Annotated in this window: 58 protein-coding genes and 1 riboswitch (2 of these 59 cut by a window edge); of the genes, 15 read left to right on the top strand and 43 right to left on the bottom strand. The window is 41.4% G+C overall.

The features are described 5' to 3' along the window. Nucleotides 1-12, top strand: partial view of a hypothetical protein gene (locus BMZ58_RS10015; RefSeq protein WP_075036423.1) — the final stretch only. 240 nt of this gene lie to the left of the window's left edge; only the last 12 of its 252 coding nucleotides appear in the window; its start codon lies off the left edge, out of view; it ends in the stop codon at nt 10-12. A gap of 8 nt (nt 13-20) precedes the next feature. On the opposite strand, the gene BMZ58_RS10010 is transcribed toward BMZ58_RS10015, so the two are convergent. Then, nucleotides 21-368 carry a hypothetical protein gene (locus tag BMZ58_RS10010; protein ID WP_075036422.1) on the bottom strand — a complete coding sequence of 116 codons (348 nt, stop codon included), beginning with the start codon at nt 366-368 and terminating at the stop codon, nt 21-23. A 160-nt stretch (nt 369-528) separates the two neighbouring features. Between BMZ58_RS10010 and BMZ58_RS10005 the strand changes: the two genes are divergently transcribed. From BMZ58_RS10005 to BMZ58_RS09995, 3 genes are read left to right on the top strand one after another with little or no spacing between them, the layout of a single operon-like run. Beyond that, nucleotides 529-1,206 (top strand): hypothetical protein, encoded by a 678-nt coding sequence (locus BMZ58_RS10005; protein ID WP_075036421.1) that lies wholly within the window; start codon nt 529-531, stop codon nt 1,204-1,206. 12 nt (nt 1,207-1,218) lie between these two features. Next, entirely contained in the window at nt 1,219-1,959 is a 741-nt protein-coding gene (nfsA, locus tag BMZ58_RS10000; protein ID WP_075036420.1) for an oxygen-insensitive NADPH nitroreductase, read from the top strand. A 13-nt stretch (nt 1,960-1,972) separates the two neighbouring features. Beyond that, a complete protein-coding gene (locus tag BMZ58_RS09995) occupies nt 1,973-2,701 on the top strand; it encodes an NAD-dependent protein deacylase (RefSeq protein ID WP_075036419.1) in 729 nt (242 codons plus the stop codon). 102 nt (nt 2,702-2,803) lie between these two features. Here the strand turns inward: BMZ58_RS09995 and BMZ58_RS09990 are convergent, their stop codons facing one another. From BMZ58_RS09990 to BMZ58_RS09975, 5 genes are all read right to left on the bottom strand, one after another. Beyond that, on the bottom strand, nt 2,804-4,015 hold the full coding sequence (locus BMZ58_RS09990; RefSeq protein ID WP_075036418.1) for a cation:proton antiporter: 1,212 nt from the start codon (nt 4,013-4,015) through the stop codon (nt 2,804-2,806). Between the two features lie 239 nt (nt 4,016-4,254). Beyond that, nucleotides 4,255-5,085 carry an ABC transporter ATP-binding protein gene (locus BMZ58_RS09985; protein ID WP_075036417.1) on the bottom strand — a complete coding sequence of 277 codons (831 nt, stop codon included), beginning with the start codon at nt 5,083-5,085 and terminating at the stop codon, nt 4,255-4,257. Between the two features lie 137 nt (nt 5,086-5,222). Continuing rightward, nucleotides 5,223-5,441, bottom strand: coding sequence for a hypothetical protein (locus tag BMZ58_RS09980; RefSeq protein ID WP_075036416.1), 219 nt, complete (start codon nt 5,439-5,441; stop codon nt 5,223-5,225). 107 nt (nt 5,442-5,548) lie between these two features. Then, nucleotides 5,549-5,695 carry a hypothetical protein gene (locus tag BMZ58_RS21110; protein ID WP_167360062.1) on the bottom strand — a complete coding sequence of 49 codons (147 nt, stop codon included), beginning with the start codon at nt 5,693-5,695 and terminating at the stop codon, nt 5,549-5,551. A 49-nt stretch (nt 5,696-5,744) separates the two neighbouring features. Next, entirely contained in the window at nt 5,745-8,096 is a 2,352-nt protein-coding gene (locus BMZ58_RS09975) for a penicillin acylase family protein (protein ID WP_075036415.1), read from the bottom strand. Between the two features lie 127 nt (nt 8,097-8,223). On the opposite strand from BMZ58_RS09975, the gene BMZ58_RS09970 reads away from it, so the two are divergent. Next, nucleotides 8,224-9,228, top strand: coding sequence for an aldo/keto reductase (locus BMZ58_RS09970; protein WP_075036414.1), 1,005 nt, complete (start codon nt 8,224-8,226; stop codon nt 9,226-9,228). A 215-nt stretch (nt 9,229-9,443) separates the two neighbouring features. After that, complete coding sequence (locus BMZ58_RS09965) at nt 9,444-9,920, top strand: DUF456 domain-containing protein (protein WP_075036413.1); 477 nt, start codon at nt 9,444-9,446, stop codon at nt 9,918-9,920. A gap of 246 nt (nt 9,921-10,166) precedes the next feature. Here BMZ58_RS09965 and BMZ58_RS09960 read toward each other — a convergent pair whose 3' ends face one another. The 15 genes from BMZ58_RS09960 to BMZ58_RS20800 form a co-directional block, all read right to left on the bottom strand. Then, nucleotides 10,167-11,657: a glycine betaine uptake BCCT transporter gene (locus BMZ58_RS09960; protein ID WP_075036412.1), complete on the bottom strand. Its 1,491-nt coding sequence runs from the start codon at nt 11,655-11,657 to the stop codon at nt 10,167-10,169. A 282-nt stretch (nt 11,658-11,939) separates the two neighbouring features. Further along, a complete protein-coding gene (locus tag BMZ58_RS21105; protein WP_167360061.1) occupies nt 11,940-12,095 on the bottom strand; it encodes a hypothetical protein in 156 nt (51 codons plus the stop codon). 160 nt (nt 12,096-12,255) lie between these two features. Beyond that, nucleotides 12,256-13,869: an ABC transporter permease gene (locus BMZ58_RS09955; RefSeq protein WP_075036411.1), complete on the bottom strand. Its 1,614-nt coding sequence runs from the start codon at nt 13,867-13,869 to the stop codon at nt 12,256-12,258. Nucleotides 13,870-13,893: 24 nt separating this feature from the next. Continuing rightward, nucleotides 13,894-14,775: an ABC transporter ATP-binding protein gene (locus tag BMZ58_RS09950; RefSeq protein WP_075036410.1), complete on the bottom strand. Its 882-nt coding sequence runs from the start codon at nt 14,773-14,775 to the stop codon at nt 13,894-13,896. 125 nt (nt 14,776-14,900) lie between these two features. Further along, nucleotides 14,901-15,473, bottom strand: a complete 573-nt coding sequence (locus tag BMZ58_RS09945; protein ID WP_279626132.1) for a TetR/AcrR family transcriptional regulator — start codon at nt 15,471-15,473, stop codon at nt 14,901-14,903. A gap of 381 nt (nt 15,474-15,854) precedes the next feature. Continuing rightward, nucleotides 15,855-16,682, bottom strand: coding sequence for a rhamnogalacturonan acetylesterase (locus tag BMZ58_RS09940; RefSeq protein ID WP_075036408.1), 828 nt, complete (start codon nt 16,680-16,682; stop codon nt 15,855-15,857). 32 nt (nt 16,683-16,714) lie between these two features. Next, nucleotides 16,715-20,023, bottom strand: a complete 3,309-nt coding sequence (gene pelA, locus BMZ58_RS20675) for a pectate lyase (protein ID WP_083412673.1) — start codon at nt 20,021-20,023, stop codon at nt 16,715-16,717. Nucleotides 20,024-20,130: 107 nt separating this feature from the next. After that, nucleotides 20,131-21,012, bottom strand: a complete 882-nt coding sequence (locus tag BMZ58_RS09920; RefSeq protein ID WP_075036407.1) for an AraC family transcriptional regulator — start codon at nt 21,010-21,012, stop codon at nt 20,131-20,133. 544 nt (nt 21,013-21,556) lie between these two features. Further along, nucleotides 21,557-22,561: a DUF3231 family protein gene (locus BMZ58_RS09915; protein WP_075036406.1), complete on the bottom strand. Its 1,005-nt coding sequence runs from the start codon at nt 22,559-22,561 to the stop codon at nt 21,557-21,559. 196 nt (nt 22,562-22,757) lie between these two features. Then, entirely contained in the window at nt 22,758-23,138 is a 381-nt protein-coding gene (locus BMZ58_RS09910; protein ID WP_075036405.1) for a hypothetical protein, read from the bottom strand. A gap of 420 nt (nt 23,139-23,558) precedes the next feature. Next, nucleotides 23,559-24,011 (bottom strand): YoqH family protein, encoded by a 453-nt coding sequence (locus BMZ58_RS09905; protein ID WP_075036404.1) that lies wholly within the window; start codon nt 24,009-24,011, stop codon nt 23,559-23,561. Between the two features lie 403 nt (nt 24,012-24,414). Next, nucleotides 24,415-24,951 carry a GNAT family N-acetyltransferase gene (locus tag BMZ58_RS09900; RefSeq protein WP_075036403.1) on the bottom strand — a complete coding sequence of 179 codons (537 nt, stop codon included), beginning with the start codon at nt 24,949-24,951 and terminating at the stop codon, nt 24,415-24,417. A 407-nt stretch (nt 24,952-25,358) separates the two neighbouring features. Beyond that, nucleotides 25,359-26,045, bottom strand: a complete 687-nt coding sequence (locus BMZ58_RS09895) for a hypothetical protein (RefSeq protein ID WP_075036402.1) — start codon at nt 26,043-26,045, stop codon at nt 25,359-25,361. Then, nucleotides 26,002-26,571: a sigma-70 family RNA polymerase sigma factor gene (locus BMZ58_RS09890; RefSeq protein WP_075036401.1), complete on the bottom strand. Its 570-nt coding sequence runs from the start codon at nt 26,569-26,571 to the stop codon at nt 26,002-26,004. The genes BMZ58_RS09895 and BMZ58_RS09890 overlap by 44 nt, the downstream gene beginning before the upstream one ends. Before the next feature lie 89 nt (nt 26,572-26,660). Continuing rightward, entirely contained in the window at nt 26,661-26,864 is a 204-nt protein-coding gene (locus BMZ58_RS20800; RefSeq protein ID WP_139207327.1) for a hypothetical protein, read from the bottom strand. A 166-nt stretch (nt 26,865-27,030) separates the two neighbouring features. On the opposite strand from BMZ58_RS20800, the gene BMZ58_RS09880 reads away from it, so the two are divergent. The 4 genes from BMZ58_RS09880 (at nt 27,031) to BMZ58_RS09865 (ending at nt 29,737) form a co-directional block, all read left to right on the top strand. Then, nucleotides 27,031-27,924: a LysR family transcriptional regulator gene (locus tag BMZ58_RS09880; RefSeq protein ID WP_075036399.1), complete on the top strand. Its 894-nt coding sequence runs from the start codon at nt 27,031-27,033 to the stop codon at nt 27,922-27,924. 150 nt (nt 27,925-28,074) lie between these two features. Then, nucleotides 28,075-28,575 (top strand): MFS transporter, encoded by a 501-nt coding sequence (locus BMZ58_RS09875; protein WP_075036398.1) that lies wholly within the window; start codon nt 28,075-28,077, stop codon nt 28,573-28,575. 165 nt (nt 28,576-28,740) lie between these two features. Beyond that, nucleotides 28,741-29,268, top strand: a complete 528-nt coding sequence (locus tag BMZ58_RS09870) for an MFS transporter (protein ID WP_075036397.1) — start codon at nt 28,741-28,743, stop codon at nt 29,266-29,268. A gap of 1 nt (nt 29,269) precedes the next feature. After that, nucleotides 29,270-29,737 (top strand): flavodoxin family protein, encoded by a 468-nt coding sequence (locus BMZ58_RS09865; RefSeq protein WP_341864778.1) that lies wholly within the window; start codon nt 29,270-29,272, stop codon nt 29,735-29,737. Nucleotides 29,738-30,932: 1,195 nt separating this feature from the next. Here the strand turns inward: BMZ58_RS09865 and BMZ58_RS09860 are convergent. The 9 genes from BMZ58_RS09860 to BMZ58_RS09825 form a co-directional block, all read right to left on the bottom strand. Continuing rightward, nucleotides 30,933-31,421, bottom strand: a complete 489-nt coding sequence (locus BMZ58_RS09860; protein ID WP_075036396.1) for a hypothetical protein — start codon at nt 31,419-31,421, stop codon at nt 30,933-30,935. A gap of 20 nt (nt 31,422-31,441) precedes the next feature. Next, complete coding sequence (locus BMZ58_RS09855) at nt 31,442-33,004, bottom strand: sodium/proline symporter (RefSeq protein WP_244151529.1); 1,563 nt, start codon at nt 33,002-33,004, stop codon at nt 31,442-31,444. Continuing rightward, nucleotides 32,976-33,137, bottom strand: a complete 162-nt coding sequence (locus tag BMZ58_RS21100) for a hypothetical protein (protein WP_167360060.1) — start codon at nt 33,135-33,137, stop codon at nt 32,976-32,978. The genes BMZ58_RS09855 and BMZ58_RS21100 overlap by 29 nt, the downstream gene beginning before the upstream one ends. 771 nt (nt 33,138-33,908) lie before the next feature. Continuing rightward, nucleotides 33,909-34,739 (bottom strand): ABC transporter permease, encoded by an 831-nt coding sequence (locus BMZ58_RS09850; RefSeq protein WP_075036394.1) that lies wholly within the window; start codon nt 34,737-34,739, stop codon nt 33,909-33,911. Nucleotide 34,740: 1 nt separating this feature from the next. Then, nucleotides 34,741-35,715: an ATP-binding cassette domain-containing protein gene (locus BMZ58_RS09845; protein WP_075036393.1), complete on the bottom strand. Its 975-nt coding sequence runs from the start codon at nt 35,713-35,715 to the stop codon at nt 34,741-34,743. A gap of 11 nt (nt 35,716-35,726) precedes the next feature. Beyond that, on the bottom strand, nt 35,727-37,211 hold the full coding sequence (locus BMZ58_RS09840; protein ID WP_075036392.1) for an MDR family MFS transporter: 1,485 nt from the start codon (nt 37,209-37,211) through the stop codon (nt 35,727-35,729). Nucleotides 37,212-37,230: 19 nt separating this feature from the next. Beyond that, nucleotides 37,231-37,842: a TetR/AcrR family transcriptional regulator gene (locus tag BMZ58_RS09835; RefSeq protein ID WP_075036391.1), complete on the bottom strand. Its 612-nt coding sequence runs from the start codon at nt 37,840-37,842 to the stop codon at nt 37,231-37,233. Between the two features lie 411 nt (nt 37,843-38,253). Further along, on the bottom strand, nt 38,254-38,799 hold the full coding sequence (locus BMZ58_RS09830) for a GNAT family N-acetyltransferase (protein WP_075036390.1): 546 nt from the start codon (nt 38,797-38,799) through the stop codon (nt 38,254-38,256). A gap of 151 nt (nt 38,800-38,950) precedes the next feature. After that, nucleotides 38,951-39,541, bottom strand: coding sequence for a DUF2087 domain-containing protein (locus tag BMZ58_RS09825; RefSeq protein ID WP_075036389.1), 591 nt, complete (start codon nt 39,539-39,541; stop codon nt 38,951-38,953). Nucleotides 39,542-40,094: 553 nt separating this feature from the next. Here BMZ58_RS09825 and BMZ58_RS09820 point away from each other — a divergent pair. Continuing rightward, nucleotides 40,095-40,292 (top strand): hypothetical protein, encoded by a 198-nt coding sequence (locus BMZ58_RS09820; protein WP_075036388.1) that lies wholly within the window; start codon nt 40,095-40,097, stop codon nt 40,290-40,292. A gap of 249 nt (nt 40,293-40,541) precedes the next feature. On the opposite strand, the gene BMZ58_RS09815 is transcribed toward BMZ58_RS09820, so the two are convergent. The 6 genes from BMZ58_RS09815 to BMZ58_RS09790 all read right to left on the bottom strand — a co-directional run bounded on the left by BMZ58_RS09815 (nt 40,542) and on the right by BMZ58_RS09790 (nt 46,396). Then, nucleotides 40,542-41,174 (bottom strand): flavodoxin family protein, encoded by a 633-nt coding sequence (locus tag BMZ58_RS09815; protein ID WP_075036387.1) that lies wholly within the window; start codon nt 41,172-41,174, stop codon nt 40,542-40,544. 144 nt (nt 41,175-41,318) lie between these two features. Beyond that, nucleotides 41,319-42,182 carry a DUF1028 domain-containing protein gene (locus BMZ58_RS09810; RefSeq protein ID WP_075036386.1) on the bottom strand — a complete coding sequence of 288 codons (864 nt, stop codon included), beginning with the start codon at nt 42,180-42,182 and terminating at the stop codon, nt 41,319-41,321. Between the two features lie 201 nt (nt 42,183-42,383). After that, nucleotides 42,384-43,835, bottom strand: coding sequence for a phospholipase D family protein (locus tag BMZ58_RS09805; RefSeq protein ID WP_075036385.1), 1,452 nt, complete (start codon nt 43,833-43,835; stop codon nt 42,384-42,386). 112 nt (nt 43,836-43,947) lie between these two features. Further along, nucleotides 43,948-44,514 carry an energy-coupled thiamine transporter ThiT gene (gene thiT, locus BMZ58_RS09800; protein WP_075036384.1) on the bottom strand — a complete coding sequence of 189 codons (567 nt, stop codon included), beginning with the start codon at nt 44,512-44,514 and terminating at the stop codon, nt 43,948-43,950. An 88-nt stretch (nt 44,515-44,602) separates the two neighbouring features. Next, nucleotides 44,603-44,703, bottom strand: a riboswitch (TPP riboswitch). Between the two features lie 84 nt (nt 44,704-44,787). Next, nucleotides 44,788-45,537 (bottom strand): alpha/beta hydrolase, encoded by a 750-nt coding sequence (locus BMZ58_RS09795; protein WP_075036383.1) that lies wholly within the window; start codon nt 45,535-45,537, stop codon nt 44,788-44,790. After that, nucleotides 45,488-46,396 (bottom strand): SDR family oxidoreductase, encoded by a 909-nt coding sequence (locus BMZ58_RS09790; RefSeq protein ID WP_075036382.1) that lies wholly within the window; start codon nt 46,394-46,396, stop codon nt 45,488-45,490. The genes BMZ58_RS09795 and BMZ58_RS09790 overlap by 50 nt, the downstream gene beginning before the upstream one ends. Nucleotides 46,397-46,556: 160 nt before the next feature. On the opposite strand from BMZ58_RS09790, the gene yfkAB reads away from it, so the two are divergent. Both yfkAB and BMZ58_RS09780 read left to right on the top strand, forming a co-directional pair. Then, nucleotides 46,557-47,681, top strand: coding sequence for a radical SAM/CxCxxxxC motif protein YfkAB (gene yfkAB / locus BMZ58_RS09785; RefSeq protein WP_075036381.1), 1,125 nt, complete (start codon nt 46,557-46,559; stop codon nt 47,679-47,681). Between the two features lie 11 nt (nt 47,682-47,692). Further along, nucleotides 47,693-48,292, top strand: coding sequence for a YgjP-like metallopeptidase domain-containing protein (locus BMZ58_RS09780; protein ID WP_167360059.1), 600 nt, complete (start codon nt 47,693-47,695; stop codon nt 48,290-48,292). A gap of 141 nt (nt 48,293-48,433) precedes the next feature. Here the strand turns inward: BMZ58_RS09780 and zupT are convergent, their stop codons facing one another. Both zupT and BMZ58_RS09770 read right to left on the bottom strand, forming a co-directional pair. Then, nucleotides 48,434-49,240, bottom strand: a complete 807-nt coding sequence (gene zupT, locus BMZ58_RS09775) for a zinc transporter ZupT (protein WP_075036379.1) — start codon at nt 49,238-49,240, stop codon at nt 48,434-48,436. Nucleotides 49,241-49,542: 302 nt separating this feature from the next. After that, nucleotides 49,543-50,208, bottom strand: coding sequence for an SIMPL domain-containing protein (locus BMZ58_RS09770; protein ID WP_075036378.1), 666 nt, complete (start codon nt 50,206-50,208; stop codon nt 49,543-49,545). 126 nt (nt 50,209-50,334) lie between these two features. Between BMZ58_RS09770 and BMZ58_RS09765 the strand changes: the two genes are divergently transcribed. Further along, nucleotides 50,335-51,801: a flavin monoamine oxidase family protein gene (locus BMZ58_RS09765; protein ID WP_075036377.1), complete on the top strand. Its 1,467-nt coding sequence runs from the start codon at nt 50,335-50,337 to the stop codon at nt 51,799-51,801. A gap of 120 nt (nt 51,802-51,921) precedes the next feature. On the opposite strand, the gene BMZ58_RS09760 is transcribed toward BMZ58_RS09765, so the two are convergent. Both BMZ58_RS09760 and BMZ58_RS09755 read right to left on the bottom strand, forming a co-directional pair. Continuing rightward, on the bottom strand, nt 51,922-53,073 hold the full coding sequence (locus BMZ58_RS09760; protein WP_075036376.1) for a S1C family serine protease: 1,152 nt from the start codon (nt 53,071-53,073) through the stop codon (nt 51,922-51,924). Nucleotides 53,074-53,084: 11 nt separating this feature from the next. Continuing rightward, entirely contained in the window at nt 53,085-54,236 is a 1,152-nt protein-coding gene (locus BMZ58_RS09755; protein WP_075036375.1) for a zinc-ribbon domain-containing protein, read from the bottom strand. A gap of 551 nt (nt 54,237-54,787) precedes the next feature. On the opposite strand from BMZ58_RS09755, the gene BMZ58_RS21715 reads away from it, so the two are divergent. After that, on the top strand, nt 54,788-55,285 hold the full coding sequence (locus BMZ58_RS21715; protein ID WP_083412671.1) for a 3D domain-containing protein: 498 nt from the start codon (nt 54,788-54,790) through the stop codon (nt 55,283-55,285). A 166-nt stretch (nt 55,286-55,451) separates the two neighbouring features. On the opposite strand, the gene BMZ58_RS09745 is transcribed toward BMZ58_RS21715, so the two are convergent. From BMZ58_RS09745 to BMZ58_RS09740, 3 genes are all read right to left on the bottom strand, one after another. Next, a complete protein-coding gene (locus BMZ58_RS09745; RefSeq protein ID WP_075036374.1) occupies nt 55,452-56,087 on the bottom strand; it encodes an FMN-dependent NADH-azoreductase in 636 nt (211 codons plus the stop codon). Nucleotides 56,088-56,252: 165 nt separating this feature from the next. After that, the gene (locus BMZ58_RS21610; protein ID WP_279626127.1) at nt 56,253-56,387 is read right to left on the bottom strand and encodes a hypothetical protein; all 135 of its coding nucleotides are present in this window, start codon (nt 56,385-56,387) and stop codon (nt 56,253-56,255) included. 323 nt (nt 56,388-56,710) lie between these two features. Next, nucleotides 56,711-57,671, bottom strand: partial view of an NADH:flavin oxidoreductase gene (locus BMZ58_RS09740; RefSeq protein ID WP_075036373.1) — the 3' portion only. It continues 140 nt past the right edge of the window; the window shows 961 of its 1,101 coding nt (coding positions 141-1,101); its start codon lies off the right edge, out of view — the gene reads right to left on this strand; it ends in the stop codon at nt 56,711-56,713.

Here is a 57,671-nt window from a genome sequence, read left to right as displayed (position 1 = left end):
AGTCATGAGTAATCATGATCTTATAGGTCTTTCACCCTTTTTTCTATATACACACACAAATGGCCAATGGTCGGAAATCGATCGAATACATCTTCATTAGTGAACTCTTCTATATCCTTCGGTGGAAGATTCCAATGGCGAATGAGAGCTGCAAAGGACTCTAAGAATTTCTCCCTGTCATTCCGATATACGTTTTTCAAAAGAACATTCGTCGTCATGTGTTCTCGCGGATAGTCATAGGTTTCTTCCATATACATCTGTACATAATATACGACACTTCTGTAAATAGCTACAACCACCCGGGGATCCTCTTGCTCCTTCTCTTTTTTTCTCTTTTGAAAGGCCTTAAAATCGTATATTTCCCCCACTCGCCCCCACCTCAATCTTTTATTTATAGATTAATATTTCTTTATCTTCGGCTAAATTCCTTCAAATTCAACAATAATCTTTATAAAAGTTTTACGCTCATGAATAAACACTCCATGTGGTATCCTGTTATAAAGCGCTTATTTCAGTGGAGGTTTTGTTATGTGTAAAAGGAAATGGTTGTTGTTTTTATTCATTATATTTGTCGCCGGATGCAATGCTAATGCGGAGGCAGAAGGACCAACAGAAGTAGTTCCTGTTGAAAATGGAGAAATAGAGATTAAGGCAGAGGATCAAACATCAGAAAAAGAAAAGAAACTGCAATTGACCATTGAAGAGGAATCTTATCCGTTCCTTTATAAAGACTTTCCGATTTTATCCCAGTATGTACATAATTACGATCGACCAGAGGAAAAGCTTCGTCAACTCCCCTTCACGAGAATCAAGGATGACCGCTACCTTGTCGAATTTGCCTGCCATGAAAACAGGTGCTCTCACCTCATGATTGATTTTAAGGAAAAGCATTCCTTTTTAATGAGTGATCTAAGTACACTGATAGAAAGCCAAATTTCACCGGATCAACAGTTTATCGCCTTTTTATTTGAACGAACACAGGAAGACACAAAAAAACATCAGCTGATCGTCATGGACCTGGATCGATTAACACCAGTGGAACTAGAAGCTGGAGCGGACCACCTATTACCTAAACCGAATCAATACCAATACACGATACAATCTGTTACCTTTATGGATGAAGAAAAACTGAAAATCATTAGTGAGGATCCAATGGCTGACGGGGAGAACAAGGAATCAATCTCATCGCTGTGGGTCTATCAATAGGAGGTATTCGATATGAACCAAACCATAGAAACGCTCTTGAACCACCGCTCCATTCGCAAATTCAAAGAGGAGCCTATTACAGAAACCCAGTTGGATACGATTATTTCTGCAGCACAGCAGGCCTCCACTTCCAGCTACATGATGGCATATACGATCATGGGCGTGACAGACGAAGCGAAGAAAGCCAAGCTCGCAGAAATTACCGGACAAGGGTATGTCAAGAATAACGGACACTTGATGATCTTCTGTGCAGACCTTTACCGACATACCCTCCACGCTACACCGGAACAATATGAACAGATGCTTTCAAACCTGGAAAACAGTGAACATTTTCTCGTATCAGCGATCGATGCAGCACTTGCCGCCCAAAATGCAGCAATTGCGGCTGAATCGATGGGGCTTGGTATTTGTTATATTGGAAGTATTCGCAACCAATTGGACAAAGTCGATGAAATTCTCGGCCTGCCGAAACATGTCATTCCGCTCTTCGGAATGGTTTTAGGCGTACCAGACCACCAGCCAGACAAAAAACCGAGATTGCCAAAACAAGCGGTTTATTTTGAAAATGAATACAATCGGGAACATCATGCGGAACTACAGGCTTTCGACCAAACGATTGCAGAGTACTATCAATCACGGCAAACAAATACCAGGAACGATTCCTGGACAGACCAAATGTTGCGCCGTTTCACCAACCCGATGCGCATGGACGTCACAGGCATCGTGAAAAAGAAAGGCTTCAACAAGCAATAAGGAGCATCCAATTATGTATGAAACCATCGCCCTCCATTTGAGAAGCTCAGAAAACATCGTCGTCCTGACTGGTGCCGGCGTCTCTACCGCAAGTGGCATCCCTGATTTCCGCTCGAGTGAAGGTCTCTGGACGGAAGATCATTCACGAGAATATTATATGTCGAGCGATTACTTTTTCCATGATCCCGAAGATTTTTGGAAAAAATATAAAGCGATTTTCCGTATGAAGCTTTTGAAAAATTACCGCCCTAATACTGTCCACCGTTTTATCCAGGAGTTGGAGTCCGAGGACAGGAAAGTTTCTGTTATTACACAGAATGTAGATGGTCTCCATACACTTGCGGGCAGTTCAAAGGTGCTCGAGTATCACGGAACATTGAACCGGTCGAGCTGCCCGACTTGTGGTCGATCCTATTCCCTGGATGATGTAATGGCAGTCCCGGTTCCTGTTTGCAGGGATTGTGGAGACATTCTCAAACCAGACGTCCTTCTTTTTGGCGACCTGATTACGGCACATGACGAAGCGGAAGAGATAATCGAAAATGCTGATTTACTGGTAGTCATGGGGACCTCCCTTTTCGTCACACCATTCAACCTGCTTCCCTATCTCGCATTTGAACAGGACCATACAACGTCAATGATCATCAACAATGAACCGACAGATAAAGACCACCTTTTCGATTACGTTTTGCATGAAGACCTGTCGGAAGCAGTCCGAAAAATAGAGAAGCATCTCAAATAAAAGCAGCCACCGCCTCTCAAAGCGCGGTGGCTGCTTTTTCCATAATCTGTATGACCTGGTGCACCAAATTTTGGTGTACCAGGTCATACAGTTTTTCCCAATTCAGATCATGCCTAATTTTTTAATTAGCGGTTTCAATGTCAGTCCCTGTACGATTAATGAAAACAGGACAACAGAAAAGGTGAGCAATAACACTTGATCTCTTCCGGCAAAATCCATCGGCAGACTTAGAGCCAGAGCTACAGACAAACTACCGCGTAAGCCGCCCCAGTTGATCAGCAAGCGCTCTTTGGACGAAAGCTCTTGGACCCATCCGGTGCCTAGGTACACAGCTATGGTGCGTCCCACTAAAACGATAAGGATGGCCCCGACGATAACGCCCCAATTACCTGCCAGATCAATATTTCTGATTTCAAGACCGACCATCAGGAAAATCAATGCGTTCGCGATTAACGTGACTGAATCCCAAAACGTATTGATGTTCGTTTTCGTCTCCTTCGACATCCCGATCTTCGCACCATAATCTCCAAATACAAATCCACCCACAACAACAGCAATCACACCCGACGTATGGAAATGTTCTGCAATAAAATAGCTTCCGAAAAACAGGAGCGCACTGAAAGCGACCTCAAGAGGATAATCATCAAATACCCGAATCACTTGAGAGAAGAAATAACCGAGTACAAGACCTACGAGCGCGCCTCCTATGGCAAACTTAAGAAACAGGAACACACCGCTTCCTAAACCTGCCCACCCCATTTCCATGTAGGTCAGCAAATAAATGCTGGCAATCTTAAACAGCACCACCGCGATGCCATCATTGAAAAGAGATTCCCCTTCCATGACGGTCGACATTTTTTGTGGGACTCCGAGAGATTTAAAAATCGACAGTACACTGATCGGGTCTGTCGCACTCATCAGCGCAGCAAACGTAAACGCGACCGCCAAAGGTAAATCCAACAGGAAATATGCCGCGGTTCCGATGCAGATGGAAGATACGAATGTTCCTACAAAAGCTAAGCCGAGTACTGTTTTCTTTTGTGAGAAAAGATGATGGAATGGCAGCTTCAATGTCGCATCTCCGAGGAGAATCGGAAGAAACAAGGATATAATGGTCGCCTGAAACACTTCCGATTGAGTGATATACCTCTCTGCATCCTCGATGATCGGCAACTCCGTTAAACCAAGGACTAACCCAACTAAAACCAGTGCGATCGAATCGGGTTCTTTGAGCAGTTTTGCGATGGCGATAACAGAAACTGAAATCGCAAGAAGTAACAAAATTTGAATGAACACATCATGAAATCCATGCATAGGATGACCTCCATTGTAAGATGACAAATATAGTCATTCCCTCATTGGAAACAATCTACCCATGCACTTGCATTTACAAACCACTTATAGGAGATGCCATGAGCCACCACCAAAGATTCACCTCCTAAAATATGTAAGACCTGGTACACCAAATTTTGGTGTACCAGGTCTTACATATTATCCCAATTACTTTCTAAGAATAAAAAAAGCCCAGAGAACAGATTCTCTGAGCTTTCTTTCTATCCGTATAGGCTGACTGTTTTCTTCGATTGGGACGTTTGCTCCTGCCCCATCAGATCGTAGGTGATCAAGGCCGGGCGATGAGTACGGGGGTCTGTAACGATCGAAGCATCAATGTTGAATACACGCTTAAGGACCGAAGAAGTCATTACTTCATGTGCGGTTCCTTCTTTGACAATCGTTCCATTATTCAATGCGACCATATAGTCAGCGAACCTTGCCGCATGGTTTAAATCATGCAAAACCATCACGATCGTCCGCCCCTGTTCACGATTCAACTTTTCCAGCAATTGCAAAACCTCAAGTTGGTGGGCTAGATCCAGATAGGTTGTCGGTTCATCCAACAACAACAACTCCGTTTCCTGCGCAAGCGCCATCGCGATCCAGACTTTTTGCCGCTGGCCGCCTGATAATGCGTCAATCGGCCGCTCTGAAAACGGAAGCACACCTGTGACGTCCAGGGCCCAATGGATGATTTCCCGATCTTCATCCGTCAATTTCCCAAACCCTCGTTGATGAGGAAAACGTCCATATGAAACAAGCTCATAAACTGTAAGTCCATTCGGAGCTTTTGGAGTTTGCGGGAGCACTGCCATCTTCTTGGCAATTTCTTTTGTTGATTCTTTATGAATCGCTTTTCCGTCCAAATAGACGACACCATTCTTCGGTTCAATGAGACGAGACATCGCTTTCAGAATCGTCGATTTTCCGCATCCGTTTGGTCCGATAATCGTGGTGACGTTTCCTTCAGGAATATGCAGATTCAAGTCTTCAACAATTTTGACCTCTCCATAGCCAACTCCTAAATTATTCATGGACATTCTCACCATCACCGAGCACCTCGCCTTTTCTATTTATATTGTATGTATGTTATATATGACAGTAATAATCATTCTCATTTATATTATAACGAAAAAAAAGGATCCGTCAACCTTATTCGACGACTCCTCCGTTAAATATTTCACAATTATGAATCCTTTAGCGTAACCGAAAAATATTGAAACCAAAACCGGAATTCATCAAAGAATATCGACGGGGAAAGCTCGAAATTCTCAAAAAAGTCCTCCAGTTCATCCATCTCTACCTCATCAAATAAACCTGTTACATACAATGGCGTCCGGAAGCGTCTATACATTTCGTCATGACCATACTCACTAAACACCTCTTCCATTTGTTCCTCTGTCATCCTGCCCCTCCTCTTATATGTACGTACTACCATTCTGACGTCCGGATACTTTCTCTATACATCAGAAAAGTTTAGAGGAGAGTATTTCTCTATGGCACATCGATTTTTCACAATCCATCTTTACCTAAAGCCAACATCACCGTCTGCAAAAACATCCCCAGCTTTAAATGAGAAATAAATTCTTCTGCTAAGAAAATACCTCTCAGAAACAAGGGGCCAGGATCCCGGATCAGGATGGAATCTGGACTGGCCATCCAACCCTTTCTCCCAAGTAAAAAGCCCCTCCACAGGAAGGGGCTCACGTTATGGAGACAATGTTAGCACTTCTCCACTCGCATGATCTGTTGACGTCGTATGGTACCTTCCTTCCACCCAGTCTTCCAACTGATCATGATACCAGTCACTGCGAAAATGTCCTGATTGTCCAGGACCGACAACATGATACGCTTCCCTCGTGTCGGCCATATCTATGACGAAGCGCCAGGAAGCCCCGTGGTTGACGAGACCGTCCGTCTTGAAGCCAGCAGCCCTTACCGTCACCCTGCTCCCACTGACTGGATAAGGATCGCCAGGGTTGAGGAACCGCTCAAGAAAACCGATGCTTGATAGCGGGTGGGTGAATTCGACCGCATGAAAATCTCCCCACGCCCAAGCATCCGGATCATCGCCGAACTGTTCGCTCACTTCGGAAAGCGTCTTCCGGTAAGCCTCTGTCACGACCGCTTCCATTCCTCCCGCTTTTTCCATCCATAAAGAATCTTCCCCCATTCTCAATAATTCATCAGTCGTTTGGCCCGAGCCTTTGAAAAACTTTCTCATTGAGTCAGGGAGCTCTTCTCCATACAATTCCTCCTGGATATTGGACATCCATTTATGGAAAACGAGCGGCTGCGGGAGATTACGATCATCTTCCAAATTCCATTCTTCCATTTTAGCAAGCACTTCTCTTTCCAAATCGGATTCTGCCTTTGTTTGTTCCAGCAATAGTGGCATGAATTCTTCTGCCTGCAAATTCTTCACATCCATTTGCATGGCTTGAAAATCTTCCGCTCCTAAATCATTTTTCCCCTCCAACATCTCAGCGATCCGTTGATACCGATAAGGCTGAGCCCAATTATGACTTATGTGATAAGGGTAATCATCACTTGTGATTTTGTTATTCGCTGTTGCGACGAATCCTTCTTCCGGATTGACGACCCGTGGCAGTTCGTCAAAAGATATAAAACCCTTCCATTCGTCTTCTTTCTCCCATCCTCTCATAGGCAGCAGAGCATCATCAGGGTTGTCATAAATCGGAATTCGCCCATTCGCTTTATAAGCAATCGTCCCGTCCTTGCTGGCAAAAACGAAATTTTGCGCAGGTACGAGGAATTTTTCTAACCCTTCCTCAAACGACTCCCAGTCTTTCGCACGGTTGATTTCTAATACAGCCTCAAGCTCTGTTGTTGCATCAAGCGCCGTCCACCGTAGAGACATCACGTTCTCTCCACCTGTTTTCCCGGCATATTCACTGATGACAGGGCCATGCCTCGTTTCGACAACCTCAAGCTCGACCGTCTCCCCATCTTTGACTCCAATCGTCTCCTTCACCACATCCGCTTCTTCCCACTCTTCTTCATATAAAAATTGGTGCGGGTTCTCCGGGTTCCTTTTTTCAAGGTAAAGCTGCTGCACGTCAGGACCGACATTCGTCACGCCCCATGCAATGTCGTCATTATGGCCTAAAATGATCCCCGGCGTTCCTGCAAAAATGACTCCCGACACCTGATAACCGGGAGCATCAAGGTGCATTTGGTACCAGATCGATGGGGTAGCCATTCCTAAGTGCGGATCATCCGCAAGCATCGGCGCACCAGACAGCGTCTTTTCCCCACTTACGACCCAGTTGTTGCTGCCATTGAATTCATGCGGCAAAACGACGTTGGCGAAACTTTTTTCTATATCGACACTTGCTTCAGTTAAAACTGTCGGTGCTCCTTCTGGGTAGGTCGGAAATAGTTCATAAGCTTCCTCTTCCGGAAACTCCTGCAAGAGATAATAGTTGAATGCTTGACGCTCCCAATGCCCACCAAGGTCAAAAGCCATGTATTTGCCGATTGTCACGGAATCGAGCGGTGTCCATGGCTCCGGATCGATCGCCATCATGGCAAACTCCGGTGATAACGGCTCATTCTCTATGAAAGCATTGATTCCATCCGCAAAAGCCTGCAGACGATCCACACTTTCATCGGAATAGACAGCAAGCGATCTTTCTGCCGCTCTCCGCAAACCCAATGTACGGAAATAACGATCTTGATCCACTGTCGCTTCCCCGATCACTTCACTCAACCGGCCGGACGCCTGTCGTCTTGCAAGTTCCATTTGAAAAAGACGATCCTGCGCCTGTACAAACCCTTGTGCCATAAACAAATCCAGCTCATTCTCTGCTTTTATATGCGGCACCCCTTCGTTATCTCTCGTTATCGTTACAGGTGCTGACAACCCATCCATTTGCACTTCCCCACTAGTTTCCGGCAGACTCCTCGGTGTGTAAGCGTTTACAAAAACAACCGTACTAACAATCAATAATACGATGATGCCGATTGTCCACCAGGCAGCCTTTTTCCACCGCCGGCCCGGGCGTTTCTCTTGATCTAGCTTTCTAGCCGTTTCCATACCCCCACCCTCTCCACTTTTTTCTATTATATCTCATTTTCGAGAAATAAAGAGCAGGTTCCTTTATGATTAGGAAAAATTTCAAACGGGTATTACACCTATGTGCTTGAATTAGGAGGTGCGATAAATGGAAAAAATAAAAATTAGTAATACATCAATGGAAGCAAGCCGCATCGGCCTCGGAACATGGGCGATTGGCGGCTGGATGTGGGGCGGAACGGATGAAGAACAATCTATCAAAACGATTCATTCCGCCCTCGATACAGGAATCAACCTGATTGACACGGCACCGGTTTATGGATTCGGACGCTCCGAAGAAATCGTCGGTAAGGCTGTGGAACAGTACGGCCGTCGTGAAGACCTGCTCCTTGCAACAAAGGTCGGCATGGATTGGAATGAGGATACTGTGTTCCGTAATGCCAGTAAAGAACGCATCCACAAGGAAGTCGAAGATTCTTTACGACGCTTAAAAACAGACTATATCGACATTTACCAAGTCCATTGGCCAGACCCGATAACACCGATTTACGAAACAGCAGAAGCTTTATCTTATCTCTATAAACAAGGCAAAATCCGCGCAATCGGTGTTAGTAATTTTTCTCCTGAACAGATGGACATTTTCCGGGAAGCCGCTCCATTGCACACACTACAACCGCCTTACAACTTGTTTGAGCGGGACATCGAAACAAAAACATTGCCTTACGTGCAGGACCACGATGTGACGACCATCTCCTATGGTTCCTTATGCCGCGGTTTACTATCTGGAAAAATGTCCACGAACCGCGAATTCGAAGGAGATGACTTGCGAAATAATGATCCGAAATTTCAACAGCCACGCTTCAAGCAATACTTGAACGCGGTTCAGGAACTCGAACAGCTCGCGGAAAACCGTTTCGGAAAAAGTGTGTTGCAGCTGGCAATCCGCTGGGTTCTCGACCAGCCAGGCTCTGGCATCGCTCTCATGGGCGGTCGTCGACCTGATCAACTGAACCCTGTAGAAGAAATCGACAACTTCGAAATCGACGAAAAAACGATGCATGACATTGACGAAATCCTGCTAAAGCATATCAATGACCCCGTCGGTCCAGAATTCATGGCTCCCCCGGACAGACAGGATTTAGGAATGAAATAAAATAGACTCAAACAAGGATCCTCGTTACCGGGGATCCTTGTTTGTGTTTGTGCAGTAAAATCGGTGCCTGACCCCCACCCTGCTAAAGGGTTAACGGGGTGGGGGTCAGGCACCACAGCAAGGCACCACACCATATTCACCTTATAAAGTTTAGAAACTTTTATTCCAGTCAATCGTATAAAGGAAAGATCGCTAATTTCAGGAGGGAAGCTTTAATGGATATACTTATATGGGTCCTTATCATCGCCTGCTTTATCGCGAGTTTTGCGAGCGTCATCTTTCCGCTCATCCCCGCCCCACTCGTGTTATGGATCGGGTTTCTCGCGTATGCGTTTTTCATAGACGGCAGTGCTTTGTCCATCTTTTTCTGGATCGGAGCCGTCGTGCTCACCGTTCTGCTCATCGTATCCGATATCATCGCCAACAGTTATTTTGTCAAACGCTATGGTGGCAGTAAATGGGGCGAACGCGCGGCGGCCATCGGTGTCATCGTAGGCTCGTTCATCATTCCACCGCTCGGTATTTTAATCGTACCGTTCGTGCTTGTCATCATTGTTGAATTAGTTCAAAAGAGAGCCAACAATGAGGCATTCAAAGCGGCAATAGGATCACTGTTCGGATTTCTCAGTGGAACCTTGGCAAAAATCGTCATTCAGCTGATTATCATTATTTGGTTCTTCTTGGATATATAGGAGGTCCAAAAAAAGCAACAGCAGCACATCCGGAGGAAAGACATCCAGGTGTGCTGCTGTTTTGGAGTTTGTAGTGACATTTGAAATCACCAATATTTACCGGCGATTTCCTGGAAAAGTATCAGCACAGATTAAAAATGCTAATGGATAGGTGAAAAACCAGTGGGGAATCCTCTTATCGTAAAGAATCAAAATCGAGATATCCCTTTATTCTTATCACCTGTTTGTTTCATCCCTCTTAGCCCCTCACTTTTTAGTTTCAAGTGCTTTTTTATCTACTTTTAATGCTTTATTAAAAGAGTACATCATAAGTAGCATGATGATCGAGAACGGAAAGGCTGCTGAGATTAATGCATTCTGCAAGGCCTGCAATCCACCTGTATAGAGGAGAACAGCAGCTGTTGACGATTGAGCAATCCCCCATGCGAATTTGACCGACCTATTTGGATCTAAGGAACCATTTGTCGTCTGCATCCCTAATACGAAGGTGGCTGAGTCGGCGGATGTGATAAAGAATGTCGCAATTAATGTCATAGCTATCAGTGATAACAGAGTGCTGAATGGAAATTGATCAAATAACCCGAACAACATTTGTTCAGGAGCCAGGCTGGCAAGGTCGATTCCTGCATCCTGGATAGATATCGCCGTACTTCCAAAAGCCGAGAACCATAAAAAACTAATAAGAGAAGGTACGAGTAAAACGCCAGAGATGAATTCACGAATGGAACGTCCTCTTGAGATACGGGCGATGAAAATACCGACAAATGGCGACCAAGCAATCCACCAGGCCCAGAAGAATACCGTCCAGTTCTCTACCCATTCCTGTCTTTCTTCATTATTTGGTGCAATTCGTAGACTTTCTTTCGGTAATGTTTGAACATAAGCACCAAGCGAGTCTACGAACATATTCATAATATAGAGGGTTGGACCGATGATCAGCATGATTACAAATAAAAGAACAGCTAGTCCCATATTGGCATTGCTTAAATATTTGATACCTTTACTAACCCCAGTATAGGCTGAAATCATATAAAGGACGGTGACGACAGCAATAATCAGCAATTGGATCCCAAAGCCTTCGCCGATTCCAGTAAGATAGGTGATTCCTCCGTTGATTTGTGCAGCCCCGAACCCAAGAGTTGTCGCTACACCGACAATGGTCGCAAAAACGGCGATTATATCTACCACTGCTCCCCAAGGTCCTTTCATCTTCACTCCAAATACCGGCTCCAATGTAGCACTTATCAGACCTGGTGCTCCACGACGGAATTTAAAGTAGGCTAAAATTAAGCCGACAATGGCATAGATGGCCCATGCATGGATTCCATAATGGAAAAAAGTAATACTCATGGCATCCCTGAGCGCTGCTGGTGAACCTGGTTCAGCGTAAGGAGGATTTACGATATATTGCTGCAAAGGAGCAGCAGCACCATAAAACACTAAACCAATCCCCATCCCTGCACTGAACAACATGGCAAACCATGTGGCATAACTGAAATCCGGTTTCTCTCCCGGTTTACCTAATTTCATTTTTCCGTAAGGACTGACGATCAAGTATATGCAGAAAATAACAAATACCGTAACTATCAACAAATAATACCAGCCAAAATTGATGGAGATAAAAGATTGAATGTTGCTTGTTACTTCCTCTAGCACTTGGGGTAAAATAGATCCAGAAAAAATCATAAGGATCGTAATTGCGAGTGAAATCCAAAACACTGATGTAACTTGCTTCATAGCCTTCACCTTTCCAATCCAAGAGATTACAACTTATATTTTCCCCCGGCAGGAAGTTTTATTACTTAATAGGAGCAGGGAGCAAAAACCGCTTTTTCCTGATCGGAATCAGAGACGTGGATTACTTCTATTTTTCAGGAGTGAAGGGTATTTGATAAATATTAGCTTAAGAAAGAGGTATGATTAGATCTTCCTCTTTTTTCAACAAAAAAACCGCCCTATAAAAAGGCGGTAACGTTAACAAGTTCTTCTTTTCTTAACCGGACTCAGAAGGAATCCGTCTTAATCTTTCTCCAGGATAACAAGGGAAGATACCATTGGTACCAGCCCAACAGGACTCTGAGATACAACCTTCCATCCCTCTTGAAGTAGTTGATTTAATTCACTTAAGTTATTCTTTTTATCCGATTGATAATGAACTGTGATTGCCTTCTGCATCCCTACACCTCCTCCACACCTACATCTTTACGAACCAGTGCTTATATCGTTTCATTTCCTTTTTTTATCGCGAACAACCAGTCTTTCATATAACTGCCTATTTTCGGTGACTACCCGGGACGTGGATTTTAATAAAACTCCAAGATTTTCAGATTAAAAATTATGCCCCTTCAATCAAATCCCGCCGCTTATAACCAAGGAAACCGATGACCATTAAACTAATGCTGATCACGGTTATCATAACAAAAATCACTGTATCAAAATCTTCCAACGGCAATCGAGGTATCCAGCTTTGGATGGCTGTTTTTGAAAACCATTCCGGCAAGTCTATTATCCCTCCGAAGTAGTTGATCAAAAAAGAATAGGCAAGATAAATATACACCACTTTACCTAGTTTGGGTGCCCAACCGAGAGCTAATGCCGCCATACCAGTAAAGAATAATACGGCCGGCGAGAAGTTGAAGCCAGCTGCAAGAAAGTCCATCACACCCATCGTTGATTTATCCCCCATGGTTGCGATGGCCGTACCCCCAAGACTGCCTGCCGCTAATAAAATCCCCCCTAAGCCTGAAATAATAGCTAACCCAATAGTGGTCCAATAGAATCGACTTCGGGTAACCCTTGTGGCATATAGCTGACTCAGGCGTGATCGGCTTTCTTCACCGAAAAGTTTATTTACAAGGACGATCGGTAAAATGGAAACTAACCCAATCATCACCACCATGATCGTGCCAGTGAATGATTCTTCCAATGAAGCTCCAGTATCTGAAAACATCTGCCGTACCATTTCACTACTCTCCACAAAGGTTTGCATGTCACCATAAATGGAGCCATACGCTGCCCCCATCACAATAAAAGTGATCAGCCAGCTAATCATTACACCTTTGTTAATCTTTATAAGTAAACCGCGGACAGACAATAAAGATCGCCTCGCCTTTTCCCGTCCTTCTCTCTCAGGAAGATAGCCGGCTCCCATATCGCGAGCGCCTTCAAGTACAAAAGCAACGGCCATCATGATTAAACTGAAAATAACGGCGAAAATAAGTGGGATCCAGTTATTTTCCGTAAAAGGATAAGTTAAATAGGTCCATCCCATAGGATTCATCATGGACAGATCCACATTGGAGACATCAGTTCCTGCACGAATAATATAAAGAAGCCCTGTTATGCCAAGTGCTGAACCTGTCGCACCTGAAGAAGCAGGCATTATCTGAGACATAACCAGAGCAATTCCGGCACCGATAATCCCGGCCATACCGATAGAAGCCCCGAACAAAAAGGACCCTTCCACTGAAATCGTGTCAGCTCCAAAGCTCATCATTACACTGCTAATAAAAAGGGCTAATACAACGTTAATAAATACAACTTCCAGCATTGTGGCAAGAGAGTTTGCTTGGCGACCGATTTGGAAGGAGCGTACAATTTCAATCAGGCCAAGATCTTCCTCTTTACGTGTATGGCTTACGACGTGTAATACAGAGATGACCATCGCAAATAAACCACAGAACAGTAACATTTCATGCGAATACATAGCCCCCAGAGTATATTCACCAGCTGTTTCAACTGGTGTAGGCCCGACCATAGCTACCATAGCGGGATTTTGCAAAGTTTCGTACATGCCAATCAAGCCCTGGCCTTTGGTGATTTCTTGAAAAGCTGGAACATAGGCTGCCGAAAATAAGCCGAGTCCTAAAACCCACACCATTATTTTTTTCCAATCGCGCTTTAAGTAAAGCAGGAACAGTGTATTCCAACGCGCAAATTTCTCCTCCATTGTAGTTCACCCCCATTCAGACTGTTATCCTTCATAATGACGCATGAATAAATCTTCAAGAGTCGGCGGCACAGATTCAAATTTCTTGACCCCTAGTCTACTTGCTTCTCTTAAAATATCATTCAGGTGTTTATGATCCGCCGAGAATGTCGCTTGATTGTGTTTTTGTTCGAAATCATAAACTCCATTTACATTGGCCATTTCAGCCACATCACCTTCCGTTGTTAAAGTTACGGTAGAACGTGTCAAATGGCGTAATTCATCAAGGCTCCCGGATTCCACGATCTCCCCTTGGCGAATGATGACAACCCTGTCGGCCAAGCGTTCTACTTCACTCAAAATGTGCGAGGACAATAAAATCGATTTACCGGATTGTTTGAGTTTTTCCACCTCTTCCTGGAAAATGGCCTCCATCAAAGGGTCAAGACCAGAAGTGGGTTCGTCAAAAATGTATAAATCTGATTCAGCAGCTAATGCTGCAATTAAACCAACTTTTTGACGATTCCCTTTCGAATACCCTTTGGCTTTTTTCTTAGGATCCAACTCAAAACGTTTAATTAAATAGTCGCGCTTTTGCTTATCTCCCCGGCCATGCAGTTTCAAAAACAAATCAATAATCTCCCCACCAGTCAAGTTCCCCCACAGGGTGACATCTCCTGGGACATATGAAATGCGTTTGTGAATTTCAAGGCTGTCTTTCCAAACGTCCTTACCGAATATTTCCGCAGTACCGGCATCTCGTTTGATGATTCCCAGTAAAATACGAATCGTAGTCGATTTTCCAGCCCCATTGGGACCAATAAAACCGACAACTTCTCCGGCATTCACCGTGAATTCCATGCCACTTAACGCCTGAAACTTACCGAATGATTTCTGTAAATCCTTGATATTCACAATTTCCGGCATAACACGCACACTCCTTTTTAACTTCTATGAGCTTTCTAACAGGTGTTTCTTGAACTTAATGAATAGTTTTTACATTTTAATATCTCCACCCATTTTTAATCGCCCATATACTATATAATTATCTTTTATTTATAAAAGCTGAACTTCAGTATTTCAGCATAGCTCTTCCATTCTTTAAGATATTGCTCTCCAAACTCACCAATGTTTTCAAAGGAACTTATTTGCTGGATGGCTTTATCTCCAAATCCAAACATTGTCCAATTCAGGATTTCTATTGCCTTTTCGATATCGAGTCCTTCACGGAACTTGGAGTAATCAATATCTTGATAGATAATCTTTGTGCCCCGATCATAGATTGCTTCCACTTTGCCCTTAATAAATTCTTTTACCTCAGTCGATTCCTCTTGCATAGAAGTAGCTAGAAAATCAAATACGTGAGGATATTTTTTGTGAATATACAATTTCTGTATTCCTATATTTTCAAGTCTTTCAAATAAGTCTGTTTCATTTAAATCAATTTGTTCATAAAGCTGTTCGATAATTTGTACACTGTATTCAAATAAATACACGTAAAGATCTTTCTTGTTATTGAAATAATTGAATAGTGACCCTTTAGATATTTGAGCCTCTTTTACAATTTCATTTGTAGAAGCATGATCAAACCCATTTTGCACAAATTCCTTTAGTGCTGCGTTAATAATCAGCTCTTTCTTCTCATCCTTTAATTTATGGAAATTTGAATTGATGGCAATAATCTCCTTTCGTTAGTATTCTGACCAATGTGGTCATTTTAATATTAGCACTAATGACCACATTGGTCAACATACTGGATAGAAGGTCAATTGGCTTTTGATTGAGATTACATATGTATTCTTAAAGCCTGATTTTTACGCAATAAAAAGATCCATTCTCTTTTTGAAAATGGATTCTTTCTAGTAGAGCCCAAAAGCAGGCTCACCTTCTAACGTCCCTTTATCCAGCTGAACTTTTTTAATATCTTCCATTTATTCATACCAACAATGATAAGTTTATCCGATTGGATAGGAAACGATGGTACCTGTACTATCCCTTACCATCTCTTAGTAAGAAAACTTCATCTTCAATTCTTTTGATAGATGACTGTGAAGTAGGGGAAGCTTTAATCGGTATACCTCTTCGGCAACTAGTTCAGCAATTTGCTTCGCACCATTTTCTTGAAAATGTGTATTATCACTTACACCCTCTGGATAATTAGGGTGTTCGCCTTCAGCAAACCACATGAAGAGATCTTTACTTCCTTCTGGTCCAAGTTGATTGTATAAGTCGATACTTCTTTCAGACATGTCGATAACCGGCACTTGTTCTTCAGACCCAAGCTGCTTCATCGCTTCTGGATACTCTCCGTGTGATCGCTTTGCTTGTCCATCTTCTGTAAACCCTCTTCTTTCTACCGACGTTAATAAAACCGGTATAGCGCCTTTTTCACGAGCTCCATCGATATACTGTTTCAAATAGCTTTTGTAAGTTGTGAAGGGTTCTGTATAACGAGCAGGGTCACTTGATTTTGAATCATTATGGCCAAACTGAATGAATAAATAATCTTTCTTTTTAATTTCAGCAAGTATATTGTCTAACTTGCCTTCATCAATAAAGCTTTTGGAACTTCTCCCTGAAGAGGCGTGGTTTTGTACTACAATTTTTTTATCAAACATTGGGTCAAGTACTTGGGCCCATCCTGTACGAGGCGCTCGGTCTTCCCCATAATAAGATGCAGTGGAATCACCCGCTATATAAATGGATACATTATTTTCATGGCTTCCTTCTGTCCCGGAGGATGAATTGGCCAAAGCCGTTCGAGTCCCCCATCCTAAACTGACAAAAATCAATGCAGCAAAAAGTAACATGCCTTTCTTGCGAATTTCTTTCATAGTCTCACTCCTTTTTTAATAGAACATGGTACCTAATTAACCTCAGGAACCCATCCGTCCAGTACATTCTCTACTGTATATTCTTCCGCTTCTTCATCACTTAACTGGTGACGATCCTGGTTTACCACAGCTCCCGGACCAGCATTATTGTACTCATAAAGTCGAGCAGACTGAGGTTGAAATCCGCCCATCTCTGTCCATCCTTCTTGTTTAATGTGTTCGCCGAGCGTACTATCCCTGAATACTACACTAGCTATCGCGGTCGGATTACTACTTGGTTGCCAAGGACGGCCCAGATAAACGGTGTCTTCCGGTGCATCACTTGTCAAATCATTGTTTACAAACAGGAAGCCATATGGTTTATCTACTAATGTACTTGCTGCAGTGATATATCCGTTATTAGATTCAGAGCCTCTATCAAGAGAATGAATGGTGCAATTTTCGAACACAGCTTGAGCTGCACCAAAAATAAAATCGACATCCCCTTCTATATAACTATTGTAGTAATATTGTCTTCCAGCGTTGGCAAGAAGTGTGTCTTGATTGCCCAGGAAGCGTACATTATTGAAAATCAATTTATCACCTGTAGCATTCACAGCCACTGCTTGCTGGTCCTTCACGCCGATTGACTCATCGAAGGAATTTTCAATTGTCAGATTTTCCACCTTTCCATGATCGGCGCGTAAAAAGGCAGTAGCACTTGCAAAAGTTCCTATTTTCCCGCCAATACCGTTGTCTTTTCCTGCATAGTTATCATAGGTAATGCGTGTATCCTGTTCATCTTCCCCTATCAGGGAAATATATGGTTTATTCGCAGGAATATCAATGACTTCGTGATAGACACCGTTGTTAATGAAAATTTTTACTTCTTGCTCGTTATTTTCAGGAACTGCATCAATTGCTTCTTGAACTGTCTCATAATCTCCATTCCCATCCTTGTCTACCACAAGCTTACTTTCTATTTCATTTAATAGTTTTGAATAATCTTCTACCCGCTCAACCTCATCTTCTACCAGGCTTCTGCCTAACTTATCCTTTGATCCATTATTTACTACTTGGGCATATACATGATTTTCAAAGTATCCGGTGGTTTTTGCGGTTTTTAACAGTAAGGTAGCATAACTTCCACCCCATTGATATCCATCTCTTCTCTCTTGTTCAATTTCATGTATATCATGTTTGATGATACCGTCACGCCCGGAAAAGATTGGTTTGTTTGTTCCAATCTCATAAAACCTGTACCATGTTGTTGTGTTGGGGTCTTCTACAAAATATTCGCCTTTTTCGTCTCCACCACTAACATAACGAACACCTACAAGTTTGTTTTTATCAAACCAATCAAGTGCTCCTTTGATCGCATTTCTCATTTCATAGGTCTGATTTGGCCTGGACATTAGGAATCTCACAATGCCCACAGACTCTTTCCCGGAAATAGATGGGTGCTCATAAGCGCGAGCTTTCACAGGTTCATAACTATAAGGATCATGCTGCGCTCCCCAGGCTGTTAGTTTTCCATCTACCTCTACCTGTGCTTTTAGTATATAGTCAACAGCTATTTTCATAGATTCTTCTAACTTCTGATGATAGGTCTCATCAATCACACCCGTATTGAATGGGTACTTTTGATTTAAAATGTCATCAAACATATCTAATACTCGAATCATAGCTTCATCATTAAATGTAACCATATCCGAATAGTTCCCACGCCTAGGAAATACTTGAGCAAAACCACCAGTGTCATATTGTAAATCCATTAAGAAATCAATTCCCTCTTCAGCACTCTTCTTGTAACGTTCATCTTTTGTGGCATAATAAGCTTCTGCAAGAAAATATATTTCTTTTACTGTCGCATCGTTGTCGATGGTGCCTAATTCCACGCCGTCTGCATTCACCCACTCAGATCTGGGTTCTTCCCCATCCCATGAACGGTTATGCTCTATTCCTTTCGACCAGCCGCCATGGTCCATTTGCCAGGTTATAATATTGTTTGCACGTTCAATCGCTTCCTCAACATCACCAGTAAATTCTTCAGGTTCCTCCTCCAGCAGGAATTTCCCCCCCTCAAGTTCATCCAGGCTTCTTAGGAACAAAACCGTATTTCCATATATGTCGGTCCCCATGGCAGCTTTAGAAATTCGCAAGTCTCTATTCAGGAAAGGGGAAAGGCTGTCCCAGTTTCCTTTTGCTGCTGTAATTTTCAAATCGTCCAAATCAAATTCATCGAAAGTACCATTTAATGTCACAGAAATTAAATTTTGCGTTAATGCATCGATACGAGCAATATGAACCTCACCTGTATCTTTATCAGAGACCTTTGTCAATGTTTGAGCAAGCTTTCTTGCCTCTTGCCAAGTCATATCATCTTTAATTCCATGATTGTTTTCACTGTTAGGATTCATGATCCCTTGCTTCGCCAATTTCCCTAACATATTCGGACCTTCTTCCTCTTCAGGCACCATATCTAACAAATCTCCAACAATTAAAGCTAGTTTCTTCTTACTTAATGGTTGGTCCGCCTTTAATTGATCCCACAAAAAATCGGGTACATAATTTTGATCTTTTGCCACTCGTGCAGCATATATTCCCCATGTATCAGCTGGAATCCGGCCAATATCTTGTTTTAGCTCTATATTTTTATATTTTTCGTGGATATCAAAACCGAATGCATTATTTATTAATGCTAGGAATTGATTAAACGTTACCGCTTGACTCTGTTTATTATCAACATCAGCTAATACCCCTAACTGGTACAATTTCTTCATGGTTACCCCATCGATTACTTCGGCTAACGGAGCTTTCTCTGTTTCCACCTCTTCTGGTCCTCCCTCTTCCGGGTGGTCCTGAATACGTAAGTGATCAATATTCCCACCACCTTCTGCCCCAGTAGCTGTTAGTCGGATGACATTCTCCCCTTCCTGTAAAGGAGCATGTATGGTTTGATAGTTCCATGTTGCCCAGTCCCCTGTTGGTGGAAAAGGAAGCTCTTCCATCTTTTCTCCATTTACCCTCACCTCAGCAGGACGCTCGCTCCCACCCGCGTGGGCATAACGAAAAACCAGGTAATAATCTTTCTCTTGTGGTAGATTCACTGTCCATTCAATATAACCGCCTGGTACGTTGGGGTTATAGTCTCTAAAGCCATCTCCAGTAAAACCGGGATGTTTGTTATCAACGATGGTTCCTTCTGCTTCCGCATCCTCCGCCTCATAAGTTTGCTGAATGGAGGAATCATCTTCTTCTGCAAATGCATGTTCGGTAAAGATACTCAAAGCGATACCAAGTACAACCAATAACGCAGTTATAACTCTTCTCAACTTTATTTCTTGTTTTCCTCTCACCATTCCACCTCTCCCCTATTAGTAGTAAATACTGGACTGATTCCTCTTATATAAATTATAACAACGTTGTTATTACAAATTTTGCTCGAATCCATTCATGTATCTTACATTTACCGAGAATCGTCCGTTTCTGCTTCAATATTAGAATGATCTTCTCTATATTGATTAGGGGAAGTTCCTGTTATCCGAGTAAAGACCCGCCATAAATGAACAGGATTAGAGTAACCGATTCGATGGGCAATCTGGTAAATTTTCATGTCAGTTTCCAGCAAAAGCCTTTTTGCTTCATTGATACGTACCGCATTCACATAATCAACGATATTGCAACCTGTTACTTGTTTAAATAGCCTGCTAATATATTGTTCATTCCTATGAAACTGCCGGGATAAAGAAGAAAGTGAAACATCCGATGAGAAGGAATTATTGATATAAGTCACAATTTCAGATATATCTTGGGATCCTTTTCCGTATGTTAAATTAACTTTTCCTCCTGATGACTCGCCCTTTTCTTCTACTATTCTTAGACTTTCAATTAGCAGCTGGGTCAAAAGAGTACGGCCGTACAGGTTCAAGTAGTTTTCCTTGTTTTGATATTCGAAATATAGATTTTGAATGATTCTATTGATTCCCGATTGCTTTGCAACGGGAATTGGCACTACAGGAGGACTGCAATGGAAAAGTTTATGTACTAATTCTTGTTCCGCTTCAGGTAGGAAATCTTCTCTAAAGTTAATTACCATGCGTGCATAGTTTTTTCCTTTCACTTTCCTAGTTTTGTGCATGACATTTTTGGAGATGAGTACCAGCTGATCCTTTTCCACATACCAAGTCTTTCCATTGATTAAATAAACACATTCCCCTTCCAGTAAATAAAATATCTCATAGTCCTGATGTAAATGATAAGTCTTCATTATCTTGTTCGATTTCCAACTATCAAAATAATCTATATAAAATGATTGGTTTCGTAACGATACACTGAATTTATTGTTCATCCTTATCCCCCTTTAGTTTCCAACAAATACGATATATACACTCCAATCACCTTCTAACTAATTAAAATTAAACAAATCATCTCACTAATGCCGAACTGATGTATGACTTTAGTAGTTAGAAAAGATGTATGAAGTATTAGGTCTTTTCTTTGTTGCAGGAATGGTATATTCTTCAATACACAAAATAATACAACCGTTGCCTAAGGAAAAAACACATCAAAAAAAGCTTCTAACCATGGTATCTGCAGTTAGAAGTTTTATAGTATTTGTGATTCCTATTTTTTAAAAGAATTCGAAAAAGGAATAAAGTAATAATACACTTGTGTGATCTTATCTGCTGTAAAGCTCTAAACTTGAAGACTTGATTTCGAGATATCTAAATTTCAACTTAGCTCTATAGTGTTATCTCTTTATAAATCGACTAAAAAAATCGTTAACTTTTTCAACCAGAAGACTCAAAATCGAGATATTTCTACAAGCCCTCTTTCGCCCTGACACCAATAAGTTAAAGAGTGTAAATTATAAATAAAGTAATTTTTTGCTATTATTCATTTGAAGACAGCTGATCTCGATTAACTGCAATAGGTGGTTGTTCCATCCAGCTATTTTCAATCAAAATATTCGCACCTGTTTTTACGTACAAAGAAACATCCATTATACACCGAGCATATAACGCCCCAATATCTTTTCTGCCATTTAAGGAAGCACCATTTGCATATTCCCTAATTTTCATGGAGAACATATCTACTTTATGAAAAACCATCAATTTATCAGAAAATGGTGGGATAGTAGATGATGTGACCAAATGATCTAAAAGGGTAGGAGAAGGCAAATAATCTTCCGTTAATTTTTTGGATAGCTTTTCAATATGCCTTTCATTCAAATTTCTACCACGTTCTAAGAATTTTCTTACTCTGTTTTGTTTAGCCCCTTGGCTAAATCCAAGGATAAGAGCTTTACTTGCGATATCGTTGTTAATATTATCGAATAAATGCGCAATTTCCAGGCCATGAAGTGGTCTTACATTCCCTATATATCCCTTCAAAAAACTTTGCTTATTAACAAAATCAACTTCCTTAGGATTCGGAATGGCGGGTGTATTCATTAACATTCCTTTTGATTTTAAGACGTCATTTGTATGGTTCATCAGTTTGACAACACCATTAAGCGCTTTCACATAGAAATCCCTAATATCTTTTCTAGTTACTATACTTATGGCAGCACTATATAAACTCATCCCTGCTTTTCCTGTATATTGTAAATAGTAAAGGTAAAACTCATCCTTAAATAGTCTAGGTGCATCTAAGTTTACGTCTTCATCTGTTAATCCTACTGGTACGGGAAATCCTCCCCTTTTAAAAATCGTTTTTATGTCTTTTATATAGGTTTCAGTTAAATCCAAAGCATGTTGTAAAACTTTTTTAATATCCTTATCGTCCACATTTTTCAGGTAATAATTAAGTACACATTTAGCCATTGTATTGCCAGTGTATGTGGCCCAAAGTTTCCCCATTTCTCCCGATGTTAAACTTGATATATCAGTATTCATAACATTTCACTCCATCAAATATAATCTTTACCAATAGAATACCTAATTATGAGTAAAAGTATGTACCACCGAATTTTCCATTAAAATATCGTCTCATGAATTAAATATTGAATAATCGCCTCCTATACTTGAATACTTGATTTCGAGGTATTTATAACTGCTTTTTTTATTTAGCCTGCAATAGCTCAACAGCGGATTACCCTTCAATCATTTTAAGATATGGTATATGATTGTCATTCACAATTGCAATGCTTACTGGTGTGTTTGTGTTGTATATCTTAACTCCAACTGGTAATTTATTTGCAGTACCGTTAGTAAAACTACTAGCCTTATCTGTTTGCTTAGTTACTTTTCCTATTTGTTCACCTAATTTATAATCTAGTTCGTCAACCCATTCCACATTCTGAGCATTTGAATAAACAATCCCACCAAGAAGAAATATATCTGCATTTTCATTCTTTAAAAAATCTTTAGGTGTTGGATTGCCTATGGTTTCGCTCTCATTAAAGCTGCTATTACAGCTAGCTAAAAGTAAGAATAAAAAACTCAGTAAAAGTAGGATTTTTGAAAGGTTCATTAGTATCTCCCCTTATACATACGCAGACGTACCAAACCAAAAATAATTACTCATATTCGTTGAACATTTAGGCTTTGTCAGTGAATAAGATTATTTTCCTAATAGACTTACACTCAGTTTTAAGAAGGCGAATACTTTATTGAGTAAACGCCCCCGTTTCGTGAAGACTCGAATCCAAGATACTTTGGATTTGATATTTTCAACTAACACAACCGTCATCAGCCGATGGTTAATTCTAACACTGCGATACCAAAGATTAGAGAGAAATAGCACTGATGTAAACAATTGAGTAATTTCTTGTTTTATTGAGTTACCTATCATCTTTTCACTAAAAAAGCGACCACCCTATTAGATAATCGCCCCTGTTACTTTAAAACTCAGTATCAAGGTATTCTTGAAACGTTATTAACTCTAATCACCCTATTTGCACTGATCGATATTACTTTTTAGTACCATTGGACCTAACTTTTTGGTTTTGGTATTTGAAAGTCTCACTTGTACCTCTACGTTTTCCATATCCGCTGTAATTAGATCAAATCTTCCTGCCCATGTTGGATTAGTTTGTTCAGGAGTAGGGAATAGTCTAAACCTCCAACTTATTTCTTCGCGAATATAGGCAAATCCTTCGTAGCTATCAAAATCTCCATAGTTTGAGGGTTCTGGAAGATGTACAGCAAGAATGCTAATATTAGTGCGAGCAAAACTTGGTGGGAATAGCTGGACTTTGTATACTAATGCCGTTCCTTTTGCATTTATTAAATTTTGATCAACAGGATCTAAAACCATACTGCAGGGCATAGAAATTGCATTTACTTGACTTGGAGACATAACAAGTAAAAAAATAATCATTGCAACCAAAATAAATCGTTTCATAAAACACCTCAACCATTTTGTTTTGGCTATTATCCCCTATTTTAAAGTTATTAATTATTTTGTTTACCTGCTTTAACTGTTTTTTCATAAGTAAAGAAAGAACGACCACATATTGAGTAATCGCCCTTATGCTTATCCTAACAAAATTGACCCGAGATATAAGAAACTATTGGTTTTGGTAATTTCTCTTTGAAATAAACCACTGCTAAGCCGATCAATATATGTACAGCTATAAATAGAACTCCTGTTAGTTAACTCATTGAATGAGACAAAGATATTGAAGAAAAGCCCCCGCTTTTTGAACACTCAATTTCAAGATATTTGTTTGTAAATCACGAATACACAAATACCTATCGTTAAACTATATTGCTATATGCAGTAGCTATCCAAATAATTATTATAATTATTGCTTGCTCATATATTCTCTTTTTAAAATTCCCATAGTAATGATGTCATGCCATTTACCATCTCTAAATAACCCTTCTCGCATTACTCCTTCTTTCTCAAATCCAAGTTTATGATAAATATGTATAGCTCTTTCGTTAAGAGAGAAAACCCTAAGCGAAACACGATGTAGATTTAATTCTAAAAAAGCATATTCAAGTAACATCCTTAAAGCCTCTGTACCATATCCTTTGCCCCAATATTCCTTTTCACCAATATCAATAATACATTCAGCATTTCGATTACCATTATCGATATTTATAAGTGAAGTTACGCCAATTGCAATATTGCTTTCTCTCTCTTCAATGATATAACTCTTAGAAGACGTAGAATTTAGAATAATATTTTCTACAAAACTTCTTGTTTCTTCCAGAGAATATACATCCAATGAAAGGCTTGTTGTTTTCATTACTTCCAAGTCATTTCTCCAAGAATGATACGTTTCAATATCGCTTTCCAGCATTTTTCGAAACTCAAGCGTTTTCGATCTTAACATACAAATCATCCCCTTATATTATAAAGACTCTTATCGGGCAAAACTGCCCATTACACTTTTAACATACTTTAACAGGAAAATATATAACACCGGGCATTTCCGCTTTCAAAGCTGCCGGATCAACATGCCATTCGTCCTTTTTTCTATATTTCTTCTTCTTCCACTCCTCTGTTTTCTTTTCGATCACTTCATAATTTCCACGTCACTAAAGCTTGCATCAACAGGGCAACAAAGCCGTGAACTTTATGACTGCATTTATTTATTATTCCTTGATTACGGATCCTTATCTGGTCGCATTAAAAAGAACGTTTGGATACCACACCAAACGTTCTGCCCGTTGTATTGCACCCCATTAATGGAATGGTTTAAGAAACTATTATAAACATATAAATATTTTATCCGTCCCCTTAATATAAATGGCTTCTTAATTTATCAAGATATTTTTTTGTAGCAGGGTGAAGGATGTATTGCTTATTGTTTTTCCATTCTTTTTCGTATAACGCTACTCGGTAAAAGTAACCATTATATTCATAAGTAAGAGTTTCCCCATCCTGACCATGGATTAAAAGCATTTGTTTTCCTTCCTCTTTTTGCAAGTATACCTTTTTCTTATATTTAGTTTCCTCAAAAGCATTTGCATTCTTATTAAATAGGTTCTCCTCTTTATGTACCCTTAACGTCATATAAAAGTTTTCTCCCTCAAATACTGTGTCCAGGTTGACCATCCTTTCATCCAACCGATCATATTTAACGATTGGTTCCTTTATTAACCCATAGAAAGGCGTAGGAAGAATTAAATCGTCTGGTAACACCTGTTTAGCGATACTTAGCGGCTGCTTATATCGTGTATCTTCTAACTGTTCGAGGGATTTAGAGGGATTAGTCAGCGATCCCATATTAAACCCCCCCATTATAAGAACAAACAATAATGCGATGCAAGCCAAGCTACCAGCAAAAGGTTTTCGCCATCTATGTTCATATTTGTTTGTTGCAGTTGATTTAACTTTTCTTAACATGTCCCCTTTTTTCTCGTGACTCAAAGATAGATCATTAAGGTAAGAACTTTTCGCAACTTTCTTTAACTTCCTTTCCATATTCATTACCTCCTTCTATACAAATCGCTTCTTTTAACAGGATTTTGGCTCTCCTCAATCTGGACTTGACTGTATTCTCGTTACATTTTAATGTACTGGCAATCATAGAAATCTTTAGTTCTTTGAAATAGTACAAAAAAATGACTTCCCGATATTTAACGGGTAATGTAAGAATATAATCAGTCAGCATTTGAGATGAATCCCTTTCTATAGCGATCTCCTCTGGGTTTTTGGATTGACCTTTCACTAAATGAATAATCTTTTCACTTAGCGATACGTATTTCGCATAGCCACTTCTTAAGTAATCTTTACAGTGATTAGCTGCAATACTGTAGATCCATGTTTTTATAGAGGAATTCGATTTAAATTTATGGTAGTTTTTGTAGCATTTAATGAATATTTCTTGAGTCAAATCTTCAGCAATATCTTTTCGCTTTACATATGTATAACTGAATCTAAATATTTCATCGCTGAACTCCTGGAAAACGTAGTCAATAAAATCATCTCTTGATGAAAAGTGTCTCATTTCTTTCCCCCCCTTTAATATGTGTAGACGTACGAGCAAATAAAATAGTTTAATTTATAAAAAAAACAGACCACCTAAGGGGTCTTTGCTTACGGAAGAGTGATGGAACGCTCTTCATAATGAGGAGACGAGACATGCGCTCCTTCCATTTCCTTAATAGTGACAACTGGAGCCCCGTCTGTATTTCTGATGCTATCGCCGCAGAACTCTTCTGCATAGAGTTCAAAGGGAGTGCAATGATGGACGAACCAACCATCTTTTCCATATGCACCGCGTCGTTCGACAACGAGCACATCGAATGGACGGCTTCGATGTTAGAGCAAACGCAACCACTCCATTATAAATTCAAGAACCAAGTCCTTGTGATAACCTGCCATTTATTTTATACTCACCTCATAGTTCACTAAAGACGATCATATTAATTGAATCAATCAACTTATCCGATTATAGGGGGCATTTATGGAAACGAAACAGTTAGTTACATTTAAAACAGCTGCAGAATCCTTAAATTTCACGAAGACAGCCAAAACTCTTAAGTTTGCTCAATCAAGTGTTACAGCACAGATTAAAGCTTTAGAAAAGGAACTAGACACGCCATTATTTGAACGTTTAGGAAAACGACTCTATCTAACGGAAGCCGGTCACCAATTCAAAAAATACACTGATCAAATGCTAGCTTTAACAGAAGAAGCACAGATGGTAACAAGAGGTTTAGAAGAACCTTCTGGCACATTAGTTATCGGTGCCCAAGAGAGTCAGTGCACCTATCGCCTGCCTACAATATTGAGATCATTCAAAGATCAATTTCCACAAGTTAAACTTATCTTTAAACCTGCACATTCAGACGAAAAGGCTAAAGAACAATTAATAAATGGAACGTTAGATATTGCGTTCATTATGGATGTATTCAGGCCAAAAGATCCATTGAATGTAGAGACTCTCCTTGAGGACAATATGAAATTAGTATCCGCCCCCGATCACCCATTACATAAAAAAGCTGAGATCCTTCCACCTGATCTTGAAGATGAAACTCTTCTATTGACAGAAACGGGGTGTTCTTACCGTACAATCTTAGAAGATTCACTTCGAAAGGCTGATATCCACCCTACAAATAAGTTTGAATTTGTTAGCATTGAAGCTATTAAGCAATGTGTCATAGCTGGTTTAGGAGTAGCCATCCTTCCTGAAATGGTGGTGGAGAAAGACATTCAGGAAGGAAGAATAAAAGAGTTGAATTGGAAGGCTGATACACCTACTTTTTATACTCAAATCGCATGGCACAAAGATAAGTTTATGACCATTCCCCTAGAAGCCTTTATTGATTTGACCCGAAAAATTCTGCAAACTTCCTAGAAAATAAAGAAGGATGTCCACCTACAGGGGGCATCCTTCTTTATTTTATTAATCACAATTTCCGATCGTTTCAATCAAAATAATCAGTTTTACTGATTATCAAACCTCGCTTATCATTTAATTCACCATACACATAAATGAGGTGAAGAAATGGTCTTAAAAAAGTATTTTATATTGTTTTTTCTTGCGTATATCATATCAGGTTTTGGTGTAGGAATGAGTATAATTGGTGCAAACTGGTATCTATTAGACGAAACCGGTTCAGCTACAGATGTAGGGATAATGTTGACGTTGAATGTCTTCACAGGGTTTCTAGTATCACCATTAACAGGAATCATTACGGAGAAGTTTAACCGGAAAAATGCTATTCAAGGAACATTTATTGCAAGAGCTGTATTAATTGGTGTGTTAACCGTCCTGTTTATCCTAGACGGTTTCTCTATCTATTACGTATACGCTTTCGCCATTATCAATGGCATCGGATGGACCATCTATATGTCTGCATCCAGAAGTTTAATGCAAGAACTTTTACCTGAAGAAGAACTTTCTAAAGGGAATTCATTAATTGAGATCAGCTTACAAGTAGGCATGTTTATGGCCGGAGCCGATCTGGATTCATCTACAAATTTATCGGTTTTGAAGCTATTTTGATTACTAATGCGTTGATGTTTGTAGGTAGCTTTCTGTTTATGATATTTGTTAAATATCATTCCATTAGCTTAGACCGAAACAAGAAAGATACTTTACTTCCTTCACCAAAGGCGTTCAATATCTAAAGACGCATAAATTAACCTTTTTGTTAGGCTGATTTCGACTATGATCTACAACGTAGTCCTCCCTGGATATGTAAACGAAACTCTCTACGCTGCTTCGGTGGTTTTTGGATTCTCTGATATGAGCTATGGAGTAGGCGGGTTGTTGTCAGGTCTTTTAGCTGCTCCATTTTCTAAGAAAGTCTCTGAAAATAAAGCTGTCGTGGTTATTTTCCTACTTGCCTTTGCTACACTGATTGGGTTAGCAGCTAACAGACTTGTGCTGTTCATTTATCTAGGAAGTTTCATCATTGGACTTTCCAATTCCTCTATAAAGATCATTATGAACACAATGCTCATGGAAATCGTTCCAAAACGGTTAATGGGTAGGACTCTTTCCGTTTGGATGGGCATTGCACTACTGTGTCAGGCATTATTAGCGAGTGGACTAGGACTACTGATTGATATGTTCTCCCCTTCCGTTGGTTTTGTAAGTATGGGAGGACTAATGATTCTCGGTCTAGCTATACAAGGGTTTGTATGGAGAAAATCTCATAAAAGAAAATCAAAAATTGGTTACGAGGTGGTTTAATATGAAAACTGTAGTTTTGTATGGAAGCACTAGGGAGAATGGAAATACGGAAGTCCTAACTGAACGAGCTATTAAAAACCTCTCGGCCCATCGAGTCTTTCTGAAAGACCTTGAAATCAACCATATTGTGGATCAAAGACACGATGAGGATGGATTTACCAGGGTCGAGGATGACTACGACCGGGTCATTCTTTCCATGATTGATGCGGATGTGATCATATTTGCTACTCCTATCTACTGGTACGGGATGTCTAGTGTCATGAAAACGTTCATCGATCGCTGGTCTCAAACCGCAAGAGATGATAAGTTTCCTAATTTCAAAGAATCCATGACAAATAAATCGGTGTATTTAATTGCGGTTGGAGGAGATGAACCTGGAATTAAAGGTTTGCCTCTTGTCCAACAGTTTAAATATGTGTGTGAATTTATGGGGTTCAATTTCAAGGCTATATATTGGGGAAAGGTGTAAAACCTAATGATATAGACTATGATAAAAAATCAATCCAGGATGCAAAAGTTATGAATGATACCTTAATGGAAAGCCAAAGTTCAATTCACGAATAAGTCAAAACTTCTGGTAAGTAAAACAACAATTTAATTTTTAAAAAAGACATGCTCACACTAGCAAAGCATGTCTTTTTTCAGCTTAACATTTTCTTCGAATCTAAAGTTTATGTAATAAAGGCGAGTGCTTTATTGAGCAAAGGCCCCTATTGCTTAAGACTCAGTTTCGGGATAATCCACTCATTCTAAGAAATGGAGCAAATACTCGTCTATTACTGAATATCCATTTTTCTCATAGTTCTACATCACCATTAGTTTAAAATTCCACCAGCGCAATATTATTGATTTCTTGAGTGAAATTTCGAAGACTTTTATATTCACTTTTGAATCTATTCAAGTCTTCGTCTGATAAATCAAGCATGGCTAGTGTGATATGTGCCACCCAATTATCGGGTTCATAGCTTTTGAAAGTTTTGTCACAATGTTAAGATTATTAGGAGCGTTATGTAATCTTTTAGATTGTGCTTTTTATCAACACTTAAATAAACTACATTAGATGTATCTCCAAAATAACCACTGCCTTGATTTTCGAATTCAAATGAACGAACCTTTTTCCATAGTACTCTTAAATCCTCTATTAAAGTTTATGTCTTCCCAGTTCCCCCCTTAAAAGCCAAGGTTGGGATAGTCAACAGATTGGACGTCCTACATAATTGTATTCTTCCAAATTCAAGTATCTTTTGCTTATCTTGTCCGGTCAAATAATGTAGCTAAACCTATCGTTTTAGTCACCTTTATTCTCCTTTGCTAATTAAATCAATTACCTTATAAAGTGCTATTGGTCAATTTTTACAATACCACCCTAATGTGAAGACATTGATTACGAGATATCCTCGAGTTTATAACAGAACTTATGCTATACAGCTTTCTAATCCAAACCTAGTAAGTCATTGAATTTACCCCAAATGATTAATATATGTTCATCTTGACGCTTCCAATAGATGATCAATCCTCTATTATAGACCAACCCTTTACCGAAGATTACTAGTAAGAGAGGATTCGTGTTTTCTAAAAAAATGAAATCGAATAAAATTCCTTGTATTAATAAGAAAGGGAGAAACAAGCAACCCACAAAAGTAGGTTGCTTGTTTTAAATATAATCATAAGGGATGAAACTTTCCTGTAACTGCGTCAAAGACTAATAAGAATTTCTTTTTCTTTCTGTCCCCCCTTACAAGCCAAAAAGGACGATAGAATAGTAAGTTTTTTTGTAATTCTACTTCGGGCATCCTCAGGATTTTCATCTTATAAGATATAGATTTACAGACAAACTTTTCTCCTTCCAATGCAGCATCTTTCTGAGTAAGGTGAACATCTATTCTCTCGTTTCCTTCCATTTCTGTTTCGTATAGATTTGGGGAGACGTCAATTAGTGACCCAACTCCAGAAATTGAATCTATAGTACACCCAATTTTTCCAACTTTTCCATGTAATAACGTTTTTTCTTTCAAGCCATACTCCAGAAAGTAATAGGGGTAGTAGATTAATCTATCTATTGTAAAACGAGATTTTTTTTCCATTTGTTGTAGGAGGCGGTTCACTTCCTCTTTCGAGAATTGTATCTCATTCGTCCAAATTTTTTTTGCCATAACTTTTACTCCCTTACAGGCTACTTAGAATCTATATATTTAGATATATTACTAGCTTCTGGGTTCAAATCCCTTGAAACATTCTTATCCAGAGAATAGGGAACGTTATAACCATTTTTCACATCATTCAACACATCGTCAATCCATAAAGGTTTTTTTCCGAAAGGATTACCTACTAGCATTCCTAATATGGACATAATTAGTCCAGCCAAAAAGGGGTGTAAAAATGTAATGTCCTGTAGTTCCATAGATGTCCAAATAATGTTAGTCACTCCCCCTGCTATCATAGCGCATAATACCCCAATTTTATTTGCTTTTTTAGAATACACCGAAGCTACATATGGAACCATAAAGCTATTACCTAGTACTCCAAAGGAGAAAATAACTAACCCGAAAACAGAAGGTGGTTGATAGATAGCCACAATAACACCTACGACTCCTGCTGCTAGAATACTTAAGCGAGAAATACTTACCATTTTATTTTGACTAGCATTCTTATCAATAAATCGTAAGTAAATGTCACGTGACAGAATTGTCCCTGCCTGCATTAAGATAGAGTCAGAGGTGGACATAATGGCTGCCATTACTGCTGAAAGCAAAATAGCTGCCAGAATACCAGGAAAGAATTCATAAGCTAATGTAGGGATAACCATTTCAGGATCCCCTAAATTAGGTAACAACACGATTGCCATAAATCCAAGTAGGTATGGGGTAAAGACGAAGAGTTGGTTCCATGTAGCAGCATATAGTATAGCCCCTTTTACGGTTTTGGTGCTTTTCATGGACATATGGCGAACGACTACATGCGGGAGCCCCATATAACCAATAGAATATATTAGCACGGCCCCAAGCACTACACCCCATTGCCCCACATACGCTAGATCCTTTCCCCAGGGACTTAAATAGCTTGGGTCGACCTGAGCTATCTGTTCATTCAACCCAGAAAGTCCTCCTAGGTTAATAAAACCAAATATGGCAATTCCAACTACGCCTACAACCATAATAATTCCTTGGATGAAATCGGTCCATACAACAGCTAGGTATCCTCCTGTGACCGTGTAAGATATTATAACCCCTACTCCTATCAATAATGCCATGGAATATGGGAGGCCAGTGAGCTGTTCTAAAGCTTTTCCAGATGCAATAAATTGAGCAAAAACGTATCCAAAAAGGAAAATTATGGAAATTACGGATCCTACAATCCTTATTGCTGGACTATCAAACCTTTTCTCTAAATATTCGATGGGGGACAAGGCCCCTAGAATCTCCGACATTCTTCTCATTCTTTTTCCTAAAACTGATAGATTTACAATTGCTCCGCCAGCATCTCCGAAAGCATACCAAAGAGCATACCAACCTTGTTGAAAGGCAAGAGCTGGTCCACCCATAAACATGTAACCACTCATTGCTGAACTCTGCATAGTAAGAGCCGTTACAGCAGGTCCTAAGCTTCTTCCTCCTAATAGATAATTATCAACGGATTTGGAAGCCTTACGGGAGAAATAAATACCAACCACCAATAATCCCAATAAATAGACAAGGAATACAATGGCATCAACCTTCAATTGGACTACTCCCTTCATCGGTGTTTTGGATTAACCGTTCTTCAGCTTCATCTTCCTTCTTCAATTTAATGTACAAAAAGAATGCTAAACCGAGCCAAAAAAACGGCCATGGTGCAAACATCCAAAACGTATCTGTCGGTAGGTTAAACATATATTACCAACCTTTCTTGATTTATGTCCTATCGCTTTCATTCTATCGAGTTATACGTAATACATCATCTTACATATTGTTAAAAACTTCAAAAAATTTTTAACAATGTGACAAATAATGGGTTTAAAAAAACGCTAACTTTTAAGTTAACGTTATAGGCAAAAAATGAAGGGGGGATCATTCATAAATATGGTTTCTATCATCTTTCAAATAATAATAGGCGTACAATGCAAATTCAATCGCTTTTCTTTTATGGATATGTGAAATCAAATCCTAGTAGTATCGATGCGATGGTAAAGGGTTTATCTTGAAATGAATAAACGATTAGTAGCTTTTTTCTTGGATCCTTTAGTATCTAAAAAGACTTTAAAGATTTTCCAAAAGGTTTCCATTTGTTGATTCTCATATTTCCCTTCATTAAAGGAAGATCAAAATTATGATATTCGAGAAAAGGGACTATAGCCTTCCACTGGGCAGCCAAAACCAACTTCTCTGCTCAACCTTCTCCTCTTCTTTCTTCTTCTAATAGCAAGTTAAGTGTTGATCTCAGGCCAATATCTCGAAACTGAGTCTTCCACTAACCTGCCCTTATGTTGAAGACTCAGTTTCGAGATAAAACTAAAAGCCCCCGAGTTTACTATACTCCTAGCGCGCTATACCCGAAACCAATGCGAGTTTTTATGTTTAATATAACTCTTAACAAAAAACCGATCACTCCGGAGAAAAGTCACTCCGAAACGACCGGTTTTCATTCATTATTCGCTTGCCTTTTTAAGCTTCCATCGTTGAAAACTTCATCGTTGCCAATACGACAAACACCACTCCCAGCCCTGCCACGACGAATATTTCACCAGCAAATGTGATCGGCTGATGGAAGATGGTGAGATTCAGTCCCATCGCTTCCCTTAAGGCTGGAGCCATGTTCGCCGGCTCGAGGATCACTTTTTTGAACATATCCACTGAATAAGTCAGGGGATTGATTTTAACAAGCACATTCATCCATGCAGGCATTCCGTTCAATGGAAACATTGCTCCTGATAAAAACAGCATAGGGAAAATCAGCACCTGGACAACCATTTGAAAGCCTTGGGATGTCTTCAACGTGCTCGCGATTAATAATCCAATGGAAGACAATGTAAAAGCGACTAAAAACATCACTGGGATGAGCTTGAGGATCATGAGAAAGGAGATCGAGACACCGATAAACGGAACGAATACCAACATCATCAACCCTTGTATTACAGCGACCGTACTTCCTCCGAGCACTTTCCCGATCGCGATTGATACACGCGAAATCGGTGACACGAGGATTTCCTTCATATAGCCGAATTCTTTATCCTGCACGACAGACAAGGAAGAAAAAATGGCGGTTGTGAACACGGTCAAACCGATAATCCCTGGGAACATGAACTGGACGAAATCAAAATCTGCAAGAGGGCTATCAGGACTTGCGCCGCCCATCATGGATGACATGGCTCCGCTCATCCCACTCCCGAATAAGATGAGGAACATAAACGGCATAGCGAACGAACCCAGTATTCTCGGTCGATCACGGAAGAATTTGATGACATCCCGCTGCCAAATCGCAAGAATTCCTTCCATACTACCTCCCCCTCCTTGCCAGATTTCTATTTCCGCTGGTTTTTGTCGAAACGTTCTCTTCACGAATCTCTCTACCTGCCAGCTGTAAAAATACATCATTCAACGTCGGCCGGCGTAAGTTGACACTTTTAATAGGGATATCAAATTGTTTCACGAAGTCTATTAATAACTTACTGCCATTCTCTACTCGAAAGCTCAGACCCTCTCCATCTTCGGTAACTTCTGCCTCGTACCGTTCTTCAATCAGGGCTTTGGCTGCTTGGTTAGCTTCAGTGGAAACATGGATGATGTCTCCTCCAACCTTTGACTTCAATTGGTCCGGTGTATCTAAAGCAATCAGCTCTCCATGGTCCATGATTGCCACTCGATCACAAATCTCCGCTTCTTCCATCGAGTGGGTAGTCAGGAAAATAGTGATGCCTGCTTTCTCTTTTAATTTCAAAATGTAATCCCAAAGGTGTGCTCTCGTTTGGGGATCCAATCCTACCGTGGGTTCATCAAGAAACAGCACCTTCGGATAGTTCAATAAACCACGTGCGATTTCTAACCTTCTCTTCATTCCGCCAGAAAATGTTTCTACGATTTTATACCGTTTATCTGTTAAATCAACTATTTCGAGGACTTCCTGAATACGATCTTCACGCAAACTTTTTTTCACGCCGTAAAACTTGCAGTGTAACTTCAAATTTTCATTTGCCGTCAGTTTCTCATCTAAGGTCGAAGCTTGGAAAATCAACCCGATACTTGCTCTCACTTTATTTTTTTCCTTCACATTATCAAAACCATTGATTTTCGCATGACCTTCAGAAGGTTTGATGATCGTGGAAAGCATATTGATCGTCGTACTTTTCCCAGCACCATTCGGTCCTAGAAAACCGAATATTTCTCCTTTATGGACGGACAGATCGAGCCCTTTGACCGCTTCTGTGCCTTTGTAATACTTTTTCAGTCCTTTGACTTCAATGATCGTATCCAATGACATCCCTCCTAGTTGGTTTGTAAGCTGGCTTCTGCCTCTGTTGCTGGTTGCTGTTTTTCCTTTTTCGGCGTACTCGTAATGAAAAAGGATAATAGAATCCCCACAATCGCAATGATCGTTGCGACCATGAAAGCGACGTCGATTCCGTGGATCATGGAATTGGTCATGATTTGTTCCCGTGTTGCTTCAGCGGAAGGAACATAATCTTTCGATGCATTGGTCATAACGGTAACTAATAAGGCTGTACCGATCGACCCTGCAATCGTACGCATCGTATTGTTCATGGCCGTACCATGAGGAATCCACTCGGTAGATAATTGGTTCAGACCAGCGGTAGATACAGGCATCATGACCATCGCTACTCCCATCATCCGGATGGCGTAAATGACGACAATGAAGGTGTAACTCGTCGTTGCTGTCAAGTTAGCGAATACAAAGGTTGCCCCTGCAATGATCGTCAAGCCGATGATCGCTAACCAGCGGGCTCCTACTTTGTCGAAGATTTTCCCAGTGATCGGAGACATCACTCCCATAACGATGGCACCTGGAAGAAGCATCAGTCCGGATTCAAACGCTGTAAATCCACGCATTGTTTGCATGTATATAGGAAGCAGCAATTCCGCCCCAAGCATAGACATCATCACAATCATACTGATGACGGCCGCTAAAGAGTAATTTTTGTTTCCAAATACACGGAATTCCAGAATAGGTGTTTCTAAACGGAATTGTCTAAGGATAAAAGCAGCCAGTGATAGCGCACCGATAATGACCGCAACATATACATTCGCACTGTCCCATCCATCATTCCCTGCACTGCTCAATCCATAGAGAAGTCCACCAAAACCTAAAGTTGAGAGAATGATAGAAAGAATATCGATCGTCGGGTTCGTCTGTTTCGTGACATTTTTAAGAGCGAAAGCACCGAAGGCAATCGAAAGAAGTGCAATCGGGATAATAACCATGAAAGGCACACGCCATGAATATTCTTCCACAAGGTACCCAGAAAGTGTCGGTCCAATGGCAGGACCAAAGGCGATGACCAGACCTGCCATCCCCATCACAGTACCACGTTTTTCAATCGGAAATATCATTAACAGGACGGTCTGCATAAGCGGCATCATGATGCCTGCCCCACTCGCTTGAATCAAGCGGCCTGACAACAGTACGGGGAAATTAGGGGCAATAGCGGCCACCACGGTGCCCACGGTGAACAAGCTCATCGCCGTAAAAAATAGGCTTCTTGTCGTAAATTTCCCTATTAAAAAAGCTGTAATCGGAATCATGACCCCATTCACTAGCATGAATCCTGTCATCAACCATTGGGATGTACTGGCTGACACATGTAGTGTTTCCATAATATTTGGCAAAGCCGTATTCAGTAATGTCTGATTTAATACGGCTACAAAAGCACTGACTAATAAGACAGATACAATCGCTATTCGATTGATCGGCTGTTCTTCTTTCTTGTCGATCTGTTGATTGACTTCATCCATTTTCTATTCCTCCCTCTTCCTATTTGGAGATCCCTCTTTTAAGAAGGTTCAGTTCCATCGTGAAATTCTCCATTGCTTTTTCTTTGGATAATCCTTTCGCAAAATGGCGGATGATATTGTTGAACATCAACATACGGACAAGGTGAATCGCATGATAGAGTTCCTCTTCATCATTCGTCTGGAGCTGGTCCTTATCGATATACTCCTTGATATCATTCAAATACTTCAGAAACCTATCTTCGGTTTCCCCATTCGTAAATGTGCTTTGAATTTTATGATTCATATTCAAGAAGACGTGCTTGAAAAAGGAGCGGTTTTCTTCTTTTTCAAACTCTTCCAAAGTCAGCTCAAACAACCGGGTGGTGGCTTCAAAAATGTTGCCATCCGACTCTTTCAGGAATGTAATAAACATCTCTTGCCTTTGCTTTGAATGTTCTTTCAACAAATAATAGAAAGCATCTTCCTTATCTTCGAAGTACTGATAAAAGCTGCCTCTTGATATTCCACACATTTTTATAATGTTAGAAATGGAGGCCTCATGTAAGGGGGCTCTCGAAAACTCGATCCTTGAAGCCTCCAATAACGATTGTTGTTTATCTTCCGGTAAATTATAAAACGTCTGTTTTGGCATTTCCTTTTCCCTCCCGACAACGTGACACGGTGTCACATCCAGTTGATACTTTGCTATATTAAATCATTCAGCAGGAATAGTCAATAAAAAAAGTGACACAGTGTCACTTTTTATGAAACAAAAATCTGTGCCTGACCCCACTGTACTAAAGTATTAGCAAAATGTTAGTCAGGCACGATATAAGATTTTTAATGTGATGATGGGGCGGGGAAAAACGCACGCTTCCCACGGTGATTACAGCAATCCTCCTCACACATTACTTTCAAGGGTCTTGCCAACGAATCCATTCCCGCAAGAGTCCCTTCATTTCCTCAGCTACCACAATAAGAGGATGATGCTCGACACTACCTTCATAGATGAGTAGCTTTAGATTCATTCTATGATTGCTATTCAGATGGATATTTCCTTATGTTATTTCTGCCAAATTTCTCTTGTCAATTTCATATTTATAGAATCTACCCATTCCCCTTCGAACTCTAAATCGTTTTCGTCAATGCTTTCTACAACAAACCCAACCTTTTCATACACCTTCTTAGCTCTTGGATTGAAGTCATAAACACTCAAAGTCAATTGATTTAGATTAGTATTTTTAAAGGCATAATCGATAATTTGCTGGGTTGCTTCTGTCCCTAACCCACGGTTTCTGCCTTTTGGCCCAATAAGTATGCGGAAATTCATACTATTACTTTTCTCTTCATATAAATTGAGAACAACTTCACCCACTAAAATATCTTGGAATCTGTCCACAATAGCAAGGTCTAAGCGATCTGTTTGTTCATTTCTTGTATCATACCACTGATGAACCGTGTCTCTATTAAAACCCGCGTCACTTCCTGTCAGTTTTAATACTTCTGGATCTTTTAAACATTCCTCAATATAAGGGAAGTCACCATTCTGAAAAGGTCTCAGAATAATTTTCTCTCCCACGATAAGTGGTTTCTGACCTAAATCTATCATTCCTTACCCACTCCATTTACTAAATTTGAAATCGATTTTCCTTCAAGAGAAATAATCCTTATTGTTCACCTGAACGGCCCGTGGATGTAGAAGAAACATTGCTTATATCATAAACCTTAAAGTTTCAAGTTTTTGTATCAACACAATGCCGTCACCTCTGGACGACGACCGGCCACATTTCCACTGGATTCAATTCATAACGGTTGTTCTCTCTGTACATGAATTGCTGCATGATCCATTCCCTTCTTACAGTCGCGAAATCATCGAAAAATGTTTGAATATATTCGTTGATTTCTTTTTCTTCATAGGTTTTCCCATGCTCGAACCATTGGACAAAATAGGAAAGAATGACGTTCTTCTTTTTCAATTGACGCGGCATTTGCTTCAGTTTTCCTTCCACCGTCACAAAGTTCCCGATGATTGTTGCTTGATCTTCTTTTGAGACTTTCAATTGCTCAGCTACCACTCGTTCCTCATCTCCAATCCTTAAAATAGCGGTCGTCATGTACTCTAACCTTCGCTCATTCAAATAAAAATAAATCGTATTTTTGTCTCTTCTTGAGTACACCATTCCTGTGTCTTTCAATTTTTTCAAATGGTGAGTAATTGTCGGCGCTCGTAATCCGAGTTTTCCTGCTATTGCTTGACCATGTAAGGACCCCTGTCTCAATAATGCGATAATCCGAAGTCTTGTCGGATCCCCTACTGCCTTGTGGAAGGCTACCATTTTTTCTAATTGCATGATGTACACCTCTCTAATTTAACATCCATCTAATTAAACAATAATCTAATTAGATGGATGTGTCAATGCGTATAAATCATCCCGGCTCCATTGGTATTCAGGTGGTTTAATACGATAATCATCCTCCAGTTCAACTAAGAGATGTATATTTAGACAAGGAAGGGTTATTTTCTTCTGGAGGGTGCAAATAAGTTGAAAGATGACAGAACTTTTGAAATAATTGGAAATGTATAGATTTTATCCAATGAAAGGTGTTTTTTATGAAAAGAACACTCTTAACTTTTTCTTTAATTATCCTGACGTTTTATATCAGTACCGTATTTTTCGACTTCTCTATCAGATGGTCGGTTCCGTGGAACCTGTTTTTCGGGATATTTTTGGTTCTAAGCAGCATTTATTCGAGTATTTTATTGTATCGATCCAGAAATAGTTCTGGTAATCATCCTTACTTGTCGATTACGGTGCTCTCCCTGAGCCTTGCTTCTCTTGGATGGTTTTCCTTCATTCATTACCTTTCCCTGATTTTCGGATGAAAAAGAGAGGAGAGAAACAGATGAAAGTTATAGGTTTGATATTGACGGTGTTATCCTTACTTGTTATGACGCTGAATTTCCAGTTAGGAGTTTTCACATTCGGTCTTGCCTTAATCACTTTCGGTTTCCACCATCTGAGTATCAGTAATCATCCCCTTACATACCTCTATTCGATCAGCGGCATCGTATTTACCATCGGTCCATTCATTTTTTTATAGCGAACTAATATATATAGGCTCTTATGATAACTTCCCTCTTCCAATGATTTTTTAATTCATGGATTCTTATCCAAGTCTCTATCAAAAATAAACAAAGCGTGAGATCTGGTTCGAAAACCCAGATCTCACGCTTTTCCGTCAGTAATTTTATCCCTTACGGCACACTATTAAAGCTACCCCGCTTCGTTTATAAATCATCGGCTGCCACATAGGTCGCTTTTACCGGACCGTGCACCCCGGCAATCAACTTTACTGCATCACATTCCCTACAGCCGGAATCGGATTTTCTTTTAAGATCCGGGCGAGGTGGAGCGTATTATAAGCAAGCATCTTCACATGGCTTCTCGTAAATTCATTATCATTTCCATCCACATCCAAATAGGATGGTCCTGGACCGGCTTCTCCGACCCAATAAGTATCCACATTCGGCGGAATCAAAAAGCCCAGGTTGGACTGTGCATATAAAATCGAGGAAGCTGCATTTTTGGCACCATCTTCATTTCCTGTGATGATGACACCACCAACTTTGTTATAGAAAATGGACTGTCCTTTTTCATTCGTTTGACTACTGCTTCCATCAAGTCTTTCAATCGCCAGTTTAGCCAGGCTGCTTTTTTCTCCCAACCAGATCGGGGTTCCGATCATGACGATATCCGCTTCCTTCACTTTCTCTAAAATAATCGGCCATTCATCATCTCCCCCCAGGTCATCACTGATCCCGAAAGGAATATTATAATCGGCCAGTCGCACCATTTCCGTATCTGCACCTTCGTCTTCCATTATATTCAATACTTCCTGACTGAGTCCTCCCGTATTAGAAGGTTCTTCAGCAGACGTCTGTTTTAAAGATGCATTGAGCACGAGTGCTTTCAATTTTGCCATTCTATCTACCTCCTATTTATTTGTTCCCATTCCCTTTATGGAAGATATTCAATCAGAAAAATCGACCATAATGTAAAGAACAAAAGTCCCATCCACAATCCAAAAAAAAACCGCATCCAATTCTGAATGCGGCTGCCTTCTTCCCTATTCCTGGTTCCTCATATACTCTAACACTTTCAAGTCAAGCTTCCCTCGCTCTTGTTCCCGTCCTTCAAAGTTTTCTGTATGCAAATAAGTGGTAAAAGCATTGTAAAACTCTTCTTCTGTCACTTGTTCAGAAGTCAAGTAGCTCAGTCGGTTCAAATGACTTAGCACTTCTTGTTGAATCTTACCATCGACAGGGATGACTTCTTCCGGCTTCGTCTCACCGAAATACAATTGATGTAATTGATAGATCCGGTCCAGTTCTTCAATTGGATCCGGATGATCATCCACACGAAGGTCGACTGCTACATCGCTGAGCTCTCCGTATCCTGCTTTTTCCTTCACGACGAGGAGCGCAGCTGATTGCTTCCCACGGCTATCTCCACCTGCACGCTGGGCCGCTTTGATTCCAGCCATTAACCGGTCAGCAAGAGGCCCTTCGGTTTGTTTAAACGTTTCTCCCATCTCCGTGACGGTCGCTTCGTTGACTAATATATTCCCTTGTGCTGCATAGTGTTTACCGACTTTCCCACCAGCCCAGTCATAACACTGCTCGCCAGTAAAAGATGCCGCTCTCCCTTTTGCGTCGACGACTCCTACTTGACGGTCTTCTTTTTGAGAGTCCTGTTCGGTCAAACGTTTGACGACTTCCTCAGCCGAGAGCCCTCCTTCTAGTAACTGGAGACCTTCTGGCCCATAGGCAGGATTCGCAAATGCCTGTGTGGCGATAGCGCCGACCCCTGCTTTTGCCCAGGGAACGACAGAACCTACTCCTAAAAATTTCGACTGTACGGCTACGCCCCATTCTCCTGTTTCCGGGTCATGAGCGACGATGGAAAACGTTGCAATTATGTTTTGTTTCATTTGATCCCCTCCATTCTATATATAATTCAATCTAACCAGTCAAACTCCTGCAAAAAATGTCGAATGAATCGGAAAGTTTACATTGTTAGATAACGGGTACATGAGTTATATAGCAGCTATGGTAGAAGAATACATGAATAAAAAAATCAATGCAGATCGAAAACGGAGGACAGGCTCCCATGCCTATCCTCCGTTTTTTGATTAATAGGTCGTGAACCATGTCCACTTTTGCAAATAGTACGTAGCATAACGAATGAACGTCAGGTTGTCCTGGTATTCTTCATACGCTGCCGTGTACTGTCCTTTTTCATTATTCCAGATCCGGTGGAAGTAATCATTCACTTCTGTAAATACTTCTTCCTCTCCCGTTCCTTTGATGACAACATCTGCTTCCAGATTCAAGTTAGCCAGATTACGTCTCGTGTAGTTGGCAGACCCAGCTACAATGACATCTTCCTCCGATTTATCGATATAAAGCATTTTTGTATGATACTGTTCCATATGGACGTCATACCAGCGCAGGCTAATATTTTCATTTCCCAGTCGTTGCAACTCTGCTGCGACAGGTAAGTTCGGGATTCCTGTTTTTTCATGTCCGAACGCCGTTTTGTTCGGATCCATGATTATATGGACAGCCGCCCCCCGGGTAGCAGCATCATCGAGGGCACTCATCACTTTCTTATCTGCGAGATAATACATTCCGAGCCATACATCGTCTCCCTCGCCTGCCTGTGATAACTCATCAAGTACGGCTTTATATATTTTCCCTTCTGTCACAAATCGCGTCTCAAGCGAACCTTTCTGCTCTTCCCATGTCCTGTTTTCATAATCCGGAAAATCTGCCGCTCCTCCTGAATAATTCACTACCGCTTCTTCTGCTTCAAGAATGTCTTTAATGATCGGTCCTTCCATTTTGAAAGCGACGTTCTCATGAAAGCCGCTCGCATCATGGGGGTTTGCCGTCGAAACGATTGCAGAATTCTCGGTTACAAGTAATTTTCTATGGTTCGCTTTTATATTCAATAATTTCATATAAGAACGTAGTGTTACATCTGGCGCTTCTTTAGAGAGCGGGTTACTAATCCAACCACCCTCTCCTGTGCCCATCCAGGAAAAGAACGTTCGCCACACGCTCGAGTATAGCGGGTTGGAATCCCGCAGTTCATTCAGATTCGTCAAAACTACATCGACACCGCCATCTTCCAGGCGTTTGATGGTCTCCGATTGATAAGAACCATAGATCGTATTGATTTGGTCAGTGATGAACACGACTTTCAAATCCGGCACTTCTTCTTTCCGTTCTAAAATCGCATCTACAAGATCGCTTGATATTGGCGGGAAATCATGTTTGCCACTATGATAGCCATTGAACAGAAACATGTCGGCAACAATAAAATCATCCGCCTCGGCAATCGTCTGATACATCTCTTCAAATATTTGCAGATCATGTTCCACTTCTCCTGCCTCATTTTCATATGTCAAATCACGGAAAAATTCGATGTTTTCCATTTCGTGCGTATCGCCTTCGTACGAAATCCCCTCCGGCAACGATTTCCACGATGTATGATAGGCAATCATCAAACAGAGTATCGCGACGATCCCCAATACCACCCAAAACCATTTCCTCTTATAAAAACTTTTCTTCCGCTTCATGATGTCTCCCCCTAAAAATTCAATGCCTATATATCTTCACTAGCCACCCCTTTTTCAAACCTGTAAAACAAAAAAAGACCGGATTCCCTTAAATAGGAAATCCCAGTCTTTTTTAGTGCATCAATAATTTTGGACGTTTGATAAATAGCAGACAGACCACAATACTACTCAAAATAAATGCCGGCAACATGTAACCCCCATTATAGATGAGAGAGTAAAGCCATACCGGCTGTCCTTCTGGCGCAAATTCGCCGTAAAAGACGATCCCCGCGGCGAAGTGCCCAAAGAAACGGAGCACACTTCCAATCAGGCAGCCGACAATGATCCAGCCGATCAATCTCCTGGACTCTTTTGATTTGATCGCATTCCAAAGCGGCTTCGCTACAACGCCAGCAGTCCCGATTACGGCAAATGCGACGATATAATCGAGGATGGCCTGCACCGGAGTCATAATGTAGGCACCGGTGAAAATCTGGTAGATCCCTAACAGCAATCCTGTCGCCACTCCCCCTTTGACACCCCAGCGGAACGCCATGATGAAGACCGGAACCATGGCGAAGGAAACGGAACCTCCCTGCGCCCATAGTTTGAATGATAAGAATGGTAAAATATCCAACAATAACGCGAGTGCTGAAAAGATCGCAATCTCTACTAAAAATAAGACACGTCGATTTCTCATTTCAACATTCCTCCTAAAAAAAGACACAAAAAAAGCAACGCCAAATAGGGAAGCTTCCTGATGGAGGAGTCCCAACTTTGCATTGCACCATCAAAAAAGCCGCCATCCCTACGCCAGTATTAACTGACAGGTTCGAAGGGTAAGAACGAATCGTTCACTCTCAGCCGGAAGGCTCCCCTTGAAGGCTTTATACCGTTTACTTTTCTTGATTTGTTATCTATTATAGTAAACTTTCTGCTAGATTACAAAGTATATCTCATTTCCCGGGCAATTCTATTTCGTGTTGGTATACGTCTGGAAAAATTCTAAGCTCCGTTCGATGATCATGTCCTGATCCAAGTCGAGGGTGGCTACGTGATAGCTGTTCTCGAGATGGATGATCTCTTTGTGTTCTGAAAAAACAGATTCAAAAACGACTTCCGAATTATGAGGTGGCACGACATGATCTTCGTCGGAAACAAAAACCATGATCGGACAATGAATTTCATCGAGCCGATCCTTCACTTTGTCCATCAGATTTACCAGCTCACCGATGGACCTTACTGGAGTTCGATCATAAGCAAGCTCTACTATTTCAGGATTTTTGATATCGGACCCGATCGCATCTAAAAACCGCTCCTTTGCCCCGGCACTGCTGGCTAAAGCAGGAATATCGACCGCTGCATTGATCGGTATCACACCAGCAATGTCCCGGTGCTTACTTGCCATATACAAGGCTAATGTACCTCCCATCGACAGGCCGACAACAAAGATTTTCGAACAGCGGTCCCTGAGCCATCGATAGGCCTCTTCCACTGAATTCACCCAATCCTCATGGGTCGTGGCCTCCATATCTTCCGGGGAGGTTCCGTGTCCTTTCAGCCGTGGACAATAGACGGTGTACCCTTCTCTTGCATAGGCTTCTGCTAATAGTTTCATGCTTTGCGTCGTTCCCGTGAAGCCGTGAGAAACAAGGATGCCTACTTCATTTCCTTCAAACCGGATTTCTTCCGCTCCATTCATCACTTCTCTTCTTTCCATCAACCCACGCTCCTTTCGCCTGTTCTTTACCCAATATCTTGTATAAGACCGTACGTTCCAGCCAACTCCATGGAAGAAGCCGCTTCATCCACACATTCAGCCTTACTCCGGCTCCAATCGGATACCGCAATTTAGAAAGCTCCTTTTTAGCGACGAGGCCTGTCATGAGCTCAGCGACAGCATCCGGTTTTTCATGAGATTCCTGGTTCAATGCCTCCCATAATCGTTTTATGTAATTCGAGTAGGGAGATTCAGGATCCTCGACACTTTCCGGAATTTCCATACCAGAAGACCATATATTCGTCCGGAAGGAACCTGGCTCAATTAAAGCGACATCAATACCGTACGGACGAACCTCGAAGCGCAAACTTTCAGAAAAACCTTCCAGCGCATGTTTAGAAGCAACATAGGCGGATAACCCCGGAAAACCGATCAGCCCACTGACACTGCTGACATTCATGATTTTCCCTCTTTTTTGCCGCCTCATTAACGGCAAGACAGCTTTTGTAACAGCGATCACCCCGAATACATTGGTTTCAAACTGACGGCGGTAAGTTTCCAGTGGCACTTGTTCAACAAAACCACCGACAGCAAATCCTGCATTATTGACTAGTACATCCAATCGATCCAGTGTGTTTACTTTTTCCGAAAAATGGGCTAAAGACTCTTCGTCACTCACATCCAATTGCCAAACTTCTATCCGTGCGCGCACCTCTTGATCGATCTCTGTGTCATCAAATACGGAAGCTTTGGCCATATTTCTCATCGTAGCTATCACATGAAAACCTTTTTCTGCACATTTAATTGCCGTATGATATCCAAAACCGCTGGAAGACCCGGTGATCAATACGGTTTGACTCATAAAATGACTCCCCCTTATCCTAATCTCTACCCCGTATAGTTCGCTATCACACTCCTATTCTCCTTTTTCCAGACTCATTGTATGGTTACCAGCTGAATAATGTTAGAATAAGAAAGGTTATCCAGAGACCGAATTTTAATAGAAAGGAAGTTTCATTCTAATGAGTACAAACATGAAGCTTCAAACACTCACCCCCTCTTATGATCCATGGGAAGCGTATATGGATGTGGAGGAACATGGACAAATGACCCTCTCGAATATAGAATTCACTACGACTACCCTTTGCAATATGCGCTGTGAACACTGCGCTGTCGGCTATACATTAGGAGCCAAAGATCCGGACGCCCTCCCGATGGAATTGCTTCGTCAAAGACTGGATGAAATCCCTCATTTACGAACATTGAGTATTACGGGTGGGGAACCGATGATGTCAAAGAAGTCGGTGGAGAACTATGTGGTCCCTTTGCTGAAATACGCTCACAAACGCGGTGTAAGAACACAAATCAATTCCAATTTGACGTTACCGTATGAGCGCTATCTCCCGATCATCCCTTATTTAGATGTGTTACATATTTCTCACAATTGGGGTACGGTCGAGGAGTTCGTCCACACAGGATTTGCTCGTATGGAAAGAAAACCATCAGAAGAAAACCGCAGGAAGTTTTTCGATCGGATGGTAGAGAACTCCCAGCGCCTTGCTGACGAAGGTGTCATGGTATCGGCGGAGACGATGCTGAACAGACGCACCTTCCCTTACTTGGAATCGATCCATGATCACATCAAGGAAATGAAATGCGCCCGGCATGAAGTTCACCCGATGTATCCTGTCGACTTTGCGAGCAGCCTGGAAACCTTGAGTCTCGATCAAATGAGAGAAGGAATCAACCGTCTGCTCGATCACCGGGATGAGGATATGTGGATGTTGTTCGGCACTCTTCCTTTTTATCCGTGCAGTTCTTCAAAAGAAGACCTGGACATGTTGCAACGGCTTTACAAGGAGAAAAATGTTACCGTGAGAAACGACCCGGACGGCCGCTCCCGTCTGAACGTCAACATTTTCAGCGGCGATATCATCGTTACGGATTTCGGGGATGAGCCTGGCCTTGGTAATATTCAAACAACGAAACTCCAGGATGCCTACGAGAAATGGCTGGACACAGAAACGGCGAAGAGCCTAAATTGCCATTGTCCGGCAGTCAAATGCCTGGGGCCGAATGTGCTAGTAAAAAACACGTATTATGAAGACGTCGATTTTCAAAAACGACAAGCAAAAATCACCCTTTGATGGGCCGATACATGAAGGAGAATCTTATGCCTACGATAACAACCAACCATAGGCCAATCGTTTACGATGTAAAGAGAAACGATGTCGCCTTTATCAAAATCTACCTAGATGATTTAAATGGTGTACAGGTAACGACATCTCCAGAAAAAGCGGACGAAAAAATAAGCGCTTTTATTAAGAAAAAGGCGGACTGGATTCATGAAAGATGGGAAGATACCCACAAGGATCTGTACACGATCGACCAACTCGCTTTATCAGAAGAAGAGCAAAAAATCGCCTATCTCGGGCGTTCTTATCGATTAATTGTAGAAAAAGCAACACAACAAACGTTCAAGTTTCAGAAAGGGAAATTCGTTTTTCACTATTTGGATGGTTGGACAGAGGAGGAAGCAGCCGAACAACTGATAAGATCGGCCAAACAGTGGCTGTATGAAAAGGCTGCAGAAAAATTTCCGTCATTAAGTGAAGTACTAGTGGAAACCGAAGAAGATCATACTAGACTCGGCAAAAAGACCGGGCAGCATATTCACTTGAATTGGCGGCTCATTCAAAGATCGAAAGAAAACATTCAACAGACGATTGAAGATTTAATCCAGGAGAAAACGTGTTGAATAAGAATAGGTGACTTCTGGATTGTACTGCCAAAAACCTACGAAGACTGGCAATCTAAACGGTGCTTAATCCCACACGTTCCTCCAAAAATCATCATCTATGAAAATACCCATCAGGCATAGACACCTGATGGGTATTTTTTATATGAATAAAAGAAGGCTCAAAGCCATCACTGCCATTCCAGCCACCACACCGTAGATCGAAAGGTGTGCTTCCCCGTATCTTCTGGAAGCAGGCAATAGTTCATCTAATGAAATGAAGACCATAATACCGGCAACACCTGCAAATAAAATACCGAACATCATTTCGCTTAAGAAAGGCATCAATAATAAATACGCCAACACGGCTCCTACCGGCTCGGATAAACCGCTGAGGAAAGACAATTTAAACGCCTTTTTCTTATCCCCTGTCGCATAGTAGATCGGTACCGAAACTGCAATCCCTTCTGGAATATTATGAATCGCAATAGCAGCAGCAATCGCAAGACCAAGGGCCGGATCGTTCAAGGCAGCGGTAAATGTCGCAATCCCTTCCGGAAAGTTGTGAATGGCGATGGCCAGTGCTGTGAACGTTCCCATTTTTAATAAATCCGGATCTTTAATTGCCGTATCCCGTTTCGACATATCTTCGACCTTTTTCACTTCGTGCGGATTCCCCGATTTTGGAATGTATTTATCAATCAAGGCAATGACAAGCATCCCGCCAAAGAAGGCTCCGACAGTGGCCCAACGACCCGGCTCCTCCCCCATAGCGGTGACGAGCGAATCTTGCGCTTTGAAAAAAATCTCAACCATAGATACATAGATCATCACCCCTGCCGAAAAACCGAGGGCAACAGATAGGAATTTAGTATTCGTCGTCTTCGCAAAAAAAGCAATCAAACTTCCGACACCTGTCGCTAATCCAGCAAGTAGTGTGAGCCCGAAGGCCATAAATAAGTTTTCCATTGTACCTCTCCTTCAGTTCGAACGTTTTCACTAAGGACATTGTAACGAAAGTTTTTCCTATGTGCAACTTTTTTAGTTCCAGTTATATTTTATGTGCCCATTTAAGAAATGACACCTGTTTTTGGAAAGTTTTCTAATCATAATGATCGATTTTCAGTCATACTTTAATAATTTATAACTCCGGTGGTAAACATTCCCCATCTTCTTCCCGTTCACACACGGCCTGCTTAGAAATGATAATTTGCAAAGAAATAAAAAAACCACATCCTTTGTGGAATGTGGTGGAACATGGCTATTTTCAATCAAGGAAAATACTGAAACTGTGCTTCAACCTGGGCCACCGTCTCCAGCATACCCGGTTCTATCGGAGTGGTTGCTGCTCCTACAACCTCCGTCTTACTGAACGTTTGAAAAGGGGTCACAGGCGGGCTCCCGACTTCCGAAATTTTCACAGGGGTTTGGTCGAGGTTCAAATTCATGGTGTTCGCTATTGTCTGAGCGTTTGCGAGGGCATGACCGAGTGCAATACGCAATGCTTCCTGATGATTTTCATAGGGACTCTTAACCGAGAATTCAATATTGGACACCCGATTCGCTCCATTCGCAACAGCCGTATCAATGACATATCCGGTCCGACTAATATCGTCGATGGTTATATTCAGAGAGTGTGTCACCTGATATCCGCGGAACTCTTGCTTTCCATCTACATAATCATACTCCGGGAAGATAAAGTAGTCAGCGGTTTGGATGTGATCTTCCTCTATTCCTATTGCTACTAGTTGATCCCTTACCTGCTGGGTTATTTGAGCATTTTCTCTTTGTGCTTTTTCTAAGCTTTGGTCCTGGGTCACTACCCCGATCGTTACGGTGGCTATATCCGGTCTCACCTGGGCTTTGCCGATTCCATTCACCTTCAACAACCGTGCGTCACTTCCCCTTCCTGCCTGCCTCATTGCTGGATAATACATAAGGCACCCCTCCCTTCTTCATTACATGAAAATAGGATACAAAATATGTACACCCTTAAGAAAAGGAATATTTTCTCATAATTTTTACCAACCATTTGGAATATGTTGTAAAAAGGGGTGAGATGGATGGTGAACCAAAAATCTAACAGGGAAAATGGGTCTTCTTTTTTGAATATCATCCAGGAAGGGCTTCCAAGTACGAAGCAAAAAAAACGCATCATCCTTTTGGGTGCTGGTATGGCAGGACTTGTAGCGGGATCTCTCTTAAAGGACGCCGGCCATGACGTAATTATTTTAGAAGCGAACGACCGGGTAGGAGGACGTGTACATACCATCCGGGAACCTTTCACCAATGGGAACTACATAGACGCAGGCGCGATGCGCTTCCCAACTACTCACAAATTCGTCCAAGCCTATATAGAAAAATTCGGTCTGACTACGAACCCGTTCATCAATTCCACCCCCGAGGACCTTTTCATGATCCATGGCCAACAAGTGAAAAGAAAAGAATATGAACAAAACCCCGGCCTCCTCCACCTTACACTACCAGAGCATGAAAAAAGAAAAACAGCTAGAGAATTGTTCCTCTCTGCTGTCCAACCGTTTTTGGATTTATATGAAAACAGCAGCGACGAAGAAAAAGAGAGGTTAAAGAAGGAATTATCCCATTACTCGATGGAAGATTATTTGCGCAAAAATCCATTCGGTCCTTCTTTGTCCAGGAATGCGGTACGAATGATCAAACTTGTGCTTGGAATCGAAGGGTTTCCTGAATATTCCTTCCTGGATATTTTGATTGATATCACTTTTCCGATTTTCAATGGGGATACCAAATTCTTAGAAATCGCCGGAGGTAATGACCGCCTCCCCAACGCTTTTGTACCAGCCTTGATCGATAACATTTACTTTGAGCAAAAGGTTACGAAAATCATCCACCATCAGGACCGGGTGTCTGTTTATACGGAGGATCAGCGGTTCCATTCGAGTACTAGCTGGTCAGGAGATCTACTTTTGACAACCATCCCGTTCACAGCGTTCCAGTTCATTGATGTTTTCCCCCTTGAGTGTCTGTCCGTTAGAAAATGGCATGCCATCAGGGAAGTCATCAACGTTCCAGCAGTCAAGATTGGAATCGAATTTAAGACGAAGTTTTGGGAAAAATATCCCATCGGCCATATTGTCTCTGACCTCCCCACACGTTTTGTATATCAAAAGAGCCACCATCAAGGATTGCCTGGGCCTGGCATCCTCCTAGCAAGCTACACATGGGGCCACAACGCCCTTATCTTTAACAGCCTAAGCAAAAAGGAAGCCATCAAACAGGTGCTCCAGGATTTAGCACGCGTTTACGGTTCCATTGTTTATGAGGAATATATGAATGGCACCGTCTTCAATTGGAGCCAAAACCCATATTCGGCCGGTTGTTTTACATTGTTCACTCCAGGGCAAGCACAGGACCTTGAAGAAGTAATCCCAAGACCAGAAGGACTGATCCATTTTGCCGGTGAACACACCTCCTCCTACCACGGCTGGGTCGAAGGAGCCATCCAATCCGGAATCCGCGCCGCCAAACAAATCAATGATCAAAACTAAAAGCGGAAGCGCCCTGGGAGACTCGAAACGCATAAGTCAAACCTCGTCGTGACTGCCTTTGACCCAATGGTTAAAAATACAAAAAAACTCCTTCCATCTAAAAGATAGAAGGAGTCCCTATTATTCTTCTTCCTTATCCGTACTTAATTCTTCGCCGCTTCCACTCATGATCTTAACAGACTGGTTTTCTTTTTTCACTGGATAAACGACTTTGTACTTCTTCATCTTCACTTCCCCGTCGACTGTCTCTTCTGCCGTCAGAAAAGCGGTGACTTCTACTTGATCTTCTTGCGGGTCTGCAACAAGATTGTCGACCTGGACGCTCAATGTATTGTTATACCCCGAGCGGAAATTCTCAAATGAGAGGTCCTCCTGCCAGCTGCTGCTAAGCAAAGAGTAAGCAGTAACGAAATCCCCCTGATTGATGCTGTCATAAAAATATTGCACCATATAGCTTGCTTGCTCGGCATCCGTCCCTGTGACGGGAGAATATACTTCTTCTGTCAACTCCGGAAATTCTGGCAGAGAACGCATCGGTGACTCGCTCCACCGTTCAACCATCGGCAGTACATCTGAGATAGGGATACTGAATCCAATCGTTTCCTCATCCAATTTGGCCGAGTTTATCCCGATGACTTCCCCTGTTTCCCTATCAAGTAAAGGACCACCACTGTTTCCTGGTGAAATCGGTGCGGAAATTTGGTACAAGTTTTCATAGTGAAACGGTTCAATATCAAGGGTACGATCCAGTCCGCTGATTTCCCCACGTGTTACTGTGTTCTGTAATCCGAGCGGACTTCCAAGAGCCAGAATTTCATCAAGAAGTTCTGCTGTATCTTCCTTTCGGACAGGAAGTGGTTCTTTTCCTTTCAATCCCGGCACACGCACAACAGCTACATCCGTATCGCGGCTTAAGCCGATCACATCGCCCGGCATATTTTTCCCATCGGAAGTGATGACATTGACACTTTCCGTATTCGCAACGACGTGGGCATTCGTAATGACGTCCCCTTGATCATTGTATAAAAAGCCAGAGCCTACACTGCCATCATCCAGTTCGATTTGCACCACTAATTTTTGTGATTCAAAGATGATATCCTGTGTTTCTTTCGGTACTTCCTGATTTCCCGTTTCCTCTGCTGCCGGCTGATTCAAAACGGCCGAGACACTGATGTCTTCAGGAACTGCCGTCATAATATAGAAAACGCCCGCAATTCCTGCTCCCAATATAATAAGGGAGGAAAGAATGCTGATGATCCAAGAGCGTTTCATTTTTCATCCTCCTATTCTACTAACCACTCCATCTCGGTTATTTCGATAGAGTATTCCCCTTCTTCTAACTCATAATGAACTTTTTCGAATTTTCCTTTATTCCCAGGATTCAAATAGTTGGGATACACTTTTGCAGAATCCGAACGTACGATCTCCCCGTCCTTGTTTAAGATGTCATACATGACAGAAACTGTACTGATGATTTGCGTCGCGACACTTTCCAGCTCTCCACTCACTTTATAATCACCGAACTCATCTTTTGTTATGGATGAATCGATCACTTCTAAGGCTTGCGTCTGATTCCGCAGTTCGTCTTGGGCTGCCTGCTGCATCGCACTTTCCAGCCGCTGTTGTTCGGCTTGTTCGAATGCCTCTTTCTCCTGCTGAATCCGTTCTTTCAACTGTATCAATTTTTTATCATTCGAAACATATTGTAATCCTTGGTCAATCATCGCAACCGCCTCTGTGTATCGTTTCTCCTCCACTGCGGCTTCTGCTTTTTTCGTTGATTGATTAATAATCTTTTCAAAAATCTTATCCCTGACTTTTGACGCTTCCTCCAGGTTCAGGTCTGATAATGTATCTAACTTTGCTGCAAGTTCATCCACATTCGTAATTTTTGATAACTCCTGATTGACTTCTTGTAAGGTCAACCTCGAATCCATTTCATTCATTCTAGGTATAAGAGTGAGGAGAAGCTTGCTATCTTCCTGCCGCAACTGCTCTTGAATAGCAGACAGCTTTTCAGATGCTTCCTTCAAAGATTTTTCTTCCAGTAAACTAGACACCTCATCCAATTCTTTGTTCCAGCTGATGGCTTCTTGCACATGTTGCAATTCCGTTTGTAAAGCCTCCACTTCTGGACGCCGATCAATCGCACCCACCAGGAGTTTCTCGGCTTCCCGCAATTCCCCCGCAAGTGCCACCTCTTCGGCCTTTCGCTTCATTTCCAATACTTCTGCATTCACATTTGTTTCATGGTTATAAACAAAATAAAGGGCTACCACCACCACAACCAGCGCAATAACAGGTGTAATGATTGGCAACCGCCATCTTTTATCTTTACTATTCGGCTCTGGTCCGTCCGTTAAACTCTTTCCACAATGAGAACAGTAACGGGCTTCCTCGCTTATCTCATGCTTGCAATGAGGACATTCGATCATGTCCCGTCCTCCCTTTCTATCACTTCATAAAATATGGAATCTAACAAAATACTTATCTATTATATCATGCATGCTCATTGATTCGTAAACTCCATAGGTCCTTTTTTTGAAAAAAATTGAACCAATACAGGTAAAGCGCACGGGCCTAATTTTCCACTACAGCATACAATGATATATCTCAAACCCGAGAGGAGGGTCTTCATGGGAAACCGTCCGAATGAAAGCCAACCAAAAAGAAAGCCCTCGAAGCCATGTTGTGGACGCAAACGCAAAGGAACCACACGGTAAATAGAAAAGCGGAAGTGCCCTGGGAGACACGAAACGCATAAGCAAAACGGCTGGAGGAAGGTGCTTTCTCCTTCCGCAAGACGGATTGCCTCCCTTCACTTTTCACCCTACTATTTTTATAGAGCCGCTCTACATCAGCGGCTTTTTTTTATGGGTGTATTTTGTCATGAAAATGTAATCCAATTGTAGGTCTTTTGTCTTTGTTTACATAAAAGGCGGTTGGTACACTAAGGAAAGTTGAAATATGAAAGGGGACAAACCTCATGAAAAAACTTTTCACTTCCTTACTCCTTTTGCCTTTTATCGTTATGAGCTTCAGTCTTCAGACGTTTGCCGAAGAAACGGACAAGACTGCACAAAATATAGAGACGAAATCATTAATCCTTGATAAGAAGAAGAAAGAAATGGAACGTTTTCCGGAAGAAAAAAATAAAGAAGCCAAAGCTGTGTCTGCAAGTAAAGAAGTTGTTACACGGACGGTTGCCGTAGAAGCGACAGCCTACACTGCATTCTGTGAAGGTTGCAGTGGTAAAACATACACAGGCATCGACTTGCGTGCCAATCCGGACCAAAAAGTCATCGCTGTGGATCCAAACGTCATCCCGCTTGGCTCTAAAGTACGCGTACCTGGTTATGGTGTAGCTGTGGCTGGTGATGTCGGTGGAGATATTGAAGGAAATCGAATCGATATCTTTATGGCGAAGCAAACGGACGCCCTTGATTATGGGCGCCAACAAATCAAAGTTGAAATCTTGAACTAAGCTCTCCCTTGTTGGGGGAGCTTTTTCTTTGCCTATCCTTTTGCCGCCCTCCTTGACCGAGCCTGTGGAAGGAAGGGCAGCATAGGAGAAACAAATGGTAACAGGACCTTTGCCTCCGAATTTTTATAAGGAATAAAAGCCACCAAATGTTGACTCTTCTTAACGCTTAGAATGTTTGCGCCAGATCTTTCGCACGGGCAATTCCATTTTCTTTGATTTCTTCCGCTCTTTCCGGCATTGCAGCTTGTCCTTCAATAAACAATCCGTCGAATGAAGGAACACCAAAGAAGCTCATTACTGTATTCAAGTAGCGATGGCCCATTTCCATTGCGGCAGCGGGGCCTTCGGAGTAAATCCCTCCACGTGCTTGAATATGCAGTGCCTTCTTATCAGTTAACAAGCCAACGGGCCCTTCCTTGGTATATTTAAATGCTTTTCCTGCTACTGCAACGGAGTCAATATAAGCCTTCATTAATGGAGGGAAGGAGAAGTTCCATAGAGGGGTTACAAATACATATTTGTCAGCTTCGATGAATTGATCACTTAGCTCGTTTAAGCGTCCAACTTTTTCCTGCTCAGTTTGACTTAATTCTTCAAATCCTTTACCTGATTGTAGTTTCCCCCATCCTTGGAAAACATCTGCATCGATATATGGGATATTTTCTTTATAAAGGTCGATGTTCACTACTTCATCATTCGGATTTACTTCTTTATACGTATCGATGAAAGCTTTAGCTGCAGCCATGCTGTATGAGAGCTTTTCATCATGTGGGTGTGCTGTAATATACAATAATTTTGCCATCGTTAATCACCTCTCCAAACATAATATAAGTATAGTTTTTCTACTAAAAACTAAAAAATACATATGTTTCACGTTAAAAATATTGGCACTTGAGATATGCATAAAAAATACTAATAATCATCGCAAACTTAAAAAGGATTCGTCATAAGAGACGAATCCTGCCAATTATTTTATTTCATATGGGTTAGCGCTAATGTTTTTTCTCATTTCATCTGTTACTTCCAATGGTTCATCCACTGGTGTTTCTACGTTTTCTGCCACTTGCCCACTTCCGTCATAGTGGATCGGTTTTTGTTTCATTATTGGGCACCTCCTTTAATTTATTGTATATGAGAGCGCATGCAATTTAATAGTGCTATTTATATATATGAAAACAGTTTGCACTTGATTTTTATAAATATGTATTTTTTAACCTTAACGAAATGAAAAGCAATAATTCGAGTTGATTTGCACGTTAACCCTGGTGATCCTCTACCTCTATTTGCCCCGAAAAAGTTTTTTTACACAAACTATATTGACAAAAAGCCTGCATTTCTCCTTCCTTTCTATGCTTACCATGGTTTTGTAGATATAAATAAAAATAGACGCCCTGATATAGGACGTCTGGGATTCGAACATTATAATCAATATAGTTTTTGTAGTGCTTCTTTATTAAAGGCTAACAGATCATCCACTCTACCTTCTTGGACTTTCTTCACCCATTCAGGATCCATTAATAACGAACGGCCGATGGCTACAAGGTCGAACTCGTCACGCTCAAGTTTGTCCATTAATCCGTCAAGACTGGTTGATGCGGCCCCAGAGAAGTCCGTGAAGACACCATCAAGACCGACAGAACCGACAGAAATGACCGGTTTGCCTGAGAGTTTTTTCGTCCAGCCTGCAAGGTTTAAGTCGGAACCTTCGAACTCAGGCTCCCAGAACCTACGTGTGGAGCAGTGGAAAATATCAACACCAGCTTCAACAAGCGGCTTCAGGAATTGTTCCAACTCATCCGCAGTGTTGACCAATTTTGCTTGGAAGTCATTCATTTTCCATTGAGAGAAACGGAAAATGATCGGGAAATCTTCCCCGACTTCACGGCGGCATGCTTCTACGATTTCAACGGCGAACTGTGTACGCTTAACGAAATCTCCGCCATAACGGTCGGTGCGTTTATTGGTGTTTTCCCAGAAGAATTGGTCGATCAAGTAACCATGAGCACCATGGATTTCAATAGCATCAAAGCCGAGCCGCTTCGCATCCGCTGCTGCTTTGGCATAGGAAGCCACCAATGCCTCTACCTCTTCTGTAGATAAAGGTTCATTCACTTTCTCTCCATCTAAGCTTAGCCCTGATGGACCAACCGGCCATGCCTCTTCATTTGGAAGGTCACCCTTGCTGCGAGTCATTCCTACATGCCACAGCTGCGGGGCAATTTTACCGCCGGCATCATGCACTTCTTTCACAACATTAGCCCAGCCGTTCAATGCCTTTTCTCCATGAAACACAGGAATATTCGCACCAGACACAGAAGCTGGATGGTCAATCCCTGTTCCTTCTGTAATAATCAACCCGACTTCATTCTCCGCACGTCTGCGGTAA

Source organism: Halobacillus dabanensis (assembly GCF_900114165.1).
GTDB lineage: Bacteria > Bacillota > Bacilli > Bacillales > Halobacillaceae > Halobacillus > Halobacillus dabanensis.
Note: the sequence above shows the minus strand (reverse complement) of the source record. Positions and strands in the feature narration are given on the sequence as shown.

Coding starts and splice junctions, on each gene's coding strand:
- BMZ58_RS21105 (WP_167360061.1), bottom strand. CDS start 12,095: ATGCAGAAGGCAATCACAGTTCATTATCAATCGGATAAAAAGAATAAC.
- BMZ58_RS09815 (WP_075036387.1), bottom strand. CDS start 41,174: ATGGCAAAATTGAAAGCACTCGTGCTCAATGCATCTTTAAAACAGACG.
- BMZ58_RS09985 (WP_075036417.1), bottom strand. CDS start 5,085: ATGGTGAGAATGTCCATGAATAATTTAGGAGTTGGCTATGGAGAGGTC.
- BMZ58_RS21100 (WP_167360060.1), bottom strand. CDS start 33,137: ATGTTTAACCTACCGACAGATACGTTTTGGATGTTTGCACCATGGCCG.
- BMZ58_RS09830 (WP_075036390.1), bottom strand. CDS start 38,799: ATGATAGATTTAGGTCAGAAACCACTTATCGTGGGAGAGAAAATTATT.
- BMZ58_RS09920 (WP_075036407.1), bottom strand. CDS start 21,012: ATGAACAATAAATTCAGTGTATCGTTACGAAACCAATCATTTTATATA.
- BMZ58_RS09990 (WP_075036418.1), bottom strand. CDS start 4,015: ATGCATGGATTTCATGATGTGTTCATTCAAATTTTGTTACTTCTTGCG.
- BMZ58_RS09970 (WP_075036414.1), top strand. CDS start 8,224: ATGGAAAAAATAAAAATTAGTAATACATCAATGGAAGCAAGCCGCATC.
- BMZ58_RS09805 (WP_075036385.1), bottom strand. CDS start 43,835: ATGAAGCGGAAGAAAAGTTTTTATAAGAGGAAATGGTTTTGGGTGGTA.
- BMZ58_RS09810 (WP_075036386.1), bottom strand. CDS start 42,182: ATGAAACAAAACATAATTGCAACGTTTTCCATCGTCGCTCATGACCCG.
- BMZ58_RS09755 (WP_075036375.1), bottom strand. CDS start 54,236: ATGATCGAATGTCCTCATTGCAAGCATGAGATAAGCGAGGAAGCCCGT.
- BMZ58_RS09855 (WP_244151529.1), bottom strand. CDS start 33,004: ATGAAGGGAGTAGTCCAATTGAAGGTTGATGCCATTGTATTCCTTGTC.
- BMZ58_RS21715 (WP_083412671.1), top strand. CDS start 54,788: ATGAAAAAACTTTTCACTTCCTTACTCCTTTTGCCTTTTATCGTTATG.
- BMZ58_RS09835 (WP_075036391.1), bottom strand. CDS start 37,842: ATGCCAAAACAGACGTTTTATAATTTACCGGAAGATAAACAACAATCG.
- BMZ58_RS09825 (WP_075036389.1), bottom strand. CDS start 39,541: ATGCAATTAGAAAAAATGGTAGCCTTCCACAAGGCAGTAGGGGATCCG.
- BMZ58_RS09940 (WP_075036408.1), bottom strand. CDS start 16,682: ATGAAAGAAATTCGCAAGAAAGGCATGTTACTTTTTGCTGCATTGATT.
- BMZ58_RS09900 (WP_075036403.1), bottom strand. CDS start 24,951: ATGTTAAGATCGAAAACGCTTGAGTTTCGAAAAATGCTGGAAAGCGAT.
- BMZ58_RS09860 (WP_075036396.1), bottom strand. CDS start 31,421: ATGGCAAAAAAAATTTGGACGAATGAGATACAATTCTCGAAAGAGGAA.
- BMZ58_RS10005 (WP_075036421.1), top strand. CDS start 529: ATGTGTAAAAGGAAATGGTTGTTGTTTTTATTCATTATATTTGTCGCC.
- BMZ58_RS09915 (WP_075036406.1), bottom strand. CDS start 22,561: ATGAATACTGATATATCAAGTTTAACATCGGGAGAAATGGGGAAACTT.
- BMZ58_RS09950 (WP_075036410.1), bottom strand. CDS start 14,775: ATGCCGGAAATTGTGAATATCAAGGATTTACAGAAATCATTCGGTAAG.
- BMZ58_RS09980 (WP_075036416.1), bottom strand. CDS start 5,441: ATGACAGAGGAACAAATGGAAGAGGTGTTTAGTGAGTATGGTCATGAC.
- BMZ58_RS09995 (WP_075036419.1), top strand. CDS start 1,973: ATGTATGAAACCATCGCCCTCCATTTGAGAAGCTCAGAAAACATCGTC.
- BMZ58_RS09760 (WP_075036376.1), bottom strand. CDS start 53,073: ATGAAACGCTCTTGGATCATCAGCATTCTTTCCTCCCTTATTATATTG.
- BMZ58_RS09965 (WP_075036413.1), top strand. CDS start 9,444: ATGGATATACTTATATGGGTCCTTATCATCGCCTGCTTTATCGCGAGT.
- BMZ58_RS09905 (WP_075036404.1), bottom strand. CDS start 24,011: ATGAAACGATTTATTTTGGTTGCAATGATTATTTTTTTACTTGTTATG.
- BMZ58_RS09975 (WP_075036415.1), bottom strand. CDS start 8,096: ATGGAAACGGCTAGAAAGCTAGATCAAGAGAAACGCCCGGGCCGGCGG.
- BMZ58_RS09790 (WP_075036382.1), bottom strand. CDS start 46,396: ATGAGTCAAACCGTATTGATCACCGGGTCTTCCAGCGGTTTTGGATAT.
- pelA (WP_083412673.1), bottom strand. CDS start 20,023: ATGGTGAGAGGAAAACAAGAAATAAAGTTGAGAAGAGTTATAACTGCG.
- BMZ58_RS09880 (WP_075036399.1), top strand. CDS start 27,031: ATGGAAACGAAACAGTTAGTTACATTTAAAACAGCTGCAGAATCCTTA.
- nfsA (WP_075036420.1), top strand. CDS start 1,219: ATGAACCAAACCATAGAAACGCTCTTGAACCACCGCTCCATTCGCAAA.
- BMZ58_RS09850 (WP_075036394.1), bottom strand. CDS start 34,739: ATGGAAGGAATTCTTGCGATTTGGCAGCGGGATGTCATCAAATTCTTC.
- BMZ58_RS21610 (WP_279626127.1), bottom strand. CDS start 56,387: ATGAAACAAAAACCGATCCACTATGACGGAAGTGGGCAAGTGGCAGAA.
- thiT (WP_075036384.1), bottom strand. CDS start 44,514: ATGAGAAATCGACGTGTCTTATTTTTAGTAGAGATTGCGATCTTTTCA.
- zupT (WP_075036379.1), bottom strand. CDS start 49,240: ATGGAAAACTTATTTATGGCCTTCGGGCTCACACTACTTGCTGGATTA.
- BMZ58_RS09910 (WP_075036405.1), bottom strand. CDS start 23,138: ATGAACCTTTCAAAAATCCTACTTTTACTGAGTTTTTTATTCTTACTT.
- yfkAB (WP_075036381.1), top strand. CDS start 46,557: ATGAGTACAAACATGAAGCTTCAAACACTCACCCCCTCTTATGATCCA.
- BMZ58_RS09895 (WP_075036402.1), bottom strand. CDS start 26,045: ATGGAAAGGAAGTTAAAGAAAGTTGCGAAAAGTTCTTACCTTAATGAT.
- BMZ58_RS09955 (WP_075036411.1), bottom strand. CDS start 13,869: ATGGAGGAGAAATTTGCGCGTTGGAATACACTGTTCCTGCTTTACTTA.
- BMZ58_RS21110 (WP_167360062.1), bottom strand. CDS start 5,695: ATGGCCAGTCCAGATTCCATCCTGATCCGGGATCCTGGCCCCTTGTTT.
- BMZ58_RS09890 (WP_075036401.1), bottom strand. CDS start 26,571: ATGAGACACTTTTCATCAAGAGATGATTTTATTGACTACGTTTTCCAG.
- BMZ58_RS09765 (WP_075036377.1), top strand. CDS start 50,335: ATGGTGAACCAAAAATCTAACAGGGAAAATGGGTCTTCTTTTTTGAAT.
- BMZ58_RS09840 (WP_075036392.1), bottom strand. CDS start 37,211: ATGGATGAAGTCAATCAACAGATCGACAAGAAAGAAGAACAGCCGATC.
- BMZ58_RS09780 (WP_167360059.1), top strand. CDS start 47,693: ATGAAGGAGAATCTTATGCCTACGATAACAACCAACCATAGGCCAATC.
- BMZ58_RS09865 (WP_341864778.1), top strand. CDS start 29,270: ATGAAAACTGTAGTTTTGTATGGAAGCACTAGGGAGAATGGAAATACG.
- BMZ58_RS09820 (WP_075036388.1), top strand. CDS start 40,095: ATGAAAGTTATAGGTTTGATATTGACGGTGTTATCCTTACTTGTTATG.
- BMZ58_RS09870 (WP_075036397.1), top strand. CDS start 28,741: ATGATCTACAACGTAGTCCTCCCTGGATATGTAAACGAAACTCTCTAC.
- BMZ58_RS09960 (WP_075036412.1), bottom strand. CDS start 11,657: ATGAAGCAAGTTACATCAGTGTTTTGGATTTCACTCGCAATTACGATC.
- BMZ58_RS09770 (WP_075036378.1), bottom strand. CDS start 50,208: ATGTATTATCCAGCAATGAGGCAGGCAGGAAGGGGAAGTGACGCACGG.
- BMZ58_RS09875 (WP_075036398.1), top strand. CDS start 28,075: ATGGTCTTAAAAAAGTATTTTATATTGTTTTTTCTTGCGTATATCATA.
- BMZ58_RS09745 (WP_075036374.1), bottom strand. CDS start 56,087: ATGGCAAAATTATTGTATATTACAGCACACCCACATGATGAAAAGCTC.